This is a genomic window from Vagococcus silagei, assembly GCF_004795745.1.
Taxonomy (GTDB): domain Bacteria; phylum Bacillota; class Bacilli; order Lactobacillales; family Vagococcaceae; genus Vagococcus; species Vagococcus silagei.
Genome location: NZ_SDGV01000017.1, coordinates 230,685 through 276,041, shown reverse-complemented (window position 1 = coordinate 276,041; position 45,357 = coordinate 230,685). Strand labels below are relative to the sequence as shown.

The window sequence follows — 45,357 nt, the reverse complement described above, 5'->3', positions numbered from 1 at the left end:
TTGGAGTGTTCGGGGTAGTTCTAACAGTCAGTTACATAAAACTGTTAAGTTAAAAGGTAAATATCATCATTTGAATGGTTCTGTTTATTATTCATTATACGAGCCAAATGGAAATTGGCTGGGTTATATTAATTCTGGTGCCACAGCACCGACTAGAAGTGTCTCAAGCTTCATGGGTGTCTCACGTCAGAGAATGATCAATGATCTAGTGAGTCATCAATCCGATCGCTATTATCTTGGGACACCGTATCGTAGTTTAAGTTCATCAGGAAATCCTACTGCAAGCCTTTATATGAGCCCAAATGGTGCGCCAACTCAATATGGACCAGGTTTTAATTGTACAGGCTGGGTGGCTTATATTGTTCAAAAAGCAGGTGGTAATCTAGGGAGAATCACACAATATTCTAATAATTTTGGTGGAATTGTGAATGTTTATAATTGGCGTGATGCACTAAAGGTTAACACAAATTATCGGACCTATAATTCAGTAAGTAGTCTATTGGCAAGTGGTCAAACAAAAAAAGGTGACTTGGTTTACTTTGAACCAGATTATAGTCAACCAATTTATGATGGTCACATTGGTATTTATTGGGGAAATACAGGTCGTGAGAATAAAATTTGGCATTCGGTTGTCTATGGCAACTCGATTGGTCAATTAGGTAGTTATTATGGTTTTTCAAAAATTTATGTTTTCTCAATTGATTAAGGTGTATAAAAAAAGTGATACTTTGCTATGTTTGGCAAATTATCACTTTTTATTGCTTAAGATTTAGGTTGTTGTTTATCTGATTGAGAGAAATAGAGCGCGGTTTCACCATCATAGCTTAGTAATTCGCTGACGGTAACAATTTCATATCCACTTTCCTGTAAAGAATCAATAACGATTCCAACAGAAGCTACTGTCGTGGGATATATGTCATGCATTAAGACGATACTTCCAGGTTTTACGTTTTGCTTTACAGTTTGTTGAATCATCTGTGAATTTTTACTTTTCCAGTCTAATGAATCAACTGACCACATAATGTTTGGAACTTTGAGAGTAGAAAGAATGCGTTTATTAGTACTACCATATGGTGGTCTGAAAATTGGAATATCCATATTTAAATTTGATTTAAACAGTTCGTTTACACGGTTATGATCGGCAACTGCTTGTTCGGTAGATAGGTAAACGAAATTTTTATGATTAAAACTGTGACTGCCAATCTCATTGCCATCTTTTTTAGCTTGCTTTACAATTTCAGGATTTTTTTCAAAATTTGCACCGAGTACAAAGAAGGTCGCGTTTACTTTCTTTTCTTTGAGAATCTTAAGTAATTCTGGTGTTGTTTTAGGTGAAGGTCCATCATCAAAGGTTAAAGCAACACGTGGTTTAGCCTTAGGATCATGTACTTTAGCCTTCTTTAAGTGTTCATTCGCCTGATCTAATACAAGCTGTGTTTTTTTTAAGGGATGCTCTTTTATTTTTTGTTCCGTTGCGAGCTTTTCTCTTTTTTGTTCTTTTGATGTAATGGCATGTCCAAGTATTATCGATAAAGTAAGCAAAACAGTAACTAGCACAATAACGCTAATGATAAAGGGAAGATTGATTTCTTTTTTTAGTTGATTTCTTCTGTCTTTCAAATAATAGACCTCCTTTATGATTATTATTAGATATAAAAAAGATAAATTTAATCGAGGTTAAACAAAAAAGCTAACTCTCTAAAGAGTTAGCTTTGTGTTTTTTCAATTAAACGCGTTCAACTTTTCCAGATTTCAAAGCACGAGTAGAAACCCAAACTTTTTTAGGCTTACCGTCAACTAAAATACGCACTTTTTGTAAGTTAGCTTTCCAAGTACGTTTAGAAGCGTTCATTGCGTGTGAGCGACTATTACCTGTTCTAGCTTTGCGCCCAGTTATATAACATTCTTTTGCCATGATATTCCCTCCTTTGCTTTGAATAAATCACTTGATTTCGTAATCATACTAGATTAATTTAACACAGTGGTCAAAAAAAAGCAACAAAAAAATTAAGCAGTCCTTGTTTATTTTTAACATTATCATGTAAAATCGTACAATTTTTCTTTAATAATAGGGCGGTGTGTGATAAACTGAGGGATGATAATGAACAATACTGACTTTAAGGAGGTAAAAAAATGGCTGTAACAATAAAAACACAAGCAGGAACCATTGAGATTTCAAATGAGGTTATTTCGACCGTAGTAGGTGGCGCTGCAACAGACATCTATGGCATTATCGGTATGGCAAGCAAAAATCAAATTAAAGATAATTTAAATGATATTTTACGAAAAGAAAATTATTCACGCGGTGTTGTTGTAAGGCAAGAAGAAGAAGGCGTGGCAGTTGATGTGTATATCATTGTAAGTTATGGGACAAAAGTCTCAGAAGTTAGTCGTAATGTTCAAGAAAAAGTGAAATATAATTTAGAAACAATGCTTGGCGTAGTTGCTGACTCAGTTAATGTGTTTATTCAAGGCGTTCGAGTTCAAGCTGAATAAATAAAAAGGTGAACGTTTATTAGGATCAAGGAGGAACTTTTAGTGGAAGTTAAAGCAATTAACGGAGGACAATTTCAAGCAATGGTTCAAGCAGGTGCAACTCGTTTAAATCAAAATGCTGAGTTTGTAGACTCTTTAAACGTCTTTCCTGTCCCAGATGGTGATACAGGAACAAATATGAATTTATCAATGACAAGTGGTGCCAAAGCAGTTAGAGAAGCAACAACTTCTCATACTGGCGAATTGGCTGCGATTCTTTCAAAAGGATTATTAATGGGAGCTCGTGGCAATTCGGGTGTTATCTTGTCACAACTTTTCCGAGGCTTCTCGAAAAAAATAGTAGATGATGAAACAATGTCTGCTCAAGCATTGGCAGACGCACTTAAAAGTGGTGTTGAAACAGCCTATAAAGCTGTAATGAAGCCTGTTGAAGGTACAATTTTAACAGTATCACGTGGTGCGGCAATAGCTGCTGAGAAAAAAGCTAAAGAAACGGATGATTGTGTTCTTGTTATGGAAGCAGCTTTATCAGGCGCAAATAAAGCGCTAGCTAAAACACCTGAAATGTTACCAGTTTTAAAAGAAGTTGGCGTGGTTGATAGTGGTGGACAAGGATTAGTTTTTATCTATGAAGGTTTTTACGAATCTTTATCTGGAAAAATTGTTGAAAGTGAAGACCATCAACCGTCAGTAGCGCAAATGGATGAAATGGTAAATGCGACACATCATCGTAGTGTGCAAAGTCATTTAGCAACTGAAGACATTACATTTGGTTACTGTACTGAAATTATGGTTCGTATCGGTGAAGGTCCGACAGTAGATAGCGAATTTGATTATGATGAATTTAGAAATTATCTAGACGGAATTGGTGATTCGTTACTAGTTGTTGCAGATGATGAAATTATTAAAGTTCACGTTCATACTGAACAACCAGGTGAAGTGATGAACTACGGTCAAAAATTCGGTTCATTAATTAAAATTAAAGTTGACAACATGCGTGTCCAACATGAAACGATATTAGATCATGAACAAGAAGCTCCTACAGCAGCTGTTGAAGAGAAAAAAGCTTATGGTATTATTTCGGTTGCAGCTGGAGAAGGTGTACAAAATCTATTCAAGAGTATGGGTGCTAACTATATCATTAGTGGCGGTCAGACAATGAATCCAAGCACTGAAGATATTTTAAAAGCAATTGAGCAAGTTAATGCTGAAAAAGTTATTATTTTACCGAATAATAAGAATATCTTCATGGCAGCAGATCAAGCAGCAGAAGTTAGTGAAATTCCGGCAGTTGTTGTGCCAACGAAAACAATTTCTCAAGGAATGACTGCTTTGTTAGGTTTTGATGAAAGTGCTGAATTAGAAGATAATCAGGCAAGCATGTTAGACATGTTAGAAGATGTTGTCAGTGGTCAAATGACTACTGCAGTTAGAGATACTTCAATTGATGGTGTTGAAATTAAAAAAGATGATTGTCTTGGTATGGTAGAGGGTAAGATTGTTGTTTCAAATCCAGATCGTTTTGAAACAGCGATGACTACTTTAAAAGCAATGCTTCAAGATGACAGCGAAATTGTAACAATTATCATCGGTGAAGATGGTGATGAAACAGAAGCGCAAAAAATTTCAGAAGCGTTAGTAGCATTAAATGATGAATTAGATATTGAAATTCATCAAGGAGATCAACCAGTCTATCCTTATTTATTTGCTGCAGAATAAACTAATTTTAAACGAAGGATGGGTCAACTTATATATGAGTTGAATCCGTCCTTTTTATTTATGAAAGGGTGGTTAGATGGGTGTTTTAGATCAATCAGTCTCTCTTATAAAAGGAGTCGGACCAAAACGAGTTGAAGTCTTGAATAGTTTAGGAATTGAAACAATTCAAGATTTAATAACGTATTATCCGTTTCGTTATGATGATGTTAGTGAAAAAAATATTTCAGAAATTAATGATCAAGAAAAAGTGGTGCTAAAAGGATTTCCCTTGTCAGAAGCTGTTGTGAATTATTATGGTTATAAGAAAAATCGTTTAACTTTTAGAATGATGGTTGACGAGGCAGTTGTTAGTGTGACTTTTTTTAATCAAGCATTTTTAAAAGATAAGGTTAGAGCATCAGAAGAATTAGCAGTATACGGTAAATGGGATGCGAAGCGAAAATCATTGACAGGTATGAAAATTATTGCAACTAGTCAGGGTGAAGAAGATTTTTCACCAATTTATCATGTTAATAAAAAAATCCGCCAAAAGACTTTAGTCGATTTGATTCGTCAAACATGGGAACTTTTTCAGGACGAGGTTGAAGAAACTTTACCAAATTGGTTGCTAGAAAAGTATCGGTTAATGCCCCGAAAAGATGCGATACAAGCTATGCACTTCCCGGATACAGTACAAGATAATCAACAAGCGAGAAGACGCTTGGCTTTTGAAGAGTTTTTCTTATTTCAATTGAAGATGATTGAATTAAAACGTGAGGAACAAAAAGGTGAGGCAGGCTTATCGGTTCAGTATGATCTGAAAGAACTGAAACGATTAATAGCCACGCTTCCTTTTGAATTGACTTCAGCGCAAAAGCGCGTGGTGAATGAAATATGTGCCGATTTAAAAAGTACAAGTCACATGCACCGTCTATTACAAGGGGACGTTGGTAGCGGAAAAACGATTGTTGCTGGATTAGCATTATATGCAACGGTTACTGCTGGCTTTCAAGGGGCATTGATGGTTCCTACAGAAATTTTAGCAGAGCAACATATGGAAAGTTTAACTGAATTGTTTCAGCAGTTTGATGTTAAAATTGCGCTTTTAACAAGTTCAACTAAAGCGGCAGCTAAAAGACAAATTTTGGCTGAATTGGTTGCGGGTGAAATAGATATTATTGTTGGAACGCATTCACTTATTCAGGAAGATGTGATTTTTAAACATCTCGGTTTAGTGATTACGGATGAGCAACATCGTTTTGGTGTCAATCAACGGAAGCTGCTGCGTGAAAAAGGTGGTAATCCAGATGTGCTATTTATGACAGCAACACCGATTCCTAGAACGCTTGCTATTACTGCTTACGGTGAGATGGATGTTTCGATTATTGATGAATTACCAAGTGGTCGTATCCCAATTGAAACCAGCTGGATTTTACCTAAACAAGTCGATATTGCACTGCGAAATATGCAACGTTTGATGAAACAAGGGCAGCAAGTTTATGTCATTTGCCCTTTAATAGAAGAATCAGAGATGTTGGATGTGAAAAATGCCACTGAAATTTATGAACATCTTGCTGATTTTTTTGCACCTGATTTTAATGTGGGACTTTTGCATGGTAAAATGAAACCGCAGGAAAAAGAAGTGATTATGAGCGCGTTCAAGGAAAATGAACTACAAGTCCTCGTTTCTACAACTGTTATTGAAGTCGGGGTCAATGTACCTAATGCCACAACAATGATGATTATGGATGCAGATCGCTTTGGCTTGGCACAATTACATCAATTACGTGGTCGTGTGGGTCGTGGTGCAATTGCATCTTACTGTATCTTAGTTGCAAGTCCTAAAAGTGAACAAGGGAAAGAACGTATGAAAATTATGACTGAAACGACAGACGGTTTTAAATTAAGTGAAAAAGATTTAGAAATGCGTGGGCCAGGGGACTTCTTTGGTAACAAGCAGTCTGGTCTGCCGGAATTTAAAGTTGGCGACATGGTAGCAGACAGCCAAATGTTAGAAGTCGCAAGAACTGAGGCTATTCTCTTGTGGAGTCAAAAGGAATGGTGGCTATTGCCAGAAAACCAAGAATTAGCGCGTCAGTTACACCTGGAAGTGACACAGATGGATTATTTTGATTAGTTGCGGTAAAATAGGACCAGCTTTATTGATGAGAGTGAGGAATGAAGAATGAAAATTGCAGTCGATGCAATGGGAGGCGATTATGCACCACAAGCTATTGTGGAAGGTGTGATGTTAGCAAAACAAGATTTCCCAGAATTAGAATTTGTTTTATATGGAAAAGAAGCAGAAATTAAAAAGTATGTGACCGATGATAAAAACATTACTATTGTACATACGGATGAAAAAATAGAAAGTGATGATGAACCAGTACGCTCAATTCGTCGTAAAAAACAAGCATCAATGGTACTTGCAGCTCATGCAGTTAAAAATGGTGAAGCAGATGCTTTATTTTCAGCGGGCAATACCGGTGCTTTATTAGCTGCAGGCTTATTAGTTGTAGGTCGGATTAAAAAGATTGAACGACCAGGTTTAATGTCGACATTACCAACATTTGGACCTGATAGCACGAATGGTTTTGATTTTATTGATATGGGTGCGAATGCGGATAATAAACCAGAACATATTGTGACTTATGCAGTACTAGGTACTTACTATGCAAAAAATGTTCGTAAGATTAGTAATCCTAAAGTCGGTCTTTTGAATAACGGTGAAGAAGCAAGTAAGGGTAGTGAATTGACTAAAGAAGTTTACGAACGTTTGTCAGAAGAACAGGGGATCAATTTTGTGGGCAATATCGAAGCACGTAATCTTTTTGATGGCAAAGTTGACGTTGTTGTTACTGATGGCTTTACAGGCAATGCTGTCTTGAAATCGATTGAAGGCACGGCAGGTATCTTAATGAGTCAATTAAAAGAAAGTATTTTAGCAAGTGGAGTAAAAGGTAAAATGGGTGCTTTGCTGTTAAAAGATAGTTTAAAAGGCTTAAAATCTAAAATGGACTACTCTAATCATGGGGGTGCTGTTCTTTTTGGTTTACGTGCGCCAGTCGTTAAAACACATGGTTCGGCGGATAAAACGGCAGTTCATGCGACTATTCGTCAAATTCATACCATGTTAGAAACAAATGTTGTCCAAGAATTAACAACTTATTTTGAAGCTGATGCTACAAAAGCAAACGATGAAAAATAAAGGATAGACAAATCAGGTAAATATCAGTAAAATTGAAGTTGAATTACATATAAACGAGTAAGACGAAAGTTGTGAATGGAGGTGTACCCTTTGACTCGAGAAGAAGTATTTATGAAGATAAAAGAAATCGTCACTGGACGCTTTGAAATTGATGAAGATAAAATTAATGAATCAGTGCGTATTAAAGAAGACTTGGAAGCAGATTCAATCGCAATTATGGAATTTGTTTTAGAACTTGAAGATGCCTTCGATTCAGAAATTTCTGATGAAGATGCTGAAAAAATAGAAACTTTAGGTGCGGCAGTTGACTATGTTATGGCGCATCAATAAATAAAATTAACTGAGAATCTTACGGGATTGCTCAGTTTTTCTTTATCTAAAATTAAATATCAGAGATGGTCGCTTTATGAGAAGAAACGATAAGAAGAAGGTACGATAATTTAGAAACTGTTTTAAACTATTTCATACAAATTATGAGAGATTGTTTGCGAGTCGAGGACAAAAAACGTTTTCGTTTTCAAGATTGTCAAAAAAACAGTGAGAAAATAGTTATTTAAGATTAAAATCTTATTTGAAAAGATGTGTTTTTAATGTGAAGTGACGCTAGTTTATCATAACTACCTCATTTTTATTTAACGACTGCTATTGCGTAATGAGCAATTTTCTAATATAATTATAAGATATATTATAGAAATATCGAATGATGATAATAAAAAAAATATGAAGCGAACTTTATTTATTTAAAATAAACTCAGTGCGTGACAAGAAATTAGAAAGGAGAATTTGATTGTTAGAGGATAAAAAATTGTTAGACGTTAGAAATTTACATACTGGCTTTAGAATTAAAGATGATTATTATGATGCAGTTGATGATGTGTCAATTACACTTGATAAGAATGAAATTCTAGCGATTGTTGGTGAGTCAGGATGTGGAAAAAGTACCCTTGCAATGACAATCATGGGACTGCAAGATCCCAATTATACTAAAATTACGGGAGATATCATTTATAACGATTTAAACCTAGTTGGTTTATCAGAAACGTTATACAACAAAATAAGAGGTAATGATATCGGCATGATTTTCCAGGATCCATTATCAGCATTGAACCCATTAATGAAAATTGGAGATCAAATTGCAGAGGCTCTTTTTTATCATACAGATATGTCTGAGGATGAACGTAATAAACGTGCAGTCGAATTATTAGACTTAGTTGGGATTGTAAATCCTGAGCGCGTCGCTGGTCAATTCCCGCATGAACTTTCAGGGGGAATGCGTCAGCGTGTCATTATTGCGATTGCGATTTCATGTAAACCACCAATCATCATCGCTGATGAACCAACGACAGCTCTTGACGTAACGATTCAAGCTCAAATCTTGGACTTATTAAATGAGTTACAAAAAGAAACAGAAGCAGGGATAATTTTGATTACCCATGACTTAGGTGTTGTGGCAGAAACAGCTGATCGTGTTGCTGTAATGTATGGTGGTCAAATTGTTGAAGAAGCAACTGCAGAAGAATTATTTAATAATCCACAACATCCTTATACGCGTTCGTTGTTGAATTCAATTCCACAAGAAGATGCGCATGATGCGGACTTACATGTAATTGAAGGTGTGGTACCTTCACTTAAAAATATGACGCGTACAGGTTGTCGTTTTGCTGAACGTATTCCATGGATTGCTGAAAGTGAACATGAGGAAAATCCGCAACTTCACGAAATTGCACCAGGGCATTTAGTACGTTGTACATGTTATAAGCATTTTCATTTTAGAGAAGAGGGAGAAGCGTAATGGGATTAATTGAAATTAAAGATTTAAAAGTACACTATCCTATTCGTGGCGGTTTCTTCAATAAGGTAGTGGATTATGTTTATGCCGTGGACGGTGTGAATTTTGAAATTCAACCAGGAACAACATACGGTTTAGTTGGTGAGTCTGGTTCTGGAAAGTCAACCATTGGTAAGACAATCGTTGGTCTTGAAAAAGCGACGTCGGGTAAAGTGGTTTTTGAAGGAACCGATGTTACAAAAAAAAGTATGCGAAAACAAATTGGATATAATAAAGATGTTCAAATGATTTTCCAAGATTCAATGTCAAGTTTAAATCCGAAAAAACGCGTACTGGATATTATCGCTGAACCAATTCGAAATTTTGAACGTGTGTCAGATCAAGAAGAAAAACGAAAAGTACAATCATTACTAGATATCGTAGGCATGCCTGCTGATGCGCTATATAAATATCCTCATGAGTTTTCAGGAGGTCAAAGACAACGTTTAGGTGTTGCGCGTGCAGTGGCAACAAGTCCGAAATTAATTATTGCTGATGAACCTGTATCAGCATTAGATTTGTCAGTTCAAGCACAAGTATTGAACTTTATGAAACGTATTCAAGAAGAATACAATCTAAGTTACTTGTTTATCTCACATGACTTGGGTGTTGTAAAACATATGTGTGATAATATTGCGATTATGAACAAAGGTCGATTTGTTGAGATTGGAACCAGAGAAGATATTTATAACGATCCACAACATATCTACACGAAACGTTTGCTCTCAGCAATTCCAAAGATTGATGTAAACAATCGTGAAGAACATAAAGAAGCCCGTCGTCAAGTCGAACGTGAATTCCAGGAATTATATCATCAATATTATGATGAAAATGGTCGTGTATATGATTTACAAACTATTAGTCCGACTCATCAAGCGGCAGTTAAGCCAAATGCTAAAGGAGGAGAATAGTTATGTGGAAAACAATATTACGTCGTGTTCTTTTAATGATTCCACAAATCATTGTGCTAAGTCTGTTTATTTTTATCTTGGCTAAAGCAATGCCTGGGGATCCATTTACAGGATTGATTAATCCGAATACGGATCCTGAAACAATCGAAAAAATGCGTATTGCAGCTGGATTAAATGATCCATGGTATGAACAATATGCACGTTGGATTACAAATGCCTTACAAGGTGATTTTGGTCGTAGTTTCTTATTTAAATTACCAGTTTCAGATTTAATTGGGTCTCGTGTAGGAAATACAATATGGTTATCAGTTTTCACTGTGATTTTAACTTATGCAATTGCATTGCCATTAGGCTTGTTATCAGGCCGCTACCAAGACTCATGGTTGGATAAAACAGTTGTGGTTTACAACTTTGTCAGTTTTGCAATTCCAATCTTTATCTTTGCGCTACTTATGTTATTCATTTTTGGTTACCGTTTAGAATGGTTCCCAACAACTGGATCTGTTTCAAGCGCTGCAGAGCCAGGAACGCTTGGCTTTGTCTGGAGCCGGATTTATCATATGATTTTACCGGCGATTTCACAAGCGTTACTTGCTACAACGGTAACGATTCAATATTTAAGAAATGAAGTTATTGATGCAAAACAATTAGATTTTGTCCGAACAGCTCGGGCGAAAGGTGTACCGACTAATAAAGTTTTTACACGTCACATCTTTAGAAATGCATCATTACCAATTGCAGCACAATTAAGTTATGAAATCACCGCGTTAATTAGTGGATCAGTAGTTATTGAGCAAACATTTGCTTATCCAGGGATTGGTAAGTTGTTTATCGATGCTATTAATGGTCGTGACTATTCAGTTATTACTGCTTTAGTTTTAATTTTAGGAATTGTAACGATTATGGGTAACCTTATCTCAGATATTGTCATGAGTATTGTGGATCCTCGTATTCGTATTCAGTAGAAACTAAAATTAAAAAAGGAAGGAGAATAACGAATGACTAAAGAAAAAAATATTCAACCAGAAGCGGTAAGTGCACCGCCAACAGGTTTAAAAATGATTGCGAGAGAATTTAAAAAAGATAAAATGGCAATGTTTTCACTTGTATTATTAGTTGTTTTACTTTTAGGGATTTTTATTTCAGCCTTATTTTTAGATCAAGAGTCAGTAATGAAAGTGAGTATTTTAGATAAATATAATTCCCCAGGAAATGGCTGGATACTAGGGGCAGATGAAGGTGGCCGTGACGTATTTGGACAACTTATTATTGGGGCGAGAAATTCAATTGTTATTGGATTCTCAATTACAATAATCACGTCAGTAATAGGAGTTGGTCTAGGAATTATTACTGGTTACTATGGTGGTATGATTGATTCGATTATCATGAGAATTGTCGATTTTATCATGATTTTACCAATTATGATGATTATTATTGTATTTGTAACGATTACGCCGAATTATAATGTGTATAGTTTTGTAGGAATTATGAGTGCCTTTTATTGGGTTGCTAAAGCACGTCTATTCAGAGGTAAGACGTTATCTGAAGTTCGTCGTGACTACATCAGTGCTTCTAAAACATTGGGTACGAGTGATTTTAAAATCATGTTTGGTGAATTAATGCCTAACTTGAGTTCTTTAATTATTACAAACTTAACGATTAATTTTGCCGGAAATATCGGAATTGAGACGACAATGTCTTACCTAGGATTTGGGTTGCCACCAACAACACCAAGTTTGGGTACATTAATTGGATATGCGTCAAATGGTGATGTTTTATCTAATAAGTTATGGATTTGGGCTCCAGCATCACTCTTAATTTTAGTGTTGATGTTAAGTATAAACTATGTAGGTCAAGCGTTTAAACGTTCTGCAGATGCGCGTCAACGTTTGGGCTAAAAAAATAGGAGGTAGAAGGATGAAGTACAAAAAACTAATGAGTGTAGTTGCACTAAGTGCAGTTGCAACAATCGGGTTAGCAGCATGCGGTAACAAAGAAAAAGGTGGTAACAGTAAGGAAACAGCAACGGAAGACATTTCAAAATTCCCAATCAAAGCAACAAATAAAGATAAAGCGATTAAAGGCGGAACTTTAGAAGTTGCCGCAGTGATGGAAACGCAATTCCCAGGTATTTTCAGTGAAATTTTTTATGAAGACAACAATGATAATGTTATGATGGAACCTTCTCATGAATCGTTATTCATGTCTGATGACAATTTTGAAATAAATGATAAAGGGGTAGCTAAACAAGAGCTAGACGTAGACGCTAAAAAAGCTACTATTACTTTAACAAAAGAGGCTAAATGGTCAGATGGCAAACCAGTTGTTGCAGAAGATATTATGGAACCATACCGTATTGTAGGTCATAAAGACTATACAGGCATTCGTTATGGTGAAAACTTCCGTAATATTGTAGGTATGGAAGATTATCATACTGGTAAAGCAGAAAACATTTCTGGTATCAAGAAAATTGATGATAAAACAGTTGAAATCAGCTACGTTGAAATGAATCCAGGTATGACGCAATCAGGTGAAGAAATTTGGCGTTCAGCAGTCCCGGCTCATGTATTTAAAGATATTCCCGTCAAAGACATGGTTTCAAGCGATGCAGTTCGTAAGACACCAGTGACATTTGGACCATATAAAATCAATAAGGTTGTTCGTGGAGAAAGTGTTGAATACGTACCTAACGAATACTATTATGGTGAAAAACCAAAATTAGATAAGATTGTAACCAAAGTAACACCAAGCAAATCGATTGTTGAAGGGTTAAAATCTCAAAATTATGACATGGTTATCAAGATGCCAACTGATTCATATCCAAACTATAAAGACGTTAAAGGTTATGAAATCTTAGGTCGTCAAGAATTATCATACTCTTACTTAGGCTTCAAGATGGGTAAAATTGCTGGCGACAGTACAATTGAGTACAATAAAGATGCTAAAATGGCAAACAAATCATTACGTCAAGCAATGGCTTACGCTGTAGATAACAAAGTAGTGGCTGATAAATTCTACAATGGGCTACGTACAGATGGTTCTACTTTAATTCCACCTGTGTTTGCAAAATTCCATGCCAAAGATGTTAAGGGTTATAAGCAAGACATGGACAAAGCAAATAAATTATTAGATGAAGCTGGTTACAAGAAAAAAGATGGTGAAGATTTCCGTCGTGATCCTAAGGGTGAAAAACTTGAAATTAAGTTTGCTTCAATGTCAGGTGGCGATACTGCGCAACCATTAGCAGAATACTACATGAACCAATGGAAAGAAATCGGATTAGATGTGAAACTTACAACTGGCCGTTTACTTGACCAAAATGCGTTCTACGATAAATTACAAAATGATGATCCAGAAATCGATGTTTATCAAGCAGCTTGGGGAACAGGGTCAAATCCTTCTCCAACTGGACTGTATGGTCCTAAAGCAGCGTTTAACTACACTCGTTTTACAAGTGAAGAAAATACTAAGTTATTGAAAAACATTGATTCTAATAAATCGTTTGATGCTGATTACCGTTTGAAAGCATTTAAAGAGTGGCAAGAATATGCGAAAGAAGAAGCTTTTGCAATTCCAACTCTATACAGAAACGAAGTTCGTCCGATTAGCGAACGTGTAACTGGTTTTGATTGGGCATATGACGCACCAACAAATCCTTGGGCAGAAATCGGTGTAACAGCTGAATCAAGAAAATAATTTACAATTTTGACTATCAATTTGAGGGAACCCTCTCAAATTGATAGTTTTTGTTTTAAATCAAGACAAAACCAAGTATAATGAAAGGACAGTTTGTTTAAATGAAAGGATGAGAGTTTGTGACACAAGATTTACAAAAATTAGTAAAAGAAAATTACGATATCGTTTTTAAAAACATTGATTTGCTAAATCAAGCCTTTACACATTCATCCTATGTGAATGAGCATCGACATTTGGAACTTTCTGATAATGAACGTTTAGAATTTTTAGGGGATGCAGTTTTAGAACTTATTATTTCTGAATATCTGTATCAACATAATCAAGACTTACCTGAAGGAAAATTGACTAAATTGAGAGCAACGATTGTTTGCGAAGAAAGTTTAGCCAGCTTTGCGAAAGAATGTCAGTTTGATCAATGTATTCGTTTAGGTAAGGGGGAAGAAAATTCAAAAGGACGTGAAAGAGCATCTTTACTTTGCGACTTATTTGAATCATTCCTTGGTGCACTTTATTTAGATCAAGGAGCGGAAGCTGCACGTACGTTTATTAATCAGGTTGTTATTCCAAAAATTGAAGCTGGTGCTTTTTCACATGAGATGGATCATAAAACAGCACTTCAAGAAATACTACAAAAAAATGGTGATGTTTCGATTGTCTACGATTTGATTAATGAAGAAGGGCCGGCACATGAACGTATTTTTTCTGTTGAAGTGAGTGCAGATGGTAGCGTTCTTGGCATGGGATCAGGTAAATCAAAAAAAGGTGCTGAGCAAAAAGCAGCCCAAGTCGCATTATTTAACTTAAGTCGTCGCAGAATGGAACATAATTAGAAAGGAGACTTAAATTTCGTGTATTTAAAGCGTTTAGAAATTGCAGGGTTTAAGTCTTTTGCAGATCGAACAGTGATTGAATTTAATAAAGGACTTACAGCAGTTGTAGGTCCTAATGGTAGTGGAAAAAGTAATATTATCGAAGCCGTCCGATGGGCGTTAGGAGAACAGTCAGCAAAAAATTTGCGTGGTGGTAAAATGCCAGATGTCATTTTTGCTGGCTCTTCTTCACGTTCACCACTAAATGTTGCTGAAGTGACAATGGTGTTAGATAATTCCGAGCAAACGTTACCTATCGATTATCAAGAAGTCAGTATTACTAGACGCCTCAATCGTTCTGGTGATAGTGATTTCTTTATAAATAAAAGCAACTGTCGTCTGAAAGATATTGTGCAATTATTCATGGATTCAGGATTGGGTAAAGAATCATTCTCAATTATTTCACAAGGTAAAGTTGAAGAAATCTTTAACAGTAAACCAGAAGATCGTCGTGGTATTTTTGAGGAAGCTGCAGGTGTTTTAAAATATAAAACACGTAAAAAAGAAGCTGAAAGACGTTTGTTTGAAACAGAAGATAATTTGGATCGACTCCAAGATATTATCCTTGAATTAGAAAGTCAGTTGGAACCATTAAAAGAACAGAGCCTCGTTGCGCGTCAGTATCTTGAAATGAAAGAAGAATTAACACAAGTTGATGTGAGTGTAACGGTTGAAGAGATTAATCGTTTTAAAACAGTTTGGGAAGAACAAAGTACGGCTTTAACAGAAATTAATCAAAAAATAAAAATGGGACAACAACAAATCTCAGAGTTAGAGCAATCAAGCCAGCAATTAAAAGCTGAACGTGATGAACTAAATGACACCACTGAAAAAAAACAGGCCGATCTCTTAGCGTTGACGACGGCTTATGAGCAATTAGAAGGTCAAAAGAAAGTTTATGATGAGAGACAAAAAAACACCAAAATAACGCTAGAACAGCACCAGCAAAGTATTGCTGTGTTGAAACAAAAGCTAGTTGAAGTTTCTGCTCAACTAGACGGATTAAAACAAGAACAACGTGAAAAACAAAGTGTTAGTCACGTGTTAGAAAAACGAATCTCGGAGTTAGAGTTGGAGTTGTCAAAAGTGAGCCGTTCAGTAAAAGAACAGCTTGAAGATTTACGTAGTGACTATGTAGAAGTGATGCAACAACAAACAAATATTAACAATGATTTAAAATATTTGGAGCGCCAATACACACAGGAAATGACTCGTAGTCAAAAAGACATTCAACAGTTTGATGAAATGACGAATAGCGAGAATGAAAGTCTTGAAAAACAAGAACAATTGCAAAAAGAAGAAGAGCAATTGAAACTTGAAATGACACAAGTGATTGAGCAATATCAAACTAACAAAATTCGTTTTGATGAAGTTGAACGAACAACACAAATATCTGAGCGACAAATGTATGAAGCCTTAAAAATTCTTCAACAAGCACAGGCGCGTGAAAAGACACTCCAAGATGTTAAAGAAAGTTACACTGGTTTTTATCAAGGTGTGCGAGCAGTCTTAAAAGCAAAAAATCAATTAACAGGTATTGTTGGAGCGGTTGCAGAATTAATAACTGTCCCTAAAGAGTATCGTTTGGCAATTGAAACTGCTCTTGGCGGAGCTGCACAATTTATCGTGACGGAGGCGGAATCAGATGCGCGAGCAGGTATTAGCTACTTGAAACAACAACGAGCAGGTCGTGCGACGTTCTTACCGTTAACGACGATCAAACGACGAGACTTAAATGCTTCGATCAAAAGTAGAGTTCAAAATGAAACTGGCTTTTTAGGTATTGCGAGTGAACTGGTAACTTACTCCAATCAAGTGAGTTCGGTTGTCTCTAATTTATTAGGGATGACATTGATCGCTAAAGATTTGAATTCAGCAAATGCTTTAGCAAAATCAGTAAACTATCAATATCGTGTCGTCTCTTTAGATGGTGACGTGATGAATCCTGGTGGTTCAATGACTGGTGGTGCAACGAAACGTGGTGCCAATGCTAATTTGTTTTCACAAGCAGAAGAATTAACTGAGTTACAAAAACAAGTGAAACAAATGGAGCAATTGTATCAAACGAAAGAAAAAACGGTTGCTGATTTAAAACAAGAATTTGAACAATTAAAAACGATTTTAGAAAGAGATCGCGCTCGTGGTGAAGAGCTTAGATTTACTTTACAAACGACATCTAATCAGTTGGAGCAACTGACGATGACTTTAGAGCGACAATCTAAAGAGCGTGCTGCGTTTGAGTTTGAAAAGAAAGAACTACAACGCTTCTTGGAAAACTATCAAGAAGAAAAAGAACAACTTGAAGAAGCACTTCAAGAATTGACTGAGCGTCGCACGCAACTTGATGAATTAATGAATCAACAAGGTAACCTTGAAGAAACAAATCAAAAACGAAAAGAACTGCTACAAAAAGAGTTAGCAGATAAACAAGCTCAGTTTGCGGTTGTGACAGAACAGCTGGAACATATCCGTGCGCGAATTAAGGAAAAAAGAGCGCAACAAGAAGAAACACAGCAAGAGGTTACTGACTTGGAACGCTTACTGAGCTCAACTGATTCGGAACAAAACATTTCAACAGAACAAGCTGAGCAAATTATTGCTAAGATGTCTGTAGATAAAGAACTTCTTGCTGAATTGCAAAATACCATCTTCACGCTAAAAGAAAAACGTGAGCAAGTTTATTTAAGTGTCAAACAAGCTGACGAACATTTAATGGAACAAAACAAAGCGTTACAATATTTAATTGATAATAAAACGGATATGGAAGTTAATAAAAACCGTGCGGGCGTCTCGCTAGATCACTCATTGGAGTATCTACAATCAGAGTATCAATTAACATTTGAGGCGGCACGTGAACAATTCCCACTAGTATTAGAGTTTACGCAAGCTAAAAGTGAGATTAAAAAATTGAAGCAAAAAATGACAGCTTTAGGCGCGGTCAACTTACAATCAATCGAGCAATATGATGAGGTAATGGAACGTTTTGAGTTTCTAACGGTTCAAAGGAACGACTTATTAACAGCTAAAGAAGAGTTATTCACAACGATGGATGAGATGGATGCACTTGTCATTGAAAAATTCCATGATGTCTTTTGTGATATTCGTGCTGAATTCCAAGTCGTTTTCCCTAAAATGTTTGCCGGCGGTCATGCCGACTTAGAGTTAACAGATCCAACCGACTTATTGAATACAGGGATTGAAATTATTGCTTGTCCTCCAGGTAAAAAATTACAACAACTAAGTTTATTATCTGGTGGCGAAAGAGCCTTAACAGCGATTGCTTTGTTGTTTGCAATCATTCAAGCACGTCCTGTTCCTTTCTGTATTTTAGATGAGGTTGAGGCTGCGTTAGATGACGCTAATGTGGCGCGTTTTGGTCATTATTTAAAAGAATTTGGTGACGAGCGTCAATTTATCGTGATTACTCACCGTAAAGGAACGATGGAGGCTGCAAATCGTTTGTATGGTGTGACGATGCAAGAGTCTGGTGTTTCAAAGATGGTATCCGTTCGTTTGGAAGATTATGAAGAACCAAGTGATAACTAGGGAGGAAAAAATTTTGATAAAGTTAATTGCGTTAGATTTAGATGGCACACTTTTAAAAAAAGATAAAACAATTTCGCAAAAGAATATTGACTGTTTACGCCAAGCGAAAGCATTAGGTGTGAAAATTGTGATTTGTACAGGTCGACCATTAGCAGCAATAGAGGCTATCATTGATGAAATTGGCCTTAGGGATACTGGTGATTATAGCATTACTTTTAATGGTGGTGCCGTACAGGCTAACGCGAGTGGTGAAGTAATGCGTGCGCATTTTCTAAACCGTTCCCAAGTGGAAGATGTCTTTACCTTAATGCAGAAAATTGATTTACCTTTAGATGTAATTAGCGAAGCAACTTGCTATCATCTGCCGACTGCAAAAGAGCATCCATCAATTTATCAAACATTAAATCCAATCCTTTCTTATGAGGATGTGACATTGGAAGAGTTGCCAAAAGATATTCCATATCATAAGATGGTTGTAGCATATGAAATGGATTATTTAGATGAAAAAATCAAGGTAATACCAACTGATTACTATCAAAAATTCAATATGATGAAATCACGGACAAGATTGTTAGAGATTTTACATCCAGAAGTTAGTAAGGCAAATGCAATTAATGAGTTAGCGACTCATTTAGGTATTGAACAAGCAGAAGTGATGGCGATTGGTGATGAAGAAAATGATCGTTCAATGATCGAATATGCTGGAATAGGTGTCGTCATGGGAAATGGCAATCCAGAATTAAAAAAAGTAGCACAATTTGTCAGTACAACTAATGAAGAAGATGGTGTCGCACATGCCATTGAAACTTTAGTTTTACCAGACTATCAATAAGGAGGACAAAGAAGTTATGGGTATTTTTGATAAAATCAAAAAAGCAGTCTTTGGTGAAACAGAGGAAGAAAAACAAGAAGAACTGCAACAAGAGCCGATACTTGAAATCGATGAGCCTCAAGAATCGAAAGAAGACGATGAGACAAATGAAGAGGCTGTCGAAGAAGCACAACCAAATTCAGGGGAAGAAAAACCTGCTCCTATATTAGAGGAAACAGTATCTGAAGAACAAGTATTAGAGAAAATCCAAAGCACTGAATCAGAAGTAGATACAGAACCTACAGTTGAGGAACCAGTTAGCACCTCAGAATTGGTTGAAACTGAAGAAATGGCTGATGTACCGGAACCGGAAGAAAAACCTGAGTTGTTAGAAGAAACAGCTACAGAAGAAATCCAAGAAGAAGTTCAGGAAGTTGCACAAGTAGCAGAAGCTGCAACAGAATCAAAATCAACAACGGAAAAATATGACAAAGGATTAGAAAAATCACGTCGTACTTTTGGACAATTTATGAATGAGTTGTTTTCAAATTTCCGTGTTGTAGATGATGAGTTTTTTGAAGAATTAGAAGAAGCTTTAATCAGTTCAGATGTTGGTTTTGATATGGCAATGACAATTTCGGATGAGCTTCAAGAAGAAGTTAAATTACGTAACGTGAAAAAGCCCAAAGATGTCGAACGCACCATTGTGGAAAAACTTGTGGAAATCTATGACTCTGAGGGTGAAAATGAGAACAATGAGATCAATTTCCAAGCATCAGGCCCAACGATTATTTTATTCGTTGGTGTAAACGGTGTTGGGAAAACAACTAGTATTGGAAAAATGGCTAATCGTTATCGCAAAGAAGGTAAAAAAGTACTCTTGGCAGCAGCGGATACTTTTAGAGCTGGTGCGATTGATCAGTTGGTTGTTTGGGGTGAACGTGCAGGTGTTGAAGTTGTCCGACACAAACCAGGTAGTGATCCAGCGGCAGTTGTTTTTGATGCGGTTGATCGTACAAAAAAAGAGGGCTATGATGTATTGTTAGTTGATACAGCTGGACGTTTACAAAATAAAGTCAACTTGATGAAAGAACTTGAAAAAATGAAACGTGTCATTGAGCGTGAGTATCCATCTGCACCTCATGAAGTATTACTTGTCGTTGATGCTACAACAGGCCAAAATGCATTAATTCAAGCAAAACAATTTAAAGAAACGACAGATGTGACTGGTTTGGTTTTATCAAAACTTGATGGAACAGCAAAAGGTGGTATTGTTCTGGCTATTCGTCATGAGTTGAAATTACCAGTTAAATTGGTAGGCTTAGGTGAAGGTATTGATGACTTACATGATTTCAATCCAGATCAATTTGTCTATGGTCTGTTTAAAGATGTTATTGAAAACTACGAGTAAGCAAATAGTGTTAATTTAAGTCCTCCAAGTAGTCATCGTTGGCAGTTCACGAAGCCCGCAGTACGAAGTCTAGGAGGTAATAGTAATGATATACACAGTAACTTTAAACCCTGCAGTAGATTATGTTGTTTTTGTTCCTGAGTTTCAATCAGGGGACTTAAATAAAGCGACAAGAGATTATAAATTTCCTGGGGGTAAAGGGATAAATGTTTCCCGAGTTTTAAAAAATTTAGGCACATCGTCAATTAATTTAGGCTTTGTCGGTGGTTTTACTGGAGAATTTATTCAAGAAAAATTATTGCAAGAAAAGCTTAAAACAAATTTTGTGCCCATTAAAGCTGAGAATCGGATAAATGTGAAACTAAAAAGTAATCAAGAAACAGAGATTAATGGACAAGGCCCATTGATCGAACAAGATGAATTAGCGCATTTTATGAGTCAGCTTTCAAATTTAACGCTAGAGGATTTGGTAGTTTTTTCAGGCAGTATTCCTCAAGGTGTCCCGAAAAATATTTATCAAATGTGTTTAGAAATGTTAGAAAAAAATCATGTTCCGTTTGTGTTAGATATCAGTAGTTCGGAATTATTAGAATTAGTTGCTTATCATCCTGAGTTGATTAAACCCAATCATCATGAATTAGCAGAAATTTTTCAAACAAGTTTTTCCAATTTAGAGGAGATGCTGCCTTATGGAGAAAAACTGGTTACCATGGGCGCTAAAAATGTTTTGGTCTCAATGGGAAAAGAAGGTGCTGTGTTGTTTAATCAAGAGGGAACTTATCTAGCACCAGGTATGACTGGTGAGTTGATTAATTCAGTTGGCTCAGGTGATTCAATGGTCGCGGGATTCATTCAAAGCTATTGGACTAATCATGATAGTGTTTCTGCATTAAAATTAGGTGTCGCAGCTGGAAGTGCTACAGCATTCACAGAAGATTTGGCTTCCGGTGAAGAAATACTAAATATCTTGGATCGTGTCGTGGTCCACAAGTTATCTTAATAATACTTATCGTCAAGAATGTTAGTTTTCGTTTTTGATGATAAGTATTTTTTTATATTGGTGAGTCATAAACAGCAAAATAGAGAATGTAAGTAGGGTTTGATATAATAGACAACGTAGTTCAAGAGTTTATGATAGATAGAGGGTATAGAAATGATAAATCAGTTACAAAATATATTAAAAGATCCAAAGCTGCAGCCATATCTCTATAAAAAACGAATTGGTCTTGAAAAAGAAAGCCAACGTGTGACATTATCAGGTGCTTTAGCACAAACCAATCATCCAAAAACGTTGGGAAGCCGAACGATTCATCCATATATTCAAACCGATTTTAGTGAAACACAAACTGAGCTCATCACGCCAGTTTTTGATACAGAAAAAGAAGCGCTACGTTTTTTAAGTGCTTTAAATGACGTCTTATTACGGTCAATGCCAGAGGAGGAAATGCTATGGCCGTTGAGTATGCCACCAGCTTTACCTGTTGATGATCGTGATATTCAAATTGCAAAATTAGAGAATCAAGGTGATGTTAATTATCGTCGTTACTTAGCAAAAGTATACGGAAAACGAAAACAAATGGTGAGTGGAATCCACTACAATTTTGAGTTTTCTCCGCAATTAATTAAACAAATGTATGATTTGTCAGATCAATCACTATTATTGACTGAATTTAAATCAGAAATCTATTTAAAAGTGGCACGTCAATATTTACGTTATCGTTGGCTCATTACTTATTTCTTCGGTGCTTCACCAATTGCAGAAGATCATTACTTTATTATGGATCGACCTAATGAACCAGTGCGTAGTATTCGCAACAGTAGTTTTGGTTATACGAACCGTCCTGAAATAAAAGTATCATATGAAAGTTTGGATACTTATGTGAATGACATTGAACATTTAGTTGATACTGGTGCGTTGATTGAAGCAAAAGAGTTTTATTCTTCAGTTCGTTTAAGAGGAAGTCAAGATTTACAAGAGTTAGCAAAAAATGGTATTCAGTATGTCGAACTGCGCAATATTGATTTAGATCCATTTTCAACAATTGGAATTAATCAAAAAACCTTGGATAGTCTTCATTTATTAGTATTATTAATGTTATGGTTGCCAGAAGAAGAAAAATCAGTCTTAGAGCGTGAACAAGAAGGAGTTCTAAAGAATAATACAGTTGCGTTAGAACATCCGTTGGCACTCACAATTTATCAAGAAGAAGGAAACTGGTTACTGCAAGAATTAGATCAAATGATCGACGCATTAAATTTATCAGATAAAGAGAAAAGTCTTGCCGAAGAGCTTAAAGATCAATTTAAGAATCCTGAAAAAACATTAGCAGGACGTTATGTGAAAACTTTAGAACAAACTGCTCTTTCAAATGGTGAGTGGGCGGTTTCAAAAGCGCTAGACTATCATCATGCTGCGTACGAAAAACCTTATCAATTAGCTGGGTATCGTGAAATGGAGTTATCAACACAAATTTTAATGTTTGATGCCCTACAAAAAGGTCTAAAATTAGAGATATTAGATGAGGAAGATCAATTCCTCAAACTTTCGCGGGGATCACATATTGAGTACGTGAAGAATGGTAATATGACGAGTAAAGATCACTATATTTCGCCATTGATGATGGAAAACAAAGTCGTGACCAAAAAAATACTGGCTACGGAAAAATTTTCGGTTCCAAATGGTTATGAATTTAGTTCGCTAGCTGAGGCAATGAATTATTATCCAGAGTTTGAATCAGGCTCGATTGTAATTAAACCAAAGTCGACTAATTTTGGCCTAGGTATTTCTATTTTTAAAGCATCGGTGTCTCAGGATGATTATCAACAAGCGTTAGAGATGGCTTTTGAGCATGATTCGCAGGTGCTTGTAGAAGAATTTTTAGAAGGAACGGAATACCGTTTCTTTGTGTTAGATGGAAAAACGAAAGCAGTTTTACAACGTGTTCCAGCCAATGTAGAGGGAGATGGCTGCCACACAATTGCTGAATTAGTAGCAAACAAAAATGAGAACCCTTTACGTGGCACAAACCATCACACGCCGCTAGAAAAAATTGCTCTAGGCGAGAGCGAGGCAATGGTTTTAAAAACACAGAATCTTGATTTTTCTAGTGTACCAACTAAAGGAGAATATATTTATTTAAGAGAAAACTCAAATGTTAGTACGGGTGGTGATTCGATTGATCGAACAGATGATGTTGCTGAAGGTTATAAACGAATTGCTGAAGACGCGGCAAAGGCACTTGGGGCTGTCGTTTGCGGAGTTGATATGATGATTCCAAATATCAAACAAGCATCAATACGTGAATCAAAGGATTACGGGATTATTGAAGCTAATTTCAATCCCATGATGCAAATGCATATTTATCCACATCAAGGACATAGTCGACGTTTAACACGAGATGTATTGGATTTATTATTTCCAGAATTATAATAAAAAGTACTGAACAAAAATTATTTTAATTTTCGTTCAGTACTTTATTTATTTTAAGACCACAAGCGGCCAAACAAGGATGTTTTTTTAGTAGAATGTGTTTCTTTTGATTTTGCGTCAAATTGATTTTCAGCAGGGATAATATCTTGAAGGTTAATCGCTGTTTTCAATGTATAGACAACACCAATCGTTTTGATTGGATCTGGATTACCAGGAGCGTCATCAATCAATCGGAATGGCACATTAGCCTTTTGAGCCAAAATTAAAAAAGCTTGTTGTGTTTGTTCATCGCTTTTTGCGCTAATTAGTAACTCACCTTGTGGATACTTGGAAATTTTATCCAAGCAATATTTTTCGAATTTTTTGTTCTTCATTTGATTTAGAGTTAGTGCAAAAACAACTCGTTCTCTAAAAGTGCCAAGATATTTTTTCTGTTCATCAGGTTTTAGTTGAGGTGTGCCATACATTGCTTTATCTAAATAGTCATTAACGTCTTTTGCTACCATGAAACTCCTCCTTGTATTTTTTAGTATCCTTAATTTATTTTTTAGATTGAACTATAAATTTACGCTACTTATTTTAAAAAGTCTATCTTGAGTATCTCAAATATATGTTAACAATTTTTGAACAATGCGTAAACAATTAAATAAACTTACAAGAAAGACAGCAATTTTTAATAAAAACGTACATTAATATATATTTTAAGTCGAATTTTCACTTTTATTGTTTGCTAAATTAATTTATTTCTCTTAAATTATCTGCTATTTAATTTCATTTAACTAATAAAGATTATAATTAGAATAAATATCAAATGAGTTATTTTATTGATTGTTTACTAATTCACTTGTTTTGATTAGGATACTTAACAAGACAGGAAGTATTAAAAAAATCAGGAGAAAAACAATAAAAAAAGAATGATTGGAAATGCCATTTCTTTATTTGATAAAATATGATTTAAATTATCTAGATTGAAGAAGAAATCTAGATATATATTATAGTTATTTTATCAAAGAATATTTTAAAAAATACAGATGTTAACTTTATGAAAACTTGTTTTTTTAAAATGTATTATAACCTATTAAAAATTGAATAATACGTAGTGAATTGTTTGACTTTTTATGAGGAGCAACGTATCATTAGACTTGTAGTCACAACGGTTGTTGGCTACTTCGTTTTAAATAGAGTTTCGATAAAAATATTTAAAAAGATTTTCCCCCCCTTTATAAGCTAGAGTGAAATCCCCGTTTCATTTTAGCTTTTTTGTTTTGTTTTTTTAGAGATGTTTTGAAAACATTGGCTTTATCTATTTTTTTGGTATAATGTTTCTATGAGAAATAAATACTGGAGTGTTGAAATGTCATGAATTATTTAGTCGTAGGGAGTGGCTTATTCGGAGCAGTTTTTGCTCACGAAGCAGCTAAAAAGGGCCATGATGTGACTGTTATTGAGAAGCGCGATCATATTGGGGGAAATATCTATACAAAAAATGTGGATGGAATCAATGTTCATCAGTATGGGGCTCATATTTTTCACACCTCTAATAAAATGATTTGGGAATATATCAATCAATTCGGTGAATTTAACAACTTTGTTAATGCGCCTTTGGCCATTCATCAGAATCAACTTTACAATTTGCCATTCAATATGAATACTTTTCATGCGCTTTGGGGTGTTAAAACGCCTAAAGAAGCTGAAAAAATAATTGCGGAGCAACGTCTAGTTTTGGAAGGACCTGCTAAAAATCTTGAAGAACAGGCTTTGTCGTTAGTTGGACGTGATATATATGAAACTTTGATTAAAGGTTATACTGAAAAACAGTGGGGACGTTCATGCTTAGAACTACCCGCGTTTATTATTAATCGCTTGCCAGTACGCTTTACGTTTGACAACAATTATTTCAATGATCGTTATCAAGGAATCCCAGTTGGGGGATATACAGCTATTATTGAGAATATGCTATCCAATTCTAAGGTAAGTGTTCAATTAAATACAGATTTCTTTAATCAAAAAGACATATATATGGATAAGTATGATAAGATAATATATACGGGCATGATTGATGAGTTTTTTGATTATTGTTATGGCGAACTAGAGTATCGCTCACTGAGTTTTACCCATGAACGCTTAGAAGAAGAGAACTATCAAGGAAATGCCGTTGTGAATTATATTGATAAAGAAATTCCTTATACGCGGATTATTGAACATAAACATTTTGAATTTGGAACACAAGAACATACGGTGATTACCAAAGAGTATCCTTGTGCTTGGTCAAAAGGTATGGAACCCTATTATCCAGTGAACAACGCAGATAATAACCGTTTATATAAGAAATATAAACAACTGGCAGAAGAGACACCCAATATTGTTTTTGGTGGACGTTTAGGCATGTACCGTTATTTTGATATGCATCAGGTTATCGATGCAGCGTTACTACTATGTCAACGTGAACTGTAAGAGTTATTTGTGTTGTATTGAAAATGTGATTGATAAAATTATTTATAGAAGTATGAGGGAAAGTATGAAAAAATTATTAAGTATTATTGTGCCTTGTTACAATTCAGAAGATTATATGACACGTTGTGTGGAGTCACTTCTAGTTGGTGGTGAGGCAGTTGAAATTATAATCGTAAATGATGGCTCAAGTGACGGTACAAGTCATATTGCGGATCAATTACAAGTAAAATATCCGACAATTATTAAAGTCGTGCATCAAGAAAATGGTGGTCATGGACAAGCGATAAATGCTGGTTTGATTGAAGCATCGGGCTTGTATTTAAAAGTTGTCGATAGTGACGACTGGGTTGACCCAGAAGCGTATGCAACAATCTTAGCTTTTTTAGAAGCTCATCAAGATGAGGAAATGATGGATATGGTTATCAGTAACTATGTCTATGAAAAGCAAGGTGTTAAACACAAAAAAGTGATGGAATACCGTTCGATTTTACCAATTAATAAAGAATTTAGTTGGAATACGGTTCAATTCCCAATTGGTAAATATCTACTTATGCACTCGGTAATTTACCGGACATCTTTATTAAAGGAAGCAAATATTAAGTTACCAAAACATACATTTTATGTTGATAATTTATATGTATTTAAACCATTACCTTTGGTTAATAGAATGTACTATTTAGATGTTGATTTTTATCGTTATTATATTGGCCGTGATGATCAATCTGTTAATGAGACTGTGATGATTAGTCGAATCGATCAACAGTTATTTGTTAATCAAGAGATGATTCGCTATTTTTCAACTTTGGAAAATCTCGATTCTAATTTAGAGTTATATATGGTGCGCTATATTGAAATCATAACAGCTGTCTCATCTATCTTACTGCTTAAGGAAGGATCAAGTGAGAATCTAGTTAAGAAAGACCAACTTTGGCGTTTCATTGAAACAACAAATTCTGATTTATATAATACGTTGCGACACGGTATTTTTGGGCATGCCTTACATTTACCTGGTAAATTGGGCCGAAAAACGGCGGTACGCATTTATCGTACAGCACAAAAAATCTATGGTTTTAATTAAGAATTAAAAAAGTGAGAGGGTGGTGAAAAACAAAATGTCTAGCAAAAAAGAAAAAAAGAAGAAAAAATCGTCTAAGTCCAAAGGAAATAAAGAGAAATACACAATAAATAAAAAACAACCTAAAGCAATTCAAGAAAAACGACGTAAGAAACTCATTGTTATTCTTTTAGCGGTCATTTTGTTTATCGTGATACTCTTAGCTTTAATGCGCCAATTTATTTGGAGAGTAGATGGTAGTTCAATGGAACCGACATTCTCATCAGGTGATTTGGCCGTTGTGAAATATCAAAAAGACATTGGTCGTTATGACATTGTGGCATTTAAAACGGCAGATCCAACGACTAAAAATAAATATTTAGTTAAACGTGTTGTCGGGGTACCAGGTGACGTTGTTGAAGTTAGAGCTGAAAAAATATCGATTGTTTATCAAACTTCTAAGAAAAAAAATTCAGATTCTGAAGTGAATCTAACTTATCCGATTTTACCAAATACTCGCGATATGAAGATCCAAAAAATAGAAATTCCTGAGAATAAATTTTTTGTAGTTGGGGACAATGTGTGGGGTTCCTATGATAGTCGGAATTTTGGGCTCATCGATAGAGATCAAATTGAAGGAACCATTATGACAAAATAAATGAGTAAAGCCTGTATCACAAAAATGTGATGACAGGCTTTTAATTTATTTTTTTTTAGATGTTTCAGTTTCTTTAACAATATAAATTGGTCTTTTTTTAGTTTCCAAGAAAATTTTGCCAATATATTTTCCAATTACCCCTAGACTTAATAGTTGAATCCCACCAATGAAGAGAATAATTGCGACAAGCGATGGCCAACCTGACGTTGGATCTCCGAAGATTAAAGCACGAACAATAATGAAAATTAAAGCAACGACAGACAGGATGCACGATAAAATCCCAGAAAAAACAGATAAATTAAGTGGTGTGTCTGAAAAGTTTACAATCCCATCAATTGAGTAACTTAATAATTGCCAAAAAGACCAAGAGGTTTCTCCGGCAACACGTTCAACATTCTCATAAGCTAAATAATGAGTGTTAAAACCGACCCAGCTAAAAATTCCTTTTGAGAAGCGATTATACTCCGTTAATTCAAGGATAGCATCCACCATTTGACGAGTCATCAAGCGAAAATCTCGAGCACCATCGACCATTTCAGTATCGCTAATTTTATTAATTAACTTATAGAATTTTTTTGAAAAGAAACTTCGAATTGGTGGCTCCCCTTTACGTGTTGAACGTCTTGTTCCAACACAGTCAATATCTTTATCTGAATTAAGAATGTCCACCATTTGTGGGAGTAGTTCTGGTGGATCTTGCATGTCAACATCCATAACAGTAACAAAATCGCCCGTTGCATTTTGTAAACCGGCGTAGAGAGCGGCTTCTTTACCGAAGTTACGTGAAAATGAAAGATAGCGAACATCTTCATGTGCTTCAGCAAGTTGTCTCATTTTATTGAGAGTATCATCTTTAGAACCATCATTTACAAATAGATATTCAAAGTTATAATTATTTTTATGTTTGATTTCTTCCATTGCTTGAAAGAAGAGTGGAATCATTTGCTCTTCATTAAAACATGGGATAACAATTGAGATTTTCAATAGTTAGACTCCTTTCAAGTGTCTTGAATAAAGAAGTTTAAACTTCTTCATGATATATTATTATAGCAAGTAATGTCATAAAAAACACCCTAATGACGTAATATTACTAAAAAAGTCACTAAGGTGTCTTATGATGACGTGCAATAAAATTATACGGAATTTTTTTCTTTACATTGTCGCCAGATAGAAAAAGCTTAAACGCTTCTTTCCCACAAAGTTCTAGTTGGGTTTCGATGGTTGAAAAATTTAGTATCTCACTGATAAGTAAGTGTTCTCGTCCAATGATGAGTGGAAGAGTTTGATTAGATGGGAAATTTTGAATGATAGTTGCTGCAACATCATCACCATTGGTTAGAATGGCATCTAAAGGTAGAGTGCTAAAAAATTGTGCTGCTTCATGAGCATCATGTGCAGAGTAACATTCCCAAAAAATATTTTTTCTAGAAAAATTAGGAAAAAATGTTTCAGTAAGGTTAATAATCATTTTTGAATAATTGCTAATATGTTTACTTCTACCTAATGTTAAACCGATTGATTGAACATCTTTAGAACTTAAAACGCTAAAAGTACTGATGATGGCTCCTTCTAAATCTTCGAAGACACAAGTGTATTCTGGTTCATTCATTTTTTCACAAAAAATAACTGGACCATGCTGAAGATATGACTTATAAAAAGCTGAAGCATTTGCGGTGGTAGTGAGAATGATACCGTCAAATGTTTTAGCAGCAAATTCATCCATATATTGTTTTTCTTTTTCTTTCGAGTAGTTAGTCGGAAGCAGCGTCACTCGATAGTCGTGTTTAAATGCTTCATTAATGATTCCGCTAATTAAGCGATCGTAGTAGGTATGATTTGTAAATGGAATCACAACACCGATATTTTGTGTTTTACCTAGACTTAGAGCCCTAGCGGTTTGATTAGGAATATAATTTAATTCTTCTACGACAGCTAAGATATGCTTTCTTTTTTCATCACTGACATAAGGATGATTAGATAAGACCCTTGAAACAGTAGCAACGGAGTATCCGGTTTTATTCGCAATATCGCGAATGTTAGGCATATTTTTTCACCTCAGTTATTTGAGAAAGATGTTTGTATAAATAGTGTATCACACCAGCCCCATTTTCATAAAAGAAATAGGTTTCGTTTCCAATCACAATAAATAGTCTTTTGCTCGTGTGATAGGAATCCATACCAATATGTTGTGCATCTTTAAGTGAGATGATTTTCTTTTCCTTTTTTAAACGTCCCGTTGTGATTTTAAGAATAAGATAAGAATCATCGATAGAAAGCAGTGCAAAAGAAGTCTGGCTTGAGTTTAGTGTGTTCAAAGTAAAGTAAGTGTTCATAATTAGTTTCCTCTTTTCGTTTGATGTATTCATTATAAAAGATGAAACTAGTTTCAGAGCAAGAGTTAAATTAAAAAATAACAGAAGATGATTTTCCCCACGCTAAATAACTGGAAGGTATTGCTATATAATTGAGTGATGTATGAAGATGGCTTGATTTAGTTCCTGAAATTTTATAAAAATATAGAAAATTTATGAACATATTCTGAATCAAAAAATAGCTTCAATTTTGAATTGATTAAAAAAATAAGATTAAAGGGACATTTTTTAGTAAAGAATAATTTTTTTTAAAGTTAAAGGTTTAGAATTGTCTAAAAATTGTATATTGTATGGTAAAAGAGTATTGACAATCTTTGGAGAAGCATCAATAATATAGTTGGGGTTGCTTTTTTTGAGGTGAAAAAAAATGAATTTAGAGATGACTGAACTAAGTAAGTGTCACGATCAATTATTTACGATAGGCGAAGTTTCTAAGATTTGTAAAATATCAAAAAAAGCGTTACGTATTTATGAACAAATGGGTATAGTAATTCCGGATAAAGTTAGTAAAGATAATGGGTATCGCTATTATAATCGTGAAACGATGATGCTAATACCAGTAATTAAGTACTATAAACAAATGGGGTTCAAGCTACAAGAAATGAAAGGCGTTGGTGATAAAAAATCATATTTTTATCATGAGAATAATTTTATTTCAAAACTTGATGAATTAAAAAATGAAGAGATGAGAATAAAATGTTCATATCGCGCAGTTGATGATTGGCTCAATATGTTAAGAGAAGGCTTTATGGTCCTGGATAATAATATCCAAAATGTTAATGTTAAGTACCTTGAAAAAGCAAAATGCTATTTCAAAGAACAACCATTCAACTACAATTATATGGAATCTGTAATAAATATTCCTTGGGTAAACTATCTTGAAGAACATGATTGTGAGATTACAGGTCCGATGATATTAAAGTACCCATCCTATAAAGCAAAAAAAAGTTTTAAAGAAGATACCGTCTTTATCTTACAAGAACCTGTGGGTAGATTCACAGATAAGATTGGCTGTACTGAAATGGGCGGTACTATGGCGTTATGTTCGTATCATATAGGCGACCCTCGAAACATAGAACAAAAATATGAGCAGATTGAAAAATGGGCAAAAGAAAATCAGTATATCTGTGGTCCTGAAGCCTATGAACGATTTGTCATCGACTATTGGGCAACCAACGAGCTAGACAAGTTTGTTACGGAAGTTATTATACCAGTTGAAAAAGAGAAGTTTTGATAGAAAACCACTTAAAGTGAAGACTTTAAGTGGTTTTCTGTTTTTTTTTTTTTCATAATCATGTAAGTATGACCCATGGGTTCAGGTTGGTTATTATGTTTTTTTATACAATGTTTAAATGTTGATATATTAGTGTTAATGATAGTTTTCTAAGTTGTTTTTTAAACTATGAAAATATTGAAAAAGCCAAATGGTAGACGTTTTTGCTGAAAATATGGATAAAATGAAAAACTATTGATTTTGAACAATTATCAAAAATAGAATAATCATTATTTCATGAAAATTGATTTCAACATTGAGGAAAGCGGTGTCATCAATCATTGTGATATTTAACACGAAAATCCGATTATCGATTGAAATAAGTAATTGAGAATAGCTAACGGTTAATGTGAAAAAATGAGCATGAAGTAAAAATCAATTTGACTCTGTCTTTAGGGGGATGTTGTATAGTCAAGGCATAAAAGGGCTAAGGCGCCCTCTAAAAATTTTTTAGGAGGAAACAAAGATGAAGTATGATGCATTAGGAATGGTAGAAACAAAAGGATTAATCGGATCAATTGAAGCAGCAGACGCAATGGTGAAAGCAGCAAACGTAACATTAGTTGGTAAAGAATTTGTCGGTGGAGGCATTGTGACAACAATGGTTCGTGGTGACGTAGGAGCTGTTAAAGCAGCAACAGATGCTGGTGCCGCAGCAGCAGAACGTGTCGGAGAATTATTATCAGTACATGTGATTCCAAGACCACATGCAGAAGTAGAATCAATTTTACCAACAACTAAGTAGGGGAGGCTTATCAATGAATAGCGGAGAAACTTTGGGGCATGGCCGTCAAGCAAATTCAGTTGCTGACGTAAAGATGGATGCATTGAATAAAAAATTTAAAAAGACAGGGATAAGTAATGGATTAGTTTCAGGTTTAACTTACGGAATTTATTCAACATTGGTTGTTGTAGCGAGTGGCTATGATCCATTAGCAAGTGCTGTCGGACTATTAGCAGCACCGTTTATCGCATCGGGCTTAAATGATTTATTCGCAGGTTTGTGGTTGTTAATTTATAACTGGAAAAAAGGTCGCTTAAAAGAATTGAAAAGAACGCTTAAAACGAAACCAGGGAAAATGTTAGTTATCGGTTTCCTATTAGGTGGCCCAATTGCCAATGGTGCTTACTTAGTTGGTTTAGCAAAAGCTGGGGCCTACGCGATTCCAATTTCAGCAACTTGTAGTTTGTTTGGTGCTTTGTTCGCTTGGATTTTCTTGAAACAACGTCCAACAAAACGCGTGGTATTCGGAATGGTTCTATGTGTGGGTGGTGCAATTATTATTAACTTTGTTAAACCAGAAGGTGCACCCGATTTTACTCTAGGAATTGTTAGTGCTTTAATCGCAGCAATCGGTTGGGGACTTGAAGGTGTGTTCTCAAGTTTTGGCGGCGCGATGATCGATACAGACGTAGCTGTAAACTTACGTGAACTTGTTTCAGGAATTGTTACTTTAGCAATAATTATTATTTTCGGTGGACAATTCTTATTATTCAAAGGTACTTTAGCTGCAGTTACACCAGTTATTTGGTTAGCATTAGCAGGATTAGGTGCAGCCGTTTCATTCTTAACATGGTATAAAGCAAATGCAACAGTAGGTTGTGCAATTGGGATGTCATTAAATGTAACGTATGCTTTCTGGGGTGTATTATTTAGCGTATTATTTCTTGGACAAGCATTATCTTCAACAATTGTTATTGGTTCAATCGTCATTGTTTTAGGCGCCATCATTGTAACGATGAATCCATTAGATTTAATTAAAAAAGGAGAGGCATAATCATGAAAACATTATTACCAGCTAGAATGGCTGTCCTAAATTATATGAATCATGTAAAGGATGCTTCTGTTGAACAAGTAATGGATGCGTTAAGAGCAGATTATGGTGATGAAAAACAATTCACATATGATATGTATCTCGATCATTTAATGGCATTAGAAGCAAATGGTCTTGTTGAATTAGAAAATTATGACGTTAATGAATCAGAAGATTTAATCTTAACTTATAAAATTACTGAAGATGGTCGTGGAACAGTTAAAAACTTTGTTCCTGCTCAATTCCAAAAATAGGAGGTAGACACATGCGTTATAAAGGTGATGAAGCATTAGGCTTAATTGAAACAATCGGATTACTTCCAGCACTTAAAGCAACAGATGTCATGCTAAAAGCAGCAGATGTGGAACTTATTTCTTATGAAAATATCGGTTCAACATTAGTCACAATTATGATTAAAGGTGATGTTGCAGCAGTGAAATCATCAGTTGAAGCAGGTGTACGTACAGCAGAACAAATCGGAACAGTGACTGCTCACAATGTAATGCCTAGACCAATTTCAACTGTCGGTGACATTGTTTCCGTTCATGATATTGATTTATAAACAAGGAGAGAATGAAATGAATAGATATGAAGCAATCGGCGCCATTGAAACCTTTGGCTTAGTCTTTGTTTTAGAAGCAGCAGATGCAATGTGTAAAGCAGCAGATGTGGAACTTGTGGGTTATGAAAATGTTGCCTCAGGTTATATCTCAGTCATCGTAAAAGGTGATATTGCAGCATGTAACACAGCTGTTGAAACGGGCGTTAAGGCTGTCAATGATATGGGCGCAGAAGTTTATAGTTCAATGGTTATTGCCAGCCCGCATCAAGATTTAGAAAAAATTATTTCACGTTATTCATTAACTGAATTGTTGCCACCACAAGAGGAAGTGATATAAATGTCTTTTATTGATGACGATTTACAATCGATTCAAGAAGCTCGAATTTTAGTCGAAAGAGCACGCGATGCTCATGAAACTTTGATTGAGTATCGTCAAGAAGATTTAGATCAAGTCCTAACGCACTTAATTGGTGAAATTAAAAAGCAACAAGACTGTTGGATCGAACAATCAATCAACGAATCAGGTTATGGTTTATTGCATGATCAAAGTAAAATTGTCTCAAACTTATTAAAAGATTTTGAAGAAAAAGTATTACCGCAACAAATCATTGGTGCTCTTAATAAAGAAGCAGATTCAATAGTTGAAGTTGGTGTTCCACTTGGTGTGATTCCAGTTTTATTACCTGTTGAAAATGATGTTGTGAATATGATTTATGCATTATTGATTGGAATTAAATCCGGAAATTGTTTGCTCTTTATTCCCGATAAGGAATCAGGACAATCTTTAAATCTAGTAGCACGTGAATTGATTGAATTATTAGAAAACTTGGGTTTACCGTCAGGTACGATGACGATATTAAATCATGTTTCAGAAGTAGGCATCACAGAAATTTGTCAACATCCAGACGTTGCCTTAATTTTAGATATTGGCTGTTTAGACTACTTAAAAGCAACCCCGCTTACGAACAAGCCTTTAATCTATGGAGGTACCGGCTCGATTCCAGTTTTTATTGAACGTTCGGCAAATATTCGACAAGCTTGTCAAATGATCGTTGAAAGTCGTTCTTTCAATAATGGACTGATGCCAGCTTCTGAACAATATATTGTAACAGAAGGAATTATCGCTGAAAAAGTAAAAGCAACGTTTAAAGAAAACGGCGCTTACTTTTTAACTAGTGAAGAAGAAAAACAATTGCAAGCAACTTTAACATTAAGTCCTCAAAGTGTTTGTGGCAAAACCGCCTATCAAGTTGCCAAAACGGCAGGCTTTAATGTTTCAGAAGATACAAAAGTTATCGTGTCAGAACAACAATATATCTATGACGAAAGTTTATATGCAAAAGAATGGAAATTCCCATTATTGGTTTTCTATTTAGAGCCAAACTGGATTCGAGCTTGCGAAAAAAGTATCGAATTGTTACGAAATGAAAAAAATGGTCACACAATTATGGTTCATTCAGTAAATAGTGAAATTTTAAATGAATTTGCCTTGAAAAAACCAGTTGGACGAATGGTTGTGAATGGTTCATCTCTTAATAGTATGGGCTTTTGTTCAGACCTTTCAACATCATTAATCCTTGGGGGATTGAGTGTCGGTAAGGGCATCACTGCTGATAACGTAACAGCAAAGCATTTAACTTATCAACGTAAGATTTCATATGTCAAAGAACAGTGCTTTACGCAAGATACATCCATCGTTTCAGATGATGTTATGAAAGAAAAATTAACCAAAATACTAAAACAAATTTTAGATAAAAGCGAGGGAGTTTAATGGATATCAAAGAGTTTTCATCAAAATTAGAAGAAGCAACAAAAGAATTAAGCCCACAGGAAAGATCAGCATTAATGAAGATGTTTTCTTCTTTATCAGATGAAATTGAAGCAGAACCAACTGAAACAGCACATGTCATTGCTTCTGATGAAGGTCAAACAGAAATACCAGAAGGCATTACATCTCGTCTACAAGCTTTAAAAGATACATATTTAACACACGTACCGTCAATTACGACTCACCGTGCTCGTGCAATTACAAAAATTGCTCAAGAAAATCCAGGGATGCCAAAAATTGTCTTACGTGCAAAATGTTTCAAATATTGTTGTGAAACAGCACCATTACTTATTCAAGATAATGAATTAATTGTTGGGGCACCAAACGGCGCACCTCGTGCGGGAGCTTTCTCACCAGATATCGCTTGGCGTTGGATGGAAGATGAAATTGATACAATTGGTACTCGTGCACAAGATCCATTCTTTATTTCTGATGAAGACAAACGTATTATGCGTGAAGAATTATTCCCATACTGGAAAGGTAAATCAGTTGATGAGTATTGTGAAGATCAATATCGCGAAGCTGGTGTTTGGGAATTATCAGGCGAATCATTCGTTTCTGACTGTTCATACCATGCTTTAAACGGTGGTGGCGATTCTAACCCTGGTTACGATGTTATTTTGATGAAAAAAGGGATGTTAGATATTCAAGCGGAAGCAAGAGCACATCTTAAAGAGTTAGATTATAAAAATCCAGATGATATTGAAAAAATTTACTTCTATAAATCAATCATTGATACAACTGAAGGGGTTATGATTTACGCAAAACGTATGTCAGAATACGCTTTAGAACTATCTCGTAAAGAAACAGATCCTAAACGTAAAGCAGAATTACAAAAGATTTCTGAAATTAACGCTAAAGTACCAGCAAATAAACCAGAAACTTATTGGGAAGCAATCCAAGCAGTATGGACAATTGAATCATTACTTGTTGTAGAAGAAAACCAAACTGGTATGTCAATTGGACGTGTGGATCAATATATGTATCCATATTATAAAGCTGATATTGAAGCAGGACGTATGAATGACTTTGAAGCATTTGAATTGTCAGGCTGTATGTTAATTAAAATGTCAGAAATGATGTGGATTACAAGTGAAGGTGGTTCTAAATTCTTCGCGGGTTATCAACCATTCGTTAACATGTGTGTTGGTGGTGTAACACGTCAAGGATTAGATGCAACAAATGAATTAACTTATCTATTAATGGATGCTGTTCGCCACGTTAAAGTATACCAACCATCATTAGCATGTCGTGTGCATAACAAATCTCCACGTGAATACTTGAAGAAAATTGTTGACGTAGTAAGAGCTGGTATGGGATTCCCTGCATGTCACTTTGATGATACACATATCAAGATGATGTTAGCTAAAGGCGTTTCAATGGAAGATGCACGCGACTATTGTTTAATGGGCTGTGTGGAACCACAAAAATCAGGTCGTTTATACCAATGGACATCAACAGCTTATACACAATGGCCAATCTGTATTGAATTAGTCTTAAATAATGGTGTGCCATTATGGTACGGCAGTAAAGTGACACCTGACGCTGGAGCTTTAACACAATATAAAACATATGAAGAATTTGAAGAAGCTGTTAAAGATCAAATTCGTTACATCACAAAATGGACAAACGTAGCAACCGTTATTTCACAACGTGTGCATCGTGATTTAGCACCAAAACCATTAATGTCAATTATGTACGAAGGCTGTATGGAAACTGGTCATGATGTGTCTTCAGGTGGCGCAATGTATAACTTTGGACCTGGTGTTGTTTGGTCTGGATTAGCAACATACGCTGACTCAATGGCTGCAATTAAAAAATTAGTCTTTGATGAAAAGAAATATACTTTACAAGAATTAAACACAGCACTTAAAGCAGATTTCGTTGGTTATGATCAAATTAGAACAGACTGCTTAAATGCACCAAAATATGGTAATGATGATGATTATGCTGACTTAATTGCTTCAGACTTAATTCATTTTACTGAAGCTGAACACCGCCAATATAAAACATTATATTCAGTGTTAAGTCACGGTACGTTATCAATTTCTAACAATACACCATTTGGACAAATGACCGGCGCTTCTGCGAATGGACGTAAAGCTTGGATTCCGTTATCTGATGGTATTAGTCCAACTCAAGGTGCTGACTACAAAGGCCCTACAGCGATTATTAAATCAGTATCAAAAATGTCAAATGACACAATGAATATTGGTATGGTTCACAACTTTAAAATCATGTCTGGTTTGCTAGATACTCCTGAGGGTGAAGAAAGTTTAATCACACTGATACGTACAGCATGTCACTTAGGAAATGGTGAAATGCAATTTAACTACCTTGACAATGAAACGTTGATTGAAGCACAAAAACATCCGGAACAATATCGTGACTTAATTGTTCGTGTTGCTGGATATAGTGCATTCTTCGTGGAATTATGTCAAGACGTTCAAGATGAAATTATCAGTCGTACAATGTTGACACAAATTTAAAAAAGATCAGGAGATGATTGTAGTCATGAGTAAAACAGAAAATGCCATTGAACGTCAGATTATGGTTTTTAATGTGCAAAAATACAGTCTTTACGATGGTCCTGGGGTCCGTACAATCGTCTTTTTTAAAGGATGTCCGTTGCGTTGTACGTGGTGTGCCAATCCTGAAGGCTTGCATAAAAAATATGAAGTAATGTATCAAAGAAGTATTTGTACGGATTGTCGTGCATGTGTGGATGTCTGTCCGATGGGCATCCACTTCATGGACGAAAACGGCGTGCATCAAGTAGATCGCGAAAAAATCTGTAATGGCTGTCGAAAATGTGTTGAAGTTTGTCCGATGAATGCTTTAAACATTACTGGTGAGATAAAAAGTATCTCTGAGTTAATGGAAGTCATTCATGAAGATGATGCTTTCTACGAAATGTCTGGTGGTGGTGTGACACTGAGTGGTGGGGAATGTACTGCTCAGCCAGAAGCAGCCGTAGCAATCTTAAAAGCATGTAAGAATGATGGTATTCATACTGCGATTGAAACTTGTGGCCATACTAGAAGTAAATGGTTACCCAAAATTGCCGAATACTGTGATTTATTCTTATATGATTTAAAACATATGGATCCGGTCAGACATAATGAATTGACAGGTATCAGTAACGAACGAATTCTAAAAAATTTGCAAGAATTACTTGAAACAGGTCATAAAATTCAAATCAGAATGCCGATGTTAAAAGGAATTAATTCAAGTCGTGAAGAAATTCAAGCAATTGTTGATTTCCTTTTACCGTATAAAGATTACCCAAACTTCTTTGGGATTGATTTACTGCCTTACCATAAATTAGGCGTGAATAAGTATGGACAGTTAGGTATGGAATACCCCGTTAGTGGGGACCCAAGTTTAAATAAAGAAGAATTAGATCAAATTGAATCATGGATTTCAGAATATGATTTCCCTGTTCGTGTGATTCGACACTAAGGAAGGAGAGTTAAAATGGCTCAAGAAGAAATTCAACGCGTCATACAAGAATCGGTACCCGGAAAACAAGTGACATTAGCACATTTGATTGCCTCACCAATTGAAGATATTTATGAAGCCTTGGGTGTTGATTCTTATGGAGCAATTGGTATTTTAACTCTATCTCCTTATGAAACATCAATGATTGCAGCTGATATAGCCTGTAAAGCAGCAGATGTAACAATCGGTTTTTTAGATCGTTTTACAGGTTCAGTTGTCATTCAAGGAGATGTAAAGAGTGTCGATATTGCTTTATCTGAAGTTACGCGAATCTTAAGTGAAACTTTGAATTTTAAAGTTGAACCTGTGACTCGCACATGAGTAAACGAATATTGATAATCGGCCCAAATCATGCAGGCAAAGCTTTTTTAGCGCATTATATTGAGCATGGTGAAATAGGTGGGCGTAGAAAAGCACATATCACGTTTGGTCAAGATACAATTTGTGTCCCAGGAACTTATCTTGAAAGTCCTTGGATGCATAAGCACATTATTGCGATGAAACAAAAAGCAGATATTGTTTTGATGTTACATAAACGGCAAAAAGTGAAAGAAGCGTATCCACCAAATTTTGAAAAAGTTTTTAATCAGCCCGTCATTCAAGTCTTAACAGATTCTTCAGAAATTGAGGATGATTTAAGTCAAGAAGGACGTCAACGACTGTTGCTTGCAGCAGGTTTAACTACCAATGATTGCTATTTAAAGCTAAATCAAGAGGTTGATTTCAAACGATTATTAACAAGAGTACAACAGGAAAGGAGGGCAAAAAATGGGAATGTTTAAAATGCCAACAAAAATTAGCTTTGGTGTTCAAGCTTTATCTGTTTTAGAGACAATGGAATTAGGAAATGTTCTGGTTGTCTGTGATCCGTTTATGAAAGAATCTAAAAAAGTCGATTTGATTACAGATTTACTCGATCAACAAAAATGGGATTACAGCGTTTTTTCAGAAGTAATTCCAGATCCAACAATTGATGTTGTAGCAGCAGGTCTTGCTTGCGCCAAAAAAATACAACCTAAAACATTTATTGCTTTAGGGGGAGGCTCTGCTTTAGATTCTGCAAAATCAATTCGACAAATGTATGAAGAGTTGACACATGTTGGGCATACACAGTTAATTTGTATTCCAACAACAAGTGGTACAGGCAGTGAAGTAACAGCATTTTCTGTCATTTCAGACCCAGAAAATCAAGCTAAATATGCACTTGTTGATGACGGCATGATTCCAGATTTAGCAATTTTAGATCCTGGTTTTACAATGACAGTGCCAAAAAGTATTACTGCTGACACAGGAATGGATGTCTTAACACATTGCATGGAGGCTTTTGTTTCGACAGCTGCCTCAGATTTTACCGATGCATGTGCTGAAAAGGCCATGAAGATGGTTTGGGAATATCTTGTTCCAGTTGTTCGCGATGGTGAAGACCTTGTAGGACGTGAAAAAATGCATAATGCTTCATGTTTAGCAGGAATGGCTTTTAGCGAAGCGTCTTTAGGAATTTGTCATAGTCTAGCCCATGCGTTAGGTGGTCGCTTTCATGTACCTCATGGTCGTGCGAATGCTATGTTATTACCACTGGTTATCTCTTATAATGCTGGTTTGGATTTAGCAAATGAAACTGCAAGCTTAAAACGCTATGAATTGATTGCGAATTGTTTAGGTATCAAGTCGGGTACACCAAAGGCTACGGTTCATAGTTTAATTAGTGCGATTTATCGTCAAATGAAACAAATGAATATGCCAAAATATATCAATGATGTCGGTGTTGATGTTAATGAATATATTGATGCAATTCCAAGTATGGTTGAAAAAGCATTGGAAGATAAGTGTACAATCACAAATCCAAGAGTACCAACAAGTGAAGAATTAACAAAAATTTATACGAGGTTGTGTAGAGGGGGATTCTAATGCATTTTGTAACTGAAATAGAGCTTAGAAGTGCGTACCGAAAAAATCCTTTTTCAGCGTATACTCTATCAGAAAATGATCGATTAACTCCCGAAGCACGTCAGTTTTTGGTGGATCGTAATATTAGTTTTAATGATTTTAAAGGTCGTTATCAACAGAATAAAACGACTAAGCCAACAAATGACTCACAATTAAATGATGATCAAAAGGCAGAAATTGAATGGTTACGTTTAGAATTTTTCCAAGCAATTTCACTGGCGAACACATTAAATTTAACTGTTAGTGAAAAATTAATTGATATATTAAATCAATTGATGGCCTTAGAAGAGCTTTCAATGGTTGATAATTCAACAGAAACAGATTCTTTAATTGTTAATGAAACGTATACACTTTCGTTAGCTCAAGCATTGAGCGATAAAGGACCATTACTTATTCAATTAAATAAAATTATCTTTTTACTAACGAAATTAGAGAAGACCCTTAGCAAAGTGCATTCTCAAGCACTAGGTCAAATTAAAATAGAAATTCAAGCAAGTATTGAGCAATTATTAGGAGGAGAATCAGATGACAACAGCTAGTCTAGACTTAACGTCATGCAATAAATTCGTTCACCAATTTGAAAAAGTGATTGAAAAACCGTTAAAGACTAAATCATCAGTTTATTATACGGGTGTAGATTTGGGAACAGCATGCATCGTATTAGCGGTGCTAGATGAAAATTATCAACCTGTTGCCGGTGCGTACAAGTATGCGAATGTGGTTAAAGATGGTATGGTCGTTGACTATATTGGTGCCATTCATATTGTACGTGAACTAAAAGAAAAATTGGAAGCGGAGTTAGAGACTGAGCTATTGTTTGCAGCATCTGCAATCCCCCCTGGAACAAACGAGTTGGATTCTGGCGCCATTCGTAATGTCATTCAAAGTGCTGGTTTTGAATTAACAAATTTACTTGATGAACCCACAGCAGCAAACCAGGTAATGGATATTCAAAATGGCGCAATTGTTGATATTGGTGGTGGAACGACTGGTATTTCAATTCTTAAAGATGGTGAAGTTATCAAAGTAGCTGATGAAGCAACAGGTGGTACCCACTTATCACTTGTGGTGGCTGGTGCGTATAAACTTCCCTTTGAAGAAGCAGAACTTTATAAACGTAATAAAAAGAATCATGGTGAATTGATTCATGTCCTTCAACCCGTTGTTGAAAAGATTGGGAGTATTATTCTTCGTCAAATTGAAGGGTATCAAGTCGATGCAATTTACTTAGTTGGCGGATCAGCTTGTTTAAACGGGATGGAACAAATTATTGAAAAAGTAACGAAAATTCCAACCTTTAAACCTGAACAACCACTATTTGTAACACCATTAGGTATTGGCAAGAGTTGTACGGAAGATATTTTAGAATAGGGGCGTGGCTGAAATGGACTGTCGCATGATTAAGTCACCTGGTGAGAATACTTTAGCGATTTTAAATCGTCGCAAGGGTTCAGGTCCTCGTGAATCATTGATAAAACCAGATGCAATTGGCTTGGTTCAAGGAAAGTTGATTGAAATGGTTTGTGCAGCTGACGTTGCTGAAAAAGCTGTGGGTGTCACCGTTGAAGATATAAAAGGAAGTTGCCCGCAAAATATGATTATGTTAGCCATTTATGGAGATACAGCATCTGTTGAAGCAGCATTAAATGAAATTAAGAAGAAGGAGAATTCACGCGTATGGTAATTGCAGAGTTAGTTGACAACATTTGGGCGACACGTAAGTCTGAGAAAATGAACGGCTTAAAACTAATGTTAGCCGAAATTCATGGTGGTAGTCGTGATGGAGAACGATTGATTGTGTGTGATGTTATCGGCGCAGGGATTGGTGACAGAGTGATTATTACGACAGGTTCAGCAGCCAGACGAATGTTAGATGACGACGACATTCCAATTGATGCAGCGGTCATTGGGATTGTCGATGAAAGTTGTGAATCAGTTTAAAATATGAGAAGAAAGAATGATAGAAATGAAGAAGCTGATTAGTGCTAAAGATATCGAATACTATCATGAAACCAAAGTAAATCCAATCATGATTGAAGAAGGAACGATTGTAACAGCATTAGCAATGGATTTAGTTGAAGAGTTAGGTTTAACTATTGAAAGACAAAAACCCGTTCAACAAGCTTCACAAGATATTTCAAAAGAAATGATTGTTGCGATGTTGAAGAAGTTGTTGCAAGGTGAAGTCAGTCAATCCTTTGAAGCAGCTATTTCGAAAGAGGGCTTAAAAGTTGTCAATGGTAATAGTATTCAATTTGAATCATTAGAAACAAACAATCCTCATGCGAAAGTATTTTTCCAAGAAGTTATCAATGAAGAAAGTACTGCCATGAAAGCTGGTTTTTTAACGATTGAGGATTCTGTTTTTGACTATGATATTTTGGATGCAGAAATTAGTTATGTTGTTGAAGGCAATTTAAGTTTAACAATTAACGGCCAAACATATCAGGCAAAAGCAGGAGATGTTGTATATATGCCGAAAAATAATACGGTAACATTTAAATCTAAAGGTAAGACCAAGACTTTTTATGCAACATGTCCTAAATAAATAATGGATAAAGGAGTCAATTATGAGACAAGCAATTGGTATGATCGAAACAATGGGTCTAATATCAGCAGTCGAAGCATGTGACGCCATGTTAAAAGCCGCAAATGTAAATTTGGTGGCAGAAGAGGAAATTGGTGGCGGACTTGTGACAGTGATTATTGAAGGAGACGTTGGTGCTGTTAAAGCTGCTGTTGATGCAGGAGATGCGGCCGTTCGAAGCTTATCTGAAATGTCACTTCAAAGTACTCATGTTATTCCAAGACCAGCAGATAGCTTGACGGTTTTCTTTGATCAAGAGGAAGATATTCCTACAGATGTTAAACCTGACCAAGTTGAAGAAATTCAAGAAACTTTAGCGATCGAAGTTGTTGAAGAGGTCGCAGTAACAGAATCTTTTGAAGTTGATGAAGAAAAAACGACAGAAGAATTATCAGAATCAGCGACACTTGTTCTTGATCCAGCTGAAGAAAAACTTGTTGGATTAATAAATGAGCAAGATTTAGACGCTGCACGTAATCATTTGAATACGTTAAAAGTTTCAGATTTAAGAAAATTAGCTAAAACACATTCTGATTTTAGTATTAGTAAAAAAGAATTATACAAAACAAGCAAAGACAACCTTATTGAAGCATTTATTAGCTACTTTAATAAGTAAACAGTAAAGTAGGAGCGAAAAAAATGGAAAAATTTGATAAAGATCTACGTTCAATCCAAGAAGCAAGAGACTTAGCAAGAGCAGGTCATCAAGCCGCAACTGAGATGGCGCAATTTACGTCAGAACAAGTAGACAAAATTTTACAAAGTATGCGTGACGCTGCAAGAGAACATAGTGTCTGTTTAGCAGAGTTAGCTGTGAAAGAAACAGGTTTTGGTAAGCCACTTGATAAAGCTTATAAAAATCATGCAGCTTCAACATTACTTTATGATGAAATTAAAGACATGGCTACAGTTGGTATTGTCGGAGAAGATGCAGAAAATGGCACTTTTGATGTGGCAGAACCAGTCGGACTTGTTTTAGGAATTATTCCATCAACAAATCCAACATCAACAGTCTTTTTCAAAATTATGGTTGCTTTGAAATCACGTAATGCGATTATTATTGCGCCACATCCAGCAGCTAGTGAATGTACTAAAAAAGCAGCAGAAGTGATGTATGAAGCAGCAATTGCTGCAGGTGCTCCTAAAGGAATCATTGGTTGGGTATCAACACCGACAATGGCTTCAACAAATGAATTAATGCACGCGCCAGAAGTCGATTTAATTATTGCAACAGGCGGACCAGGAATGGTTAAAGCAGCCTATAGTTCTGGAAAACCAGCAATTGGTGTGGGTGCAGGAAATTCTCCAGCCTATATTGAAAAAACAGCTGATGTTAAAAAAGCAATTAAAACAATTTTAGCAAGTAAAACATTTGATAATGGTACAATTTGTGCCTCAGAACA

Annotated in this window: 44 protein-coding genes and 1 pseudogene (1 of these 45 cut by a window edge); 39 read left to right on the top strand and 6 right to left on the bottom strand. The window is 35.5% G+C overall.

Annotation, left to right across the window (positions count from 1 at the left end):
• The coding region (locus tag ESZ54_RS08635) for an NlpC/P60 family protein (RefSeq protein WP_136137267.1) at window positions 1–706 on the top strand (706 nt) is incomplete at its 5' end.
• Between the two features lie 56 nt (window positions 707–762).
• Here ESZ54_RS08635 and ESZ54_RS08630 read toward each other — a convergent pair.
• Window positions 763–1,620, bottom strand: a complete 858-nt coding sequence (locus ESZ54_RS08630; protein ID WP_162615139.1) for a polysaccharide deacetylase family protein — start codon at window positions 1,618–1,620, stop codon at window positions 763–765.
• 106 nt (window positions 1,621–1,726) lie between these two features.
• Window positions 1,727–1,915 carry a 50S ribosomal protein L28 gene (rpmB, locus tag ESZ54_RS08625; RefSeq protein WP_136137265.1) on the bottom strand — a complete coding sequence of 63 codons (189 nt, stop codon included), beginning with the start codon at window positions 1,913–1,915 and terminating at the stop codon, window positions 1,727–1,729.
• 218 nt (window positions 1,916–2,133) lie between these two features.
• Between rpmB and ESZ54_RS08620 the strand changes: the two genes are divergently transcribed.
• The 16 genes from ESZ54_RS08620 (at window position 2,134) to gshAB (ending at window position 23,904) form a co-directional block, all read left to right on the top strand.
• Window positions 2,134–2,496, top strand: coding sequence for an Asp23/Gls24 family envelope stress response protein (locus ESZ54_RS08620; protein WP_136137264.1), 363 nt, complete (start codon window positions 2,134–2,136; stop codon window positions 2,494–2,496).
• Window positions 2,497–2,538: 42 nt separating this feature from the next.
• Window positions 2,539–4,215 carry a DAK2 domain-containing protein gene (locus ESZ54_RS08615; protein WP_136137263.1) on the top strand — a complete coding sequence of 559 codons (1,677 nt, stop codon included), beginning with the start codon at window positions 2,539–2,541 and terminating at the stop codon, window positions 4,213–4,215.
• A 76-nt stretch (window positions 4,216–4,291) separates the two neighbouring features.
• Window positions 4,292–6,331: an ATP-dependent DNA helicase RecG gene (recG, locus tag ESZ54_RS08610; RefSeq protein WP_136137262.1), complete on the top strand. Its 2,040-nt coding sequence runs from the start codon at window positions 4,292–4,294 to the stop codon at window positions 6,329–6,331.
• 48 nt (window positions 6,332–6,379) lie between these two features.
• Window positions 6,380–7,402 (top strand): phosphate acyltransferase PlsX, encoded by a 1,023-nt coding sequence (gene plsX / locus ESZ54_RS08605; RefSeq protein ID WP_136137261.1) that lies wholly within the window; start codon window positions 6,380–6,382, stop codon window positions 7,400–7,402.
• A 75-nt stretch (window positions 7,403–7,477) separates the two neighbouring features.
• Window positions 7,478–7,732, top strand: coding sequence for an acyl carrier protein (acpP, locus tag ESZ54_RS08600; RefSeq protein ID WP_136137260.1), 255 nt, complete (start codon window positions 7,478–7,480; stop codon window positions 7,730–7,732).
• Between the two features lie 457 nt (window positions 7,733–8,189).
• A complete protein-coding gene (locus ESZ54_RS08595) occupies window positions 8,190–9,194 on the top strand; it encodes an ABC transporter ATP-binding protein (RefSeq protein ID WP_136137259.1) in 1,005 nt (334 codons plus the stop codon).
• Window positions 9,194–10,141 carry an ATP-binding cassette domain-containing protein gene (locus ESZ54_RS08590; RefSeq protein ID WP_136137258.1) on the top strand — a complete coding sequence of 316 codons (948 nt, stop codon included), beginning with the start codon at window positions 9,194–9,196 and terminating at the stop codon, window positions 10,139–10,141. The genes ESZ54_RS08595 and ESZ54_RS08590 overlap by 1 nt, the downstream gene beginning before the upstream one ends.
• 2 nt (window positions 10,142–10,143) lie before the next feature.
• On the top strand, window positions 10,144–11,106 hold the full coding sequence (gene opp4B / locus ESZ54_RS08585; RefSeq protein WP_136137257.1) for an oligopeptide ABC transporter permease: 963 nt from the start codon (window positions 10,144–10,146) through the stop codon (window positions 11,104–11,106).
• Window positions 11,107–11,139: 33 nt separating this feature from the next.
• Window positions 11,140–12,039: an ABC transporter permease gene (locus ESZ54_RS08580; protein WP_136137256.1), complete on the top strand. Its 900-nt coding sequence runs from the start codon at window positions 11,140–11,142 to the stop codon at window positions 12,037–12,039.
• A gap of 19 nt (window positions 12,040–12,058) precedes the next feature.
• Complete coding sequence (locus ESZ54_RS08575) at window positions 12,059–13,837, top strand: oligopeptide ABC transporter substrate-binding protein (protein WP_136137255.1); 1,779 nt, start codon at window positions 12,059–12,061, stop codon at window positions 13,835–13,837.
• A 119-nt stretch (window positions 13,838–13,956) separates the two neighbouring features.
• Entirely contained in the window at window positions 13,957–14,667 is a 711-nt protein-coding gene (gene rnc, locus ESZ54_RS08570) for a ribonuclease III (protein ID WP_136137254.1), read from the top strand.
• A gap of 18 nt (window positions 14,668–14,685) precedes the next feature.
• Window positions 14,686–18,252 (top strand): chromosome segregation protein SMC, encoded by a 3,567-nt coding sequence (smc, locus tag ESZ54_RS08565; RefSeq protein ID WP_136137253.1) that lies wholly within the window; start codon window positions 14,686–14,688, stop codon window positions 18,250–18,252.
• Window positions 18,253–18,265: 13 nt separating this feature from the next.
• Window positions 18,266–19,084, top strand: coding sequence for a Cof-type HAD-IIB family hydrolase (locus ESZ54_RS08560; RefSeq protein WP_136137252.1), 819 nt, complete (start codon window positions 18,266–18,268; stop codon window positions 19,082–19,084).
• A 16-nt stretch (window positions 19,085–19,100) separates the two neighbouring features.
• Complete coding sequence (gene ftsY, locus ESZ54_RS08555) at window positions 19,101–20,474, top strand: signal recognition particle-docking protein FtsY (protein ID WP_136137251.1); 1,374 nt, start codon at window positions 19,101–19,103, stop codon at window positions 20,472–20,474.
• 85 nt (window positions 20,475–20,559) lie between these two features.
• Window positions 20,560–21,474, top strand: coding sequence for a 1-phosphofructokinase (gene pfkB, locus ESZ54_RS08550; protein ID WP_136137250.1), 915 nt, complete (start codon window positions 20,560–20,562; stop codon window positions 21,472–21,474).
• A gap of 153 nt (window positions 21,475–21,627) precedes the next feature.
• A complete protein-coding gene (gshAB, locus tag ESZ54_RS08545) occupies window positions 21,628–23,904 on the top strand; it encodes a bifunctional glutamate--cysteine ligase GshA/glutathione synthetase GshB (protein ID WP_136137249.1) in 2,277 nt (758 codons plus the stop codon).
• A gap of 53 nt (window positions 23,905–23,957) precedes the next feature.
• Here gshAB and ESZ54_RS08540 read toward each other — a convergent pair whose 3' ends face one another.
• Window positions 23,958–24,410, bottom strand: a complete 453-nt coding sequence (locus tag ESZ54_RS08540) for a YueI family protein (RefSeq protein WP_136137248.1) — start codon at window positions 24,408–24,410, stop codon at window positions 23,958–23,960.
• A gap of 853 nt (window positions 24,411–25,263) precedes the next feature.
• On the opposite strand from ESZ54_RS08540, the gene glf reads away from it, so the two are divergent.
• The 3 genes from glf (at window position 25,264) to lepB (ending at window position 28,070) form a co-directional block, all read left to right on the top strand.
• Window positions 25,264–26,358, top strand: coding sequence for a UDP-galactopyranose mutase (glf, locus tag ESZ54_RS08535; RefSeq protein WP_136137247.1), 1,095 nt, complete (start codon window positions 25,264–25,266; stop codon window positions 26,356–26,358).
• 64 nt (window positions 26,359–26,422) lie between these two features.
• Entirely contained in the window at window positions 26,423–27,436 is a 1,014-nt protein-coding gene (locus tag ESZ54_RS08530) for a glycosyltransferase family 2 protein (RefSeq protein ID WP_136137246.1), read from the top strand.
• A 34-nt stretch (window positions 27,437–27,470) separates the two neighbouring features.
• Window positions 27,471–28,070 (top strand): signal peptidase I, encoded by a 600-nt coding sequence (gene lepB, locus ESZ54_RS08525; RefSeq protein ID WP_136137245.1) that lies wholly within the window; start codon window positions 27,471–27,473, stop codon window positions 28,068–28,070.
• 45 nt (window positions 28,071–28,115) lie between these two features.
• Here the strand turns inward: lepB and ESZ54_RS08520 are convergent, their stop codons facing one another.
• From ESZ54_RS08520 to ESZ54_RS08510, 3 genes are all read right to left on the bottom strand, one after another.
• Window positions 28,116–29,054 carry a glycosyltransferase family 2 protein gene (locus ESZ54_RS08520; protein WP_136137244.1) on the bottom strand — a complete coding sequence of 313 codons (939 nt, stop codon included), beginning with the start codon at window positions 29,052–29,054 and terminating at the stop codon, window positions 28,116–28,118.
• Between the two features lie 118 nt (window positions 29,055–29,172).
• A complete protein-coding gene (locus ESZ54_RS08515; RefSeq protein ID WP_136137243.1) occupies window positions 29,173–30,114 on the bottom strand; it encodes a LacI family DNA-binding transcriptional regulator in 942 nt (313 codons plus the stop codon).
• Entirely contained in the window at window positions 30,107–30,436 is a 330-nt protein-coding gene (locus tag ESZ54_RS08510) for a hypothetical protein (RefSeq protein ID WP_136137242.1), read from the bottom strand. The genes ESZ54_RS08515 and ESZ54_RS08510 overlap by 8 nt, the downstream gene beginning before the upstream one ends.
• 373 nt (window positions 30,437–30,809) lie before the next feature.
• Between ESZ54_RS08510 and ESZ54_RS08505 the strand changes: the two genes are divergently transcribed.
• The 19 genes and pseudogenes from ESZ54_RS08505 to ESZ54_RS08415 form a co-directional block, all read left to right on the top strand.
• Complete coding sequence (locus ESZ54_RS08505; RefSeq protein WP_136137241.1) at window positions 30,810–31,676, top strand: MerR family transcriptional regulator; 867 nt, start codon at window positions 30,810–30,812, stop codon at window positions 31,674–31,676.
• 505 nt (window positions 31,677–32,181) lie between these two features.
• Entirely contained in the window at window positions 32,182–32,460 is a 279-nt protein-coding gene (locus ESZ54_RS08500) for a BMC domain-containing protein (protein ID WP_136137240.1), read from the top strand.
• 13 nt (window positions 32,461–32,473) lie between these two features.
• A complete protein-coding gene (locus tag ESZ54_RS08495; RefSeq protein WP_136137239.1) occupies window positions 32,474–33,493 on the top strand; it encodes a DMT family transporter in 1,020 nt (339 codons plus the stop codon).
• Between the two features lie 2 nt (window positions 33,494–33,495).
• Complete coding sequence (locus ESZ54_RS08490) at window positions 33,496–33,783, top strand: hypothetical protein (RefSeq protein ID WP_136137238.1); 288 nt, start codon at window positions 33,496–33,498, stop codon at window positions 33,781–33,783.
• A gap of 11 nt (window positions 33,784–33,794) precedes the next feature.
• Entirely contained in the window at window positions 33,795–34,091 is a 297-nt protein-coding gene (locus ESZ54_RS08485) for a BMC domain-containing protein (RefSeq protein ID WP_136137237.1), read from the top strand.
• A gap of 16 nt (window positions 34,092–34,107) precedes the next feature.
• Window positions 34,108–34,428, top strand: a complete 321-nt coding sequence (locus tag ESZ54_RS08480; RefSeq protein ID WP_136137236.1) for a BMC domain-containing protein — start codon at window positions 34,108–34,110, stop codon at window positions 34,426–34,428.
• Entirely contained in the window at window positions 34,429–35,862 is a 1,434-nt protein-coding gene (locus tag ESZ54_RS08475; protein WP_136137235.1) for an aldehyde dehydrogenase family protein, read from the top strand. It abuts the gene before it with no gap.
• Window positions 35,862–38,408 (top strand): choline trimethylamine-lyase, encoded by a 2,547-nt coding sequence (gene cutC / locus ESZ54_RS08470; protein ID WP_136137234.1) that lies wholly within the window; start codon window positions 35,862–35,864, stop codon window positions 38,406–38,408. The genes ESZ54_RS08475 and cutC overlap by 1 nt, the downstream gene beginning before the upstream one ends.
• A 25-nt stretch (window positions 38,409–38,433) precedes the next feature.
• Window positions 38,434–39,381: a choline TMA-lyase-activating enzyme gene (cutD, locus tag ESZ54_RS08465; RefSeq protein WP_136137233.1), complete on the top strand. Its 948-nt coding sequence runs from the start codon at window positions 38,434–38,436 to the stop codon at window positions 39,379–39,381.
• 15 nt (window positions 39,382–39,396) lie between these two features.
• Window positions 39,397–39,741, top strand: a complete 345-nt coding sequence (locus ESZ54_RS08460; protein WP_136137232.1) for a BMC domain-containing protein — start codon at window positions 39,397–39,399, stop codon at window positions 39,739–39,741.
• Window positions 39,738–40,202 (top strand): EutP/PduV family microcompartment system protein, encoded by a 465-nt coding sequence (locus ESZ54_RS08455; protein ID WP_136137231.1) that lies wholly within the window; start codon window positions 39,738–39,740, stop codon window positions 40,200–40,202. Before ESZ54_RS08460 ends, ESZ54_RS08455 begins: the two co-directional genes overlap by 4 nt.
• A complete protein-coding gene (locus ESZ54_RS08450) occupies window positions 40,189–41,328 on the top strand; it encodes a 1-propanol dehydrogenase PduQ (RefSeq protein WP_136137230.1) in 1,140 nt (379 codons plus the stop codon). The genes ESZ54_RS08455 and ESZ54_RS08450 overlap by 14 nt, the downstream gene beginning before the upstream one ends.
• Window positions 41,328–41,906, top strand: a complete 579-nt coding sequence (locus ESZ54_RS08445; protein WP_136137229.1) for a hypothetical protein — start codon at window positions 41,328–41,330, stop codon at window positions 41,904–41,906. The genes ESZ54_RS08450 and ESZ54_RS08445 overlap by 1 nt, the downstream gene beginning before the upstream one ends.
• On the top strand, window positions 41,893–42,738 hold the full coding sequence (gene eutJ / locus ESZ54_RS08440) for an ethanolamine utilization protein EutJ (protein ID WP_136137228.1): 846 nt from the start codon (window positions 41,893–41,895) through the stop codon (window positions 42,736–42,738). Before ESZ54_RS08445 ends, eutJ begins: the two co-directional genes overlap by 14 nt.
• Before the next feature lie 13 nt (window positions 42,739–42,751).
• The gene (locus ESZ54_RS08435; RefSeq protein WP_136137227.1) at window positions 42,752–43,051 is read left to right on the top strand and encodes a BMC domain-containing protein; all 300 of its coding nucleotides are present in this window, start codon (window positions 42,752–42,754) and stop codon (window positions 43,049–43,051) included.
• A complete protein-coding gene (locus tag ESZ54_RS08430; RefSeq protein WP_136137226.1) occupies window positions 43,045–43,308 on the top strand; it encodes a EutN/CcmL family microcompartment protein in 264 nt (87 codons plus the stop codon). Before ESZ54_RS08435 ends, ESZ54_RS08430 begins: the two co-directional genes overlap by 7 nt.
• A 16-nt stretch (window positions 43,309–43,324) precedes the next feature.
• Window positions 43,325–43,915, top strand: a complete 591-nt coding sequence (locus ESZ54_RS08425) for a cupin domain-containing protein (protein WP_136137225.1) — start codon at window positions 43,325–43,327, stop codon at window positions 43,913–43,915.
• Window positions 43,916–43,937: 22 nt separating this feature from the next.
• Window positions 43,938–44,180, top strand: a pseudogene (locus ESZ54_RS12790) (BMC domain-containing protein); the annotation flags it as partial.
• A gap of 413 nt (window positions 44,181–44,593) precedes the next feature.
• On the top strand, window positions 44,594–45,357 hold the 5' portion of the coding sequence (locus ESZ54_RS08415; RefSeq protein ID WP_136137223.1) for an acetaldehyde dehydrogenase (acetylating). Its footprint extends 757 nt past the window's final position; only the first 764 of its 1,521 coding nucleotides appear in the window; its start codon is at window positions 44,594–44,596; its stop codon lies off the right edge, out of view.

What these genes read in the sequence shown, in the direction of transcription:
- ESZ54_RS08425 (WP_136137225.1), top strand. Translation starts at nt 43,325, where the DNA reads ATGATAGAAATGAAGAAGCTGATTAGTGCTAAAGATATCGAATACTAT.
- ESZ54_RS08500 (WP_136137240.1), top strand. Translation starts at nt 32,182, where the DNA reads ATGAAGTATGATGCATTAGGAATGGTAGAAACAAAAGGATTAATCGGA.
- ESZ54_RS08480 (WP_136137236.1), top strand. Translation starts at nt 34,108, where the DNA reads ATGAATAGATATGAAGCAATCGGCGCCATTGAAACCTTTGGCTTAGTC.
- ftsY (WP_136137251.1), top strand. Translation starts at nt 19,101, where the DNA reads ATGGGTATTTTTGATAAAATCAAAAAAGCAGTCTTTGGTGAAACAGAG.
- eutJ (WP_136137228.1), top strand. Translation starts at nt 41,893, where the DNA reads ATGACAACAGCTAGTCTAGACTTAACGTCATGCAATAAATTCGTTCAC.
- ESZ54_RS08455 (WP_136137231.1), top strand. Translation starts at nt 39,738, where the DNA reads ATGAGTAAACGAATATTGATAATCGGCCCAAATCATGCAGGCAAAGCT.
- ESZ54_RS08450 (WP_136137230.1), top strand. Translation starts at nt 40,189, where the DNA reads ATGGGAATGTTTAAAATGCCAACAAAAATTAGCTTTGGTGTTCAAGCT.
- ESZ54_RS08495 (WP_136137239.1), top strand. Translation starts at nt 32,474, where the DNA reads ATGAATAGCGGAGAAACTTTGGGGCATGGCCGTCAAGCAAATTCAGTT.
- ESZ54_RS08475 (WP_136137235.1), top strand. Translation starts at nt 34,429, where the DNA reads ATGTCTTTTATTGATGACGATTTACAATCGATTCAAGAAGCTCGAATT.
- recG (WP_136137262.1), top strand. Translation starts at nt 4,292, where the DNA reads ATGGGTGTTTTAGATCAATCAGTCTCTCTTATAAAAGGAGTCGGACCA.
- ESZ54_RS08515 (WP_136137243.1), bottom strand. Translation starts at nt 30,114, where the DNA reads ATGCCTAACATTCGCGATATTGCGAATAAAACCGGATACTCCGTTGCT.
- ESZ54_RS08620 (WP_136137264.1), top strand. Translation starts at nt 2,134, where the DNA reads ATGGCTGTAACAATAAAAACACAAGCAGGAACCATTGAGATTTCAAAT.
- ESZ54_RS08460 (WP_136137232.1), top strand. Translation starts at nt 39,397, where the DNA reads ATGGCTCAAGAAGAAATTCAACGCGTCATACAAGAATCGGTACCCGGA.
- ESZ54_RS08590 (WP_136137258.1), top strand. Translation starts at nt 9,194, where the DNA reads ATGGGATTAATTGAAATTAAAGATTTAAAAGTACACTATCCTATTCGT.
- ESZ54_RS08490 (WP_136137238.1), top strand. Translation starts at nt 33,496, where the DNA reads ATGAAAACATTATTACCAGCTAGAATGGCTGTCCTAAATTATATGAAT.
- glf (WP_136137247.1), top strand. Translation starts at nt 25,264, where the DNA reads ATGAATTATTTAGTCGTAGGGAGTGGCTTATTCGGAGCAGTTTTTGCT.
- ESZ54_RS08430 (WP_136137226.1), top strand. Translation starts at nt 43,045, where the DNA reads ATGGTAATTGCAGAGTTAGTTGACAACATTTGGGCGACACGTAAGTCT.
- ESZ54_RS08575 (WP_136137255.1), top strand. Translation starts at nt 12,059, where the DNA reads ATGAAGTACAAAAAACTAATGAGTGTAGTTGCACTAAGTGCAGTTGCA.
- lepB (WP_136137245.1), top strand. Translation starts at nt 27,471, where the DNA reads ATGTCTAGCAAAAAAGAAAAAAAGAAGAAAAAATCGTCTAAGTCCAAA.
- gshAB (WP_136137249.1), top strand. Translation starts at nt 21,628, where the DNA reads ATGATAAATCAGTTACAAAATATATTAAAAGATCCAAAGCTGCAGCCA.
- ESZ54_RS08530 (WP_136137246.1), top strand. Translation starts at nt 26,423, where the DNA reads ATGAAAAAATTATTAAGTATTATTGTGCCTTGTTACAATTCAGAAGAT.
- ESZ54_RS08510 (WP_136137242.1), bottom strand. Translation starts at nt 30,436, where the DNA reads ATGAATACATCAAACGAAAAGAGGAAACTAATTATGAACACTTACTTT.
- plsX (WP_136137261.1), top strand. Translation starts at nt 6,380, where the DNA reads ATGAAAATTGCAGTCGATGCAATGGGAGGCGATTATGCACCACAAGCT.
- cutC (WP_136137234.1), top strand. Translation starts at nt 35,862, where the DNA reads ATGGATATCAAAGAGTTTTCATCAAAATTAGAAGAAGCAACAAAAGAA.
- pfkB (WP_136137250.1), top strand. Translation starts at nt 20,560, where the DNA reads ATGATATACACAGTAACTTTAAACCCTGCAGTAGATTATGTTGTTTTT.
- ESZ54_RS08540 (WP_136137248.1), bottom strand. Translation starts at nt 24,410, where the DNA reads ATGGTAGCAAAAGACGTTAATGACTATTTAGATAAAGCAATGTATGGC.
- ESZ54_RS08505 (WP_136137241.1), top strand. Translation starts at nt 30,810, where the DNA reads ATGAATTTAGAGATGACTGAACTAAGTAAGTGTCACGATCAATTATTT.
- cutD (WP_136137233.1), top strand. Translation starts at nt 38,434, where the DNA reads ATGAGTAAAACAGAAAATGCCATTGAACGTCAGATTATGGTTTTTAAT.
- acpP (WP_136137260.1), top strand. Translation starts at nt 7,478, where the DNA reads ATGGAGGTGTACCCTTTGACTCGAGAAGAAGTATTTATGAAGATAAAA.
- opp4B (WP_136137257.1), top strand. Translation starts at nt 10,144, where the DNA reads ATGTGGAAAACAATATTACGTCGTGTTCTTTTAATGATTCCACAAATC.
- rpmB (WP_136137265.1), bottom strand. Translation starts at nt 1,915, where the DNA reads ATGGCAAAAGAATGTTATATAACTGGGCGCAAAGCTAGAACAGGTAAT.
- ESZ54_RS08445 (WP_136137229.1), top strand. Translation starts at nt 41,328, where the DNA reads ATGCATTTTGTAACTGAAATAGAGCTTAGAAGTGCGTACCGAAAAAAT.
- ESZ54_RS08435 (WP_136137227.1), top strand. Translation starts at nt 42,752, where the DNA reads ATGGACTGTCGCATGATTAAGTCACCTGGTGAGAATACTTTAGCGATT.
- ESZ54_RS08580 (WP_136137256.1), top strand. Translation starts at nt 11,140, where the DNA reads ATGACTAAAGAAAAAAATATTCAACCAGAAGCGGTAAGTGCACCGCCA.
- ESZ54_RS08485 (WP_136137237.1), top strand. Translation starts at nt 33,795, where the DNA reads ATGCGTTATAAAGGTGATGAAGCATTAGGCTTAATTGAAACAATCGGA.